Here is a 57,671-nt window from a genome sequence, read left to right as displayed (position 1 = left end):
TGCTCTTCGCGATGCATGGCGCCACCATCCTGGCGGTGAGCCGCTTCGGCGGCGAGCGCGAGATCGACCAAATCGTCGATCGCGGCACCGCCACCGAGCGCGCCGCCCTGTTCTGGCGCTGGACCATGGGCTTCAACGCCACCATGGAATCGGTCCACCGCTGGGCCTGGTGGTTCGCCGTGCTGACCACCCTCACCGGCGGCATCGGCATCCTGCTCACCGGCACGGTGGTCGACAATTGGTATCTCTGGGCGGTCAAGCACGGCGTCGCCCCGTCCTATCCGCAGGTCTATGCGCCGGTCGTCGATCCCTTGAGCATGCCGGGGGCGGTCCCATGAAGACGTTTTTCACTGTCCTCGCTGGCTCGATCGCCTTCTTCCTCACCGTCGCGATGTTCGGTCTGACCGACTGGGACCGGCCGCCCCTGGCGGTTCAGCAAAGCGGCTTTCGCGGCACGGCGATGGACCAGATCCATACCCGCGCCGGGGCGGCCGAGACGAAGGCGGCCAATGTCGCGCCGGCGCCGGCCGACCCGGCCGAGCCCGGCGAGGAACTCGCCGGCGCCACCTACGAGAATGTTCAGGTCCTCAAGAACGTCAGCGTCAACGAGTTCAACCGCCTGATGGTCTCGATGACCGAATGGGTCAGCCCCGAACAGGGCTGCACCTACTGCCACAACACCGAGAACATGGCCGACGACAGCCTCTACCAGAAGAAGGTCGCCCGCCGGATGCTGCAGATGACCCAGCACATCAACGAAAGCTGGAAGGACAACCATGTGGGGGGCACGGGCGTCACCTGCTTCACCTGCCATCGCGGCCAGCCGGTGCCGGCCCATGTCTGGTTCACCGATCCCGGCCCGAACCGGCCCGGCGGCTTCATCGCCCGCAACAACGGGCAGAACCTGGCCAAGGCCTCGGTGGGCCTCGCCTCGCTGCCCTACGACACGCTGACCGAGTACCTCGCCGACAAGACCATCGACAACAACGCCATCCGGGTGAACGCCACCACGGCGCTTCCCACCACCAAGGGCAAGCCGATCCAGGACGCCGAGAAGACCTACGGCCTGATGATCCACATGTCGGAGGGCCTCGGGGTCAATTGCACCTTCTGCCACAACACAAGGGCGATCTCGAACTGGTCGCAGAGTACGCCCCAGCGCACCACCGCCTGGCACGGCATCCGCATGGTGCGGGACATCAACGGCAATTACCTCGAGCCGCTGACCTCGACCTTCCCCACGGCCCGCCTCGGCGTGCTCGGCGACGTGCCGAAGGTGAATTGCACCACCTGCCACAACGGCCAGAGCAAGCCGCTCAACGGCGCTCAGGTCATCGGGCCCTATCCCGAACTGGCCAAATCCACCGAGACGGCGAGCGCGGCGGACCCTGCACCGGCAGACCCGGCTCCGACCCCCGCGCCACAATAGATTTTCGGGGATAGACAAAGGGGGGTGGGTTCTTTGGGATCCGCCCCTTTTGCTTGCGCGGACGGGCACCACACCAAGTCCCAAGCGAGCCCGTCCCAGCGGGCACGGTTGAGCATCCCCTCACTCCGCACGCTTCCTGGATTCACACCTGCTCTTTCAGGCAGAGCGCGTCCCTCTCCCCCTTGTGGGGAGAGGTTAGGAGTGGGGGCGGCTCCGCTTGCCTCCGCACCCTGAGGGTCGCCCAACCACCCCCACCTCCAACTCCTCCCCACAAGGGGGAGGAGGGCTCGTCAGCGCAGCACGCGAAATGTGTGAATGCCGTAGCCCGGCCGGGAGAGGGGAGAAGAGCGTGCCGCATGGTTGCGGGAACCGCCTATAACCCCTTCAAGCCACGGCGTGCTGTGTGACTCCGCGCCGTCCTGACCAGCGTTCCAGCACCTCGGGGATGCTCCCGGCACCCTCGGGGCGACCGATATAGTAGCCCTGGCCCTCGTCGCAGCCTTCCTGGCGCAGGCGCTCGAACTGGATCTCGTTCTCGATCCCCTCGCCGGTGGTGCGCATGTGCAGGCTCAATCCGAGGCCGATGACGGCGCGGACGATGAAGGCGGATTCGTCGGCCGCGGTGATGTCGCGGACGAAGGACTGGTCGATCTTGATCTTGTCGAAGGGGAAGCTGCGCAAGTAGCTGAGCGACGAGTAGCCCGTGCCGAAATCGTCCATGGCGATCCGGACGCCGAGGCGTCGCAGGGCGTGCAGGGTGGCGAGGGTGGCGGCATTGTCCTTGAGCAGGACCGATTCCGTGATCTCGAGCTCCAGGCGCGCAGCGGGGAGGCGGCTGAGGCTCAGCGCCTCCTTGACGGAATGGATGATGATGCCGTCCCGGAACTGGGCCACGGAGACGTTGACCGCGACCCGGATGCCGTCGGGCCAGCGCATGGCCTCGGTGCAGGCGGTGCGCAAGGCCCAGGCCCCGAGTTGCACGATGAGGCCGATCTCCTCGGCGACCGTGATGAAATCCCCCGGGGGAACGAGGCCCCGCTCCGCATGATGCCAGCGCATCAGCGCTTCGAACCCGCCGACGCGGCGGCCGCGAAAATCGTAGATCGGCTGGTAGAACATCTCGAACGCGCCCTGGGCCACGGCCTCGCGCAGGTCGAGTTCGAGGGCGCGGCGGGCCTGGAGCCGGATGTCCATCTCCACCTCGAAGAAGCGCCAGGTGCCGCGCCCATCGGCCTTGGCGCGGTAGAGGGCGACGTCGGCGTTCTTGAGGAGCTTGTCGCAGCTGGTGCCGTCGCCGGGCGCGAGGCAGATGCCGATGCTGACCCCGACCGCGACCTGCTGGCCGTCGAGCTCGTAGGGATTGCTCACCACGTCCACGATCCGCCGCGCCAGGATGGTGGCTTCCTCTGGGTAGGTCACACCCGCGAGGATGATGGCGAATTCGTCGCCGCCGAGCCGGGCGACGGTATCGACCTCGCGCAGGCAGGCGCTCAACCGGTTGCCCACCGCCTTGAGGAGTTCGTCCCCGACCGGGTGCCCGAGGGTGTCGTTGACCTCCTTGAACCGGTCCAGGTCGAGGCAGAGCACGGCGAACATGCCGCCGCGCCCGAGATGGGCCAGGGCCTCCTCGATCCGCTCGCCGAACATGGCGCGGTTGGGCAGGCCGGTGAGGACGTCGTGGCGGGCCATGTAGGCGATGCGGGCATCGGCCTGGCGCCGCTCGGTCACGTCCTCGTAGGTGGAGACCATGCCGCCCCCGGCCACGGGCTTGTGGGTGACGGCGAGGACGCGTCCGTTGCCCATCTGGCGGAAGCCCGAACCGGCGGCCGAGATCTGCCGTCCCTCGATCTCGAAGACCGTGCCCTCCTCGGCCGAGGCCAGGTAGAGCGACGCCACGTCCTCGTAGGGCGTGCCGAGCGGCAGGTCTTCCGGCGCGAGGTCGAACAGCTCGCAATAGCGCCGGTTGACGACGGTGAGGTGCCCCTCGGCGTCGAACAGGCACAGGCCCTGCGACATGTTGTCGAGGGCGGTGTCGAGGCGCAGGTTGGTCGATTGGAGATGCGCCTCCTGGACCTTCAACAGGGTGATGTCGCTGCAGACCGCGATGAAGCCGCCGGTGCGGGTACGGCTGCGGCTGATCCGGAGCCAGCGCCCGTCGAGAAGCTGCGTCTCGCGCGGCGCCGCCCAATCGTCGTCGTCGGAGAGGAGGGTGCGGGCGAGCGCGTTGCCGTCGCGGGCGACCTCGGCGAGCGAGGTGTCCCGCGGCAGCGGCTCGTGACCGAATCCGAGGAAATCCTCCGCCTGCCCGTTGATGAGCGCGATCCGCCCGGATTGATCGACCACCACGATGCCTTCGAGGGAGGTCTCGAGGGCGTCGGCGAGATGCGCCTCCGCCGAGATGCGCTGCGCGACCTCCTGCTCCATCGCCCGGCGGATGTTGTCGCGCATGACGCCCATGGAGGCGAGGAGGGCGCCGAGTTCGTCCGCGCTGCCGGACGGGATCGTCACGCTGAGGTCGCCGGCCGCGATCCGCGACGCGACCATGGACGCATCCGCCACCGGCCGCATGATGCGCCGCGCCAGCAGGAAGGCGACGAAGGCCGACATGGAGAGGGCGAGCAGCGTGCCGAACAGGTTGATCTGCGTCTCGCGGGCGACGATGGCGCGGGCCTGCTGCCGGTAGATGAAACCGTCGCCGGCGGTGTGGTTGATGAAGAGGTCGAGATGCTCTTCGGCGGCGGCCGCATGCCGGTCGACGACGTCCCAATCGGCCTCCCTGGTCTCGCGGCCGGCGAGGACGGATCGGGCGGCGTCCCAATCCTTCACCGAGCGCTCCACGGCTTGCGCCGCCTGGGTCGCGCGGCTCGACTGGGCCCGCTCGACCGCCACGGCGAGATCCTCGGCGAACACGCGGCGGAGGGTCTCGAGCCGGCCTTCGAGCTGCGTCTTCACGGCGGCGTCGGCGCTCATCCGACGACGGGATTCCAGGGAGCGCATATTGGCGAAATCGGCGGCGGCGGCCCGCGCGTAATTGATCGACATGAGGGACTGGTCGAAGGTCCGGCTCACGAGTTCGTCGGCCCGGCGGATCCCCGAGGCCGCCGAGAGGCCGAGAATGCCCGTAATGGCGGTCATGATGAGAAACGCGATCAGAATTCGACCGCGGATAGTGCCGGCAAAAGAGACAGCCGTGGCGACCGGCCTCGGCCAGATCCTCTCGCCCGACTTGGCGGATTTCCCACCGTGAATAGAATTCATTAAGTGTGTCTCATCCGGCCCATCGTAAATTGTTCGCCTGTAATAGTTAAGCTGGGCTTGAAACCTTCATACAGCTTTGCCAATTAACAGCATATTTACTTGCCCTGGTGAAAATGCGAAAGGGCAAAAAATCATACCTATAGGTTGCATGAGACGCATCACTTCATTCAGCGCTGCCTTCGCCCTGGTCGCGACCGGCGTCGCCGCCTTTGCCCTCCATGCCTCGGCGGCCGGACAGGTCTACCGCATCTCGCAGAAGGGGCGGGCGTTCCAGCCGAGTGCGCTGGTCATCAAGAAAGGCGAGACCGTTCAGATCGTCAACGACGACGGCGACCTCCTGCATCACGCCTATATCGACTCCCCGACATTCCGCTACGATTCCGGCGATCAGGAGCCCGGCGGGAAGGCCGAGATCGTCTTCCCCGTGAGCGGGACCTTCGCCGTCCTGTGCGGCATCCACCCCAAGATGAAACTGGCGGTCCGCGTCGACGGCAACTGACCGCGACGCGTCCCGGATGCCGGCCCGGGCTACAGCGCCCCGGCCGCCGACAGCGCGGCATGGGCGCCGTAATAGAGCCCGATGAAACTCGCGAGGGCGGCCCCGTATCCGAAGGGCATCGTCGCAAGCTGGCGGACCCGCAGCGGAACCCTGGCGTCGTCGGCCGCGATGGCCACCATCGCCACGATGATCGGGGAATGGCCGATCGCGTCGACCTTGCCGAATTCGAAGATCGCCGAGACGAAGGCCGCCGCAAGCACGATCGCCGCGACGCGGCGCACCAGGGGCGTGCAGAGCAGTCCGAAGGCGAGGGCGAATTCCACCGCACCGGCGGCCTTCATGAAGAAGGCCCCGTCGAAGCCCATGGTCAGTTCCGGGCGATCGATGAAGAGCGGGTAAGACCATTGCGGATAGGCCCATTTCTCCACCGAGGCCCACATCAGCGTCACCGCCGCCGAGTAGCGGACGATGTCGAGGGGCCGGATTCCGAACAGCTCCCGCCGGAGCCCGGTCAGGGCGAGATAGGCGGCGACGCCGAGGAAGACGGGATAATCCGCGAGGTGGAAGACGCCGTAATTCGCAACCGCGATCCCGAACAGGACGACGATGCCGAGCGCCGAGAGCGGCATCGTCTGCCGCCACAGGAACCCCGCCGCGATGGCGAGCTGGAACCAGGGCAGGGCGGTGCTGGTGGTGGTGAGCTCGGGCGTGAGGATGATGCCGCCGAGCGACCAGAGCGACACGAAGAAGCCACCGCAGACCGCCCGGAACATCAGTTCGGTGTTCACCCGCGCCCAGGCCGTGACCCGGTCGAGGGACCGCATCATCGCCTCGCCGAGGATCGTCCGCTCAAGCAACGCGCCGACGAACAGGGCCAGGAGCGAGACGACGACGAGTTGCTCGAAACTATCGCACAGTACCTCGCCGAGCCCGACGGGCGCGCCAGCGACGTCGAATGCACAGAACCATTTGACATGGGCACTGGCCCCAGTGGCGCTCGTGACGAGGACCAGAAGGGCAGCAGACATTGCACTTGGGCCGGGCAACCGACAACGCGCACTCATGTGGTGAAGCCTTAGCGAAATCTGGAGCGCCGACATTCGGCGGCCTTGAAGTCGTTCTACTTAGATTTTATCGATCGTGGAAGGATTTCGTTAATGATTTTTAAGCATCGTTAACGATCTCCCAGACCGGCTACCCTACCGTGGCCCAGACGATCCGCATCCCCGAGCGGTTGTGAAGCGGGGAGGCCAGCCGTGGGCTGCGCCGGTATCGCAAACACACGTGACCAGGCACGAATCAATGGCCACGTCACCCCCGAGCAACAGCGTAGGCGCTCGTCGAGATTGTCGACGGGATATTTCGGCAAAAGCTGGTCTTCATCGAGGGGCGGCGCCTAAGCCCTCTCTCCGTATCAAGCAGAAAGGCTCTCGCGTGATTACAACACTCAGCCTGTCGACCCTGATCGCAGGCGGCAGCTTCGCTTATGCTTCGACGCGCGTAGCGGCGCGGGCCGCGACCTACGAGACCTGGGGCGGATCCCTGATGATCGTAGGCCTGTCGCTCGCCGGCGTCGGGTTGACGCTGTTCCGCTAGAACCTGGGCGGAATGGGACGATAACCTGTCGGCCGAGCCCGCCGCGATTTCCGCGGCGGCCCTCGCGACTGCGAAGCTGGCGTCGAAGTCTTAGTTCGACGCGGCCTTCTGCTTGGGTTCCGTGGCGGTCAGCGTGGCCAGGAAAGCCAGGAGATCGGCCTTCTCGGATTCCGAGAGGTTGAGCGGCCGGATCTTGGGGGAACGGCTCGGGCGTTCGATGCCGCCGCGATCGTAGAGATCGATGACCTCGCGCAGGGTCGCCACCGAACCGTCATGCATGTAGGGCCCGCGCTGCGCGACGTCGCGCAGGGTCGGGGTCTTGAAGGCGTATTGCAGGCCCTTCGATTTCGGGAACAGACGTCCCCGGCCGATATCGTCGTCCCGGCCGACGCCGATATCGTGGAACGATCCGTCGGTGAACGCCCAGCCGGAATGGCATTCGTGGCACCCGGCCTTGCCGTTGAAGAGTGCGAAGCCCGACTTTGCGGGGGCTTCCACCGCCGAAGCATCGCCGTCGCGCCAGCGGTCGAACGGCGCGCTTCCCGACACGATGGTGCGCTGGAATGCGGCCAGCGCCCGCTCGATCCCGCCGCGCGTGACCTGACGATCCTCGAACGTCGCGGCGAAGGCCGAGACGTAATCCGGATCGGCCCGCAGGCGGGCGATCAGCTCCTCTTCCGAGAGGTTCATCAGATTCGGGCCGGTAATCGGCGTGAAGGCGACGGATTCGAGGTCCGGAAACTTGCCGTCCCAGCCGAGCGGCGCGAGCCAACCGACATTGAGCAGGGTCGGCGTGCGCAGCTTCAGTTCGATCCCGGGCTCGCCGATCGCCCGCATCCGCCCGTCGCCCCAATGGCGCGACGGCTCGTGGCAGGTGGCGCAGGAGATGGTGCGGGATTGCGAAAGGACCGGATCGAAGAACAGCGTCCGGCCGAGCTCGATCTGGGCCGGCGTATCGGGACCGCCCTCGGGCACCGGCAGTTCGGACGGGCGTGCAAAGGCGCCGCGCCACGCTGCCGCGTCGTCGCTGCTGCTGTGAGTGGCGAACAGGCTCGCGCCGATCACCGCCGCCACCGAAACCGTCACGGCCACCTTGCTGAAAGCCAAGCCTGCCTTTCGAGTCATCCTGCTCTCCGACTGACCAGTCTAGGCGGTTCCGTTTAAGATTGTGTTGCCAATGCAGAATGAGACCGTGCCCGCGTCCTCACGCCGCGGCGTCGCTCCGGCGGTCGGGGGCGGGCGCGAGGAGAAGGACGACGGCGCCGGCGATCATGCACGTCACGGAGCCGAGCAGCACGCCGATCTTGGTTTCGGTCTCCAGACCGGGATTGTCCGCGAAGGCGAGGAGGCCGATGAACAGGCTCATGGTGAAGCCGACGCCGCAGAGCAGCGACAGGCCGTAGATCTGCCACCAGCCGGCATGGGCCGGGCGCTGGGCGAGGCCGAGTTTCACGGCGGCGAAGACCGCGCCGAACACGCCGATCTGCTTGCCGACGAGGAGGCCGAGGGCCACGCCGAGGGTCACCGGATCGGACAGCATCGCCGGCGACATGCCGCTGAACGAGACGCCCGCATTGGCGAAGCCGAAGACGGGAAGGACGAGATAGGCCGACCAGGGATGGATCGCATGTTCCAGCTTGTGGAGCGGCGAGGCCGGGTCGTCGGGTCTGGCGGGGCTCAGGCGCAGCGGAATGGTCAGAGCGAGGAGCACGCCCGCGATGGTGGCGTGGATGCCCGATTTCAGCACGAGGAACCACAGGACCGCGCCGAGGACGAGGTAGGGCGAGAGGCGGCTCACGCCCGCGCGGTTCAACCCGAACAGGATCGCGACGACGACGCCCGCACCGGCCAGGCTCGGGAGCGACAGGTTGGCGGTGTAGAAGGCGGCGATGATCAGCACCGCGCCGAGATCGTCGATGATGGCCAGCGCCGTGAGGAACACCTTCAGCGAGACCGGGACACGCGATCCGAGCAGGGCGAGGACGCCGAGCGCGAAGGCGATGTCGGTGGCGGTGGGGATCGCCCAACCCCGCAGGGTCTCGGGCGAGGAGCGGTTGACCAGGACGTAGATCAGCGCCGGCGCGACCATCCCGCCCAGAGCCGCGATGCCAGGCAAGACCCGGTCCGGCCAGGTGCGAAGCCGCCCGTCCAGCACCTCGCGCTTGATCTCCAGCCCGACGAGCAGGAAGAACACGGCCATCAGGCCGTCATTGACCCAGTGCAGGACGGAGAGGCCGCCTACATACGCGCCGAGCAGGGCGAAGTAGCTCGACGCGAGGGGGGAATTGGCGACGATCAGGGCGAGCACGGCGCTCGCCATCAGGATCAATCCGCCGCTGGCCTCGCTCCGGAGGGCGTTGCGCAGGGCGGAGAAGGGTCGGCGGGCAGGCGCGGTTTCCAGCATGGAGTACGCCTGCCAGTGGTCGAGCCCGACGGCAAGCCGTCAGAGCATCGGAACGGGCATGCGTTCCCGTCCCGACCGGCAACTCGCGCGGAACGCAAAGTCGCCGATCAGAGGTCGATCGACATCGACAGCAGGTAGGTGCGCGGCGCCCCCTGGAAGAACGTGCCGAACGACGCCACGCCGGTCCAGTAATTCGTCCCCGTCACGTTCACCACATTGGCGCGGAACGTCGTCCGGCGCCCGTCCAACAGGGTCGCGTAGCGAAGTCCGAGATCGAGACGGGCCCAATCCGGCAGGGCCTGGGCGTTCGCCGTATCGACGAATTGCCGCCCCGTATAGATGACAGCGCCGTTCAGGGTCAGGCCTGGGACCCAGGGCAGATCCCACTCCGCTCCGAGATTGAGTTGCACATCGGGTACGCCGATCGGCCGATTGCCCACATTGGCGGCCAGCGCGGATCGCGTGCGCACGCCGTCGAGCAAGGTGAGGCCGCCGAGGACACGCAGCTCCGGTGCGATCTCGCCATAGACGTTGAACTCCAGGCCGCTCACGGTCTGTTCGCCGGTTTGGGCATAGCGGCTGTCCGGGCTCAGTTCGCCGATGGGCCGCGTGATCTGGAAGGCGCTGAAGGAGGTGCCGATCCGGCCGAAATCCACCTTCACGCCGGCCTCGACCTGTTGCGCGACGTAGGGCGCCAACACCTCCCCGAAGTTGCTCGCGGTGGCCGGAGCGATGTCGCCACGGCTCAGACCCTCGATATAGTTGCCGTAGAGGGAGATGTTCTCCCAGGGCCGTACGACGAGACCGACGAGGGGACTGGTCGCGCTCTGGTCGTAGGACGAGGCCAGGGTGCCCACGTTCGAGACGTAGTTGCGGGCCTCGATACGCTGCTGACGCACGCCCACCGTGAGGAGAATGCGCTCATCGAGGACGGACATCGTGTCCGCCACCGAAACCCCCGTCAGCGTACTGTCGGACAGGCGCGGCCGAGACGACGAGATGACCGGAGCGATGTAGGGGGCGAGGACGGGATTGTAGATGTTCGACAGATAGCTGCCGCGCACGGCGGAAAGATCCCGTCCCGTATCCTCGGTGTAGACCGAGGTCTGTACCGCGAAGGCGTGGCGGATGAATCCGGTCTCGAACTTGGTCCGGATGCCCGCGTCGTAGGTAAGCCGGTCGACGCCGAGATTGTAGTATTGCGGGGCCGTCGTGGTGTCGCCGAGGACGTTGGTGATGGTCGGTGCGGACGCGAAGTAACGCTCGACACCCGTTTGCGAACCGCCGATGTCGCCGAAGAGGGTGATCTGGTCGCTCAGGTCGTACTCCATGCGCAGCAGACCGCCGCGATCGTCCACCTTCGAGTACTCCCAGGGTTGGCTCACGTTCATACGACCGTCGGCGGCCCTCGGTACGGGCACGCCGGCCCTGAGAAGGAAAGGACGCAGGGGTGCGGTGAAGCGATCGTTCTGCGCCAGGAGGTAGAGCCACGCACGGAATCGGTCCCCCTGGTAATCGAGGGCGAGCGACGCGACCCCCGTCGTCTCGGATTGGCGGTCGATGGGCGTGTCGCCGCCCCGCAGGCTGCCGACGAACCGCGCTCCCCATTCCCGGTTCGCGCCGTAGCGCCGCGCCATGTCCAGTTGGCCGCCGCCGCGTGCGATCGAACCGTAATCGAGGGTGACACGCGTCAGATCCTCGCCCGCACGCTTGGGCACCACGTTGATGACGCCCCCGATTCCCCCATTCGGAGCGATCCCCGAGAGTGCCGCCGAGGGACCCTTCAGGACTTCGATGCGCTCGGCATAGTCGGTGAGGACACGCAGACTCGGCGCAACGCCGTAGATCCCGTCGAAGGCGATCTCGCCGCTGGTCCCCTCGTTGATGGGAAAGCCGCGGATGGAGAAAGAGTCGAAGGGCGCGCCCGTCGTCTGCGTGGCCCGGACGGAGGGATCGAGGATGAGTGCCTCGGACACGGTGCTCGCCTGCTGGTCCCGGATGAAGCGGTCCGTGTAGCTCGTGACGTTGAACGGCGTTTTCGCCGTGTCGACATTGCCGAGCAAACCGATCCGTCCCCCCCGTGCCACCTGGCCCCCGGCATAGGGGGCGGACAAGCGTGAGGCGGCCGACATCGAATCCGCGGCGCTCGCGCGCTGCGCCTCCACCGAAAGCTCATCGAGGAGGACACCTCCCGGCGGCGCCGTCGGCGCTTCGAGCTGGACGAAGCGCGGATTGACGAGCGTGATGGTCGACGTGCTGGCCGAGCGATACGTCAATCCGGTGTTCTCCAGCAGCTTGGCCAAGGCCTCGAGGGGCAGGAGATCGCCGGCGACGCCCGCCGTGAAAAGATTTTCGGTCAGTGACGTCCTGTAGGCCAGCTTGAGCTGCACCTGTTTGGATAGGGCCGCGAGTGCCGGCTCGAGCGGGCCGGCCTCGATGGAGACCCTGACGCGGATCGTGGTCTGTTCGGCGGAATGCTCGGCCATCCGTGTCGAGCCCGGGACGAGGTCGAACCGGGGCAGGGTTTGGAAGAGCCGGCGCGCGGTGGAGGGCTGCTGAGCGGGCGCGGCCTGATTCATCGCGATGAGCGAGACGCCGATCCACGCTCCCCGCGCGAGCCAGCGCGCGCCGACATCTCGACCCTGCATCACCATCATCGGCCCCATCCGTCCAAAACCGGGGCGGTGCGCTTCGCGCTTCTTCGTCCCTGCGGAGATAGACCGTCGACCGGCGCATCTCCTGACGTCCGCCCCGAACTTTTTTTTCGCGCGGCGGACAAGGGCGGCTAACGCACCAGGATCACGAACGGCGTCAGGCGGGTGACGCGGATCCCCATCGCGGTAACCAGCACGTCGAGCGCCTCGTCGGTATCGCGCGGATCGAGCGTGCCGCTGAAGCGCCGCTCGCCGACGGAGGAATCCATCAGCAAGATCCGGCCGCGCCGATAGCGCTCGAGTTCGGCGATGACCTGCCGGAGACTTTGGCCGGAGAACGAGAGCTTACCGTCTCGCCACGACATCGCCTCTGCGACATTTCCCTGCCGCGCGACGGGGCGGTCGCCCGCGTCCCGGAACGCGACCTCACCCGGATGGAGCAGCGTGTGACCGACGGCCGTCGAGACATCGACACGCCCCTCGGCAACGCCGACGGGATCGGCGGCTCCATCGACCCGCACGTAGAAGCGGGTTCCGACGGCGCGGGCGCTGACACCGTTCCCGCGCACGACGAAGGGACGCCGCGGATCGGGCACGACATCGAACACCGCTTCGCCTCGGAGAAGATCGACGGCGCGCTCCTCGGCCGTGAAACGCAACGCGACCGCCGTGTCGGTGTTGAGGTCGATCCGGCTCCCGTCGACCAGGGTGCGGGTTTCGATCTCGCCCACACCCGTCCACGCATCGGCCCGCAGGCGATCGATCAGACCAAGCTGAGCCCCCGCGATTCCGGCGAAGGCGATCGCCACGACGGCGCTCAGCCCCACGGCCCGCCTGGACTTACGCTCGCGCGGATCAGGCACTTGGCCCATGGTCCGACGCCACGTCTCCATCTCCGCATAGGCTTCGGCATGGGCCGGATCGGCCCTGCGCCAGACTTCGAAGGCCTTTCGATCTGCACTGCTCGCATCGGCCGAGGTAAGCCGTACGACCCAGAAGGCGGCGGCCTCATAGACGGGATCGTCCTCCCCTCCGGGCGATGCATCCGGTGAGATGCGCTCGTTCATGCCGCTCTATCGATGTGCCGAGGGGGGATAGGCCGATCCGGTCCTTCATAGCGGACGTGCCGGATCGCAAGCTCCCGATATACGGGGTCGTAGCATCGCAACACTATAAGAAGTCGGCACAGCGACGGCGTGTATGAAGCAGCGCCTTCATGAGGTGCTTCTCGACCATGTTGCGGCTGATGCCGAGCCGCGCTGCGATCTCTCCGTTCGCAAGCCCGTCGAAGGCACTGAGCAGAAAGACCTCCCGGCACCGTGGCGGCAGCTCGTCGATGGCGGCCGCGACCAAGCGGAGCTGCTGGCGCGCGACGACCTGCTCCTCCGTGCGGATCGTCTCGTCGACGCCGCTCGCGAGGTGTACGTCCGTCACCTGCCGGAACAGATCGGCCTCGAACCGGCGACGCTTCCCCAAGCTGTTGGCGACGTTGCGGGCCACGAAAAACAGGAAGATCGGCGGGTGCTCGATCTCGGTCCTGTTGAGCGCCTTGATGAGGCGGAGATAGGTTTCCTGCATCGCATCGGCGGCGTCGGCGGGATTGTCGAGCAGCCGAAGCAGAAAGCGTTGAAGCTTCAGGCCCTCGCTACGATGCAGCGCATCGACTGAAACCGTTGGCATGATACCAGTACCACCCACTTTGGATCATGGCAGCATCGCTTGATGACCGTGCCTCCGAGCAAAGAAGCGAGCCGCTCATTATGCAAGCCGGGTGGTACTTTGTATGTTTTCTAAATAACTCGTCTTTCGAGTGAGCAAACCTTTGTCTTTTCGGGACAAATGTTCTCCCGAACGACATTTCTAAACTACATCTCGTTTCCGGATGGGCATCAATTCGTCGTGGTGTTGCAGCGCCACAACAAGACGGATCGAGGTTCGTGGCTGCGGCATGGCCGTTCGGTTGCCCCTCGCATGGCCCGTCAGTCCGCCGCTCTCCCCTTCTCCACCTCCGTCTGGCGCGCCTTCTGGTGCAGCAGGTTGAGGATCAGCGCCGTCCAGCCGGTCTGGTGCGAGGCACCGAGGCCGCGGCCGGTATCGCCGTCGAAGAACTCGTGGAACAGAAGGGCCTCCTCGGCGCCGGGCGCGGAGGCGATCGGCGGGCGATCGCCGAAGGCCGGGCGCTTTCCGTCCTCGCCCTTGGCGAAGAGGGAGATCAGGCGGTCGGTGAGGGCGTCCGCGATGGCGTTGAGGGTGACGAAGACACCCGATCCCGTCGGATATTCCACCACGAAATCGTCGCCGTAATAGGAATGGAACCGCCGCAGCGCCTCGACGACGAGGTAGTTGATCGGCATCCAGACCGGGCCGCGCCAGTTCGAATTGCCGCCGAACATGTTCGATGTGGAATCCGCCGGGTCGTAGCGCACCGTGAACGCGTCGCCGAACCCGTTGAGGGAATAGGGCCGCTCCAGATGCGCCTTCGACAGGGAGCGCACGCCGTGGGTCGAGAGGAACTCGGCCTCGTCGAGCATGCGCCGCAGCAGCGCCTTCATCCGGTGGCCGCGCAGGAGCGACAGCAGCTTGCGGTCGCCGACACCGCCCTCGTCCCAGCGCGAGACGAGGCAGGCGAGGTGGGGGCGGTTCTCGAGGAGCCAGTTCAGGCGCCGGGCGAAATCCGGCAGCCGCTGCAGCACCGAGGGTTCGATCACCTCGACGGCGAAGAGCGGCACCAGCCCCACCACGGAGCGGACCCGCAACGGCAGCATCCCGCCGCCGGGAATGTCGACCTCGTCGTAGTAGAACTCGTCCTCCTCGTCCCACAGGCCGAAGCCCTCGCCGCCCATGTCGGTCATCGCCTCGGCGATGAGGAGGAAATGCTCGAAGAACTTCGAGGCGGTGCTTTCGTAGACGTCGTTGTGGAGCGCGAGTTCGAGGGCGATGCGCATCATGTTGAGCGAATACATCGCCATCCAGGCGGTGCCGTCGGCCTGGTGGATGCGGCCGAAGCCGGGCGGCGGCCGCGACCGGTCGAACACCCCGACATTGTCGAGGCCGAGGAAGCCGCCCTGGAAGACGTTGCGGCCGTCCGCATCCTTGCGGTTCACCCACCAGGTGAAGTTGATCAGGAGCTTGTGGAAGACGCCCTCCAGAAAGGCGAGGTCGCCGCGCCCGCCGCGGCGGTCACGGTCGATCTCGAACACCCGGTAGGTGGCCCAGGCATGGACCGGCGGGTTGGCGTCGCCGAACTCCCATTCATAGGCCGGAAGCTGGCCATTGGGGTGCATGTACCATTCGCGGGTGAGGAGCAGGAGCTGCTTCTTGGCGAAATCCGGGTCGAGCAGCGCCAGCGGCAGGCAGTGGAAGGCGAGGTCCCAGGCCGCGAACCAGGGATATTCCCACTTGTCCGGCATCGAGAGCACGTCGGATCCGGCGAAATGACGCCAGTGGATGTTGCGCCCGCCATCGCGCTCGTGGGGAGGGGCGGGCTGGAGCGGATCGCCCTTCAGCCAGAGCCGCACATCGAAGCAATAGAACTGCTTGGACCAGATCAGCCCGGCGGCGGCCTGCCGGAAGATCGCGCGGGAATCCGCATCGGCGATCCCGTCCTGCAACGCATCGTAGAACGCATCCGCCTCGGCGACGCGGCGCAGCAGGATGGCGCCCTCGTGGTCGACCGGACGGGGCCGCGACCCCGCCGACAGCCTCAGGGTGACCCGCCGGGTTTCGCCGGGCGCGAGGCGGAAGGCGTAGTGCAGGCCGAGCTTGGTCCCCCCATCCCTCCGCACGGCGGATTCGTCGCCCCCGACGATGGCCGCGTGGAGCCCATCCTTGAACGGGCCGGCGGCATCGGGCTGCCAGCCATGCAGGCGCAGGTTGGTGTCGTTCTCGCAGAACAGCACCTCGGGCTCGCCGTCGAAGGAGAGGCGGTATCGGCCGAGGCGCGGATGCTCGCAGGCGATGCCGCCATCGGGCTGGACCGCCATGCGCGGGCGCGATTCGGCCGGTCCCTCGCGCCACGACCAGATGTTGCGGAACCAGAGCTGGGGCACGACGCGCAGGTCGGCGGCGTCCGGACCGCGGTTGGTCACGGTAATGACGGCGTGGATGTCGTCGATATCTTCCTTGGCATATTCGACGGTCACGTCGAAGAACCGGTCCCCGTCGAAGATTCCGGTCGCCTCGATCTCGTATTCCGGCTGATCACGGCCACGGCGCAGCCCCTCGCGGACGAGGTCCTCATACGGGAAGGCGGCCTGCGGATAACGGTAGAGGAACTTCAGGTAGGCGTGGCTCGGGGTCGCGTCGAGGTAGTGATAGACCTCCTTGACGTCCTCTCCGTGATTGCCCTCCTCGTTGGTCAGGCCGAAGAGCCGTTCCTTCAGGATGTGGTCGCGGCCGTTCCACAGGGCGAGGGACAGGCACATCTGCGCACGCTCGTCACAGATCCCCGCCAGCCCGTCCTCGCCCCAGCGATAGGCGCGCGAGCGTGCCTCCTCATGCGGCAGCGAGCGCCAGGCATTGCCGTCGCGGCTGTAATCCTCCCGCACCGTCCCCCATTGGCGCTCGGCGAGATACGGGCCCCACAGGGACCATGCGCGCTCGCCCCGCGCCTGCTCGGCGATGCGGCGGCGTTCGGCCCAGCCGTCGAGCTCGCTCACGCCGATTCCCCTCGTGCCGGACCGGGCCCGCGGGCCTCGCCGAACGGACACGACCGGCGCGCGACCGGCGACGGCTGGCGAAGGCGGGGGATCATGCGGCAACACATGGATAGCGGCTTATGGGCGGTCATCGGTCCCGATGGGCTTTGGCTCAGTGGGAGCCGAGATGCACCATTAGCGCCAAGCGCGGATAAGTCTCCGAGGAACATTCCGTCAGGGGCGGTCCTCGCCCCCCGCCGGAGAATGGGTCACGCAGGCGTCACGGAATGGTGCGCGTGGTCCGCCGCGAAAACCGGCGGCGATGGGCGGAGCACTCTGCTAGCCTGCGCCACCGCCACGACAGCCTGATTCCGGTGCCATGACCAGACCACGCACGAACACGGCCCGCACGCTCGGGCTCATCGCATGCCTCGCCCTGGCGCCCGCTCACGCGCTGGCACAATCGGCGACGAATCTCGAGGCCCTGCGCGGGCTGGCGCCGGTGAGCGCCCTGCCGGCGACGGCGGAGGGCAAGGCCGCGCTGGCGGCGAACCTCACGGTCACCGGCGACATCCAGATGGGGCGGCACCCGCAGCCCCTGCTGCTGCCCTTCGCCGAGCAACAGCGCCTCGCCCTGCGCGATTGCTTCATCACCGACGGCAACGCCGCGCAGCTCGCCGACGGCCTCGGCACCGCACTGGGAGATGCCTACCAGGCCAAGGCGCGCTACGAGGACTTCAAGACCTTCACCAGTGTTTCGGGCAGCCTCGCCCGCCTGATCGGCTACACCAACAACATCACCAAGTCGGATTCGAATGCGGGGAAGTACTTCTTCGCCAACGCGACGACGAATGGCGAGGCCCCCGTCTCCGAACCCGCCCGCGCCATCCTCACCAAGGTCGGCGGCACGACGGATGTCTTCGGCAAAGCCTATGGCCGTCCCGCCGGGACGCCGGGTGCCGACGCCTTCGGCAATTCGCGCCCGTTCCAGACCGAGCCGAGCCTTCTCGCCTATCGCGGCGAGGATTATTTCGGCGCCGCCTCCCACAGCATGGACTGGCTGCGCGGGCCGAAACAGAACCTGACGGACAGCCCGTCCTATCCGAGCGGCCACACCACCTACGGCTACACGGAATCGCTGCTCCTCGCCCTGCTGGTGCCCGAGCGCTACCAGCAGATGATCGCGCGCGGGGCCGAGTACGGCAACAACCGCATCGTGGTCGGCGCCCATTACGCCATGGACGTGCTCGGGGGCAGGGCGGTCGCGCTCCATGCCGTCGCCCATCTGCTGGCCAACGACCCCGCCTATGTGGGTCAGACCCGCGCGAACCCGGCCATCGACAACGAGATGAGCCGCGCCACCGACGGCGCGGTGACGATCTCCGACTATCCCGAGGCCCTGAAAGCGGCGCGCGCGGAACTCCAGGCCTTCCTTCGCGAGCGCTGCGGCGACACGGTGACCGCCTGCGCCGCCGCCGACCGGAGCCGCTTCAAGGATGCCGCCGCCAACGGGGCCTTCTACGCCTCCACCCAGACCTACGGGCTGCCGGTGGTGCATCAGTCCCGGTCGGGCCAGGCGGTGGATGTCGCGCGGGTCGCGCCGGAGGCCGGACACCTCCTCACGGCCGCCTTTCCGGCCGTGACCCTGGACGAGGCCAACGCCATCCTCACCGCCACCCTCGGCCCGGCCGGCGGCTTCCTCGACGACGGCTCGGTCTTCGGCCTGTATTCCCGCCTCGACCTCTATGCGGCAGGCGGCAAGGCGGCGGCCCTCGCGGCGAGCCGGCGCGCCACCGCGCCGTAGCGCCTGCGGGACGAGCAGTTCTAGACCGCCGCCATCCCGCGGGCGTTCAGGCTTTCTTAGCCATGCCGCGGGAGAATGCCGCGTCGCCAACCCGTCGCGAGGACATCGTTCGTGCTCGACCTCATCCTCTACATCAGCGCCTCGGTCTGTGCCGTCGGATGCCTGGGACTCTGGGCGCTGCGCGAGCCGCCGGTCTCCTATCCGCGGGTGGAATGGGACGAGGACGCACGCGGCTGAATACCGCCGCCGTCCCCGCGCTCGCGCCACGGGGCAGGGCGATCGAGGGATGCGCGACAGTCTCCCCAACCTGAGTTAGGGAGCCGACCTCGCGTTCGCCCGTTGGGGTCCTCGAAGCCCGAGTGAATGCGGCGGCCGGATGGGAACGGGCAGTATGGAGGACGACATCGATCGGCTGCGGCGGCGCGAGGCCGAACTCGAGGCCGAGATCGCGCGGCTGAAAGCGGAGATCGCGTCCGGCATCCATTCCCCGGACAGCGGCCAGAAAACCTCGGCGGCGGGGCCGGAACTGCTGTTCACGGCGGCGGAGAAGACCCGCATGCCGCAGATCATCACCGACCCGAACCAGCCCGACAATCCCATCGTCTTCGCCAACCGCGCCTTCCAGGACCTGTGCGGCTATTCGGCCGAGGAACTCGTCGGGCACAATTGCCGGTTCCTGCAGGGGCCGGGAACCGACCCGGCCGACGTGGCGCGCCTGCGCGACGCCATCGCGGCGCGACGCGACGTGGTGGTCGAGATCATCAACTATCACCGCGACGGAACGCCGTTCCGCAACGAGCTCTATGTCAGCCCCGTCTTCGACCGGAACGGGCGCCTGCGCTACTTCTTCGGCAGCCAGCTCGACGTCACCCGCTTTCGCACCGAGGAGGGCAAGCTCGCCGAGAGCGAGTCCCGCTACCGGACGCTGTTCGACGCCATCGATGCCGGGTTCTGCATCGTCGAAATGCGGTTCGACGCCACGGGCCGCGCCGTCGATTACCGCTTCATCGAGGTCAATCCCGCCTTCGAACGGCAGGCCGGCCTCGGCGACGTCGAGGGCCGCTGGGTCAGCGAAGTCATTCCCGGCATCGAACCCCGCTGGCTCGAAACCTATGGCGAGGTCGCGCTGAGCGGCAATCCCGTGCGGTTCGAGAGCGGGGCGGTGACGCTGGGCCGCTGGTTCGACGTGCACGCCCTGCGCATCGGGGAGCCGGTCCAGCGGCGCGTCGCCATCCTGTTCAACGACATCACCGACCGGCGCGAGGCCGAGACCGTGCTGAGGACGACGGCGCGCGAGCGGACCACGGAGCGCGACCTCGTCTGGCGCGCGAGCCGCGACCTCCTGGTGATCTGCGGCTTCGATGGAATCTACCGGTCGGTCAATCCGGCCTGGAGCGAGATGCTGGGCTGGCCCGCCGATTCCCTGGTCGGCGCGCGGTTCGACGCTTTCGTGCATCCCGACGACCGCAAGGCGGCCGAGCAGGCCATGGACCGGTTGCGGAGCGGCGCCATCCTCGACAACCTCGACATCCGGCAGCTGGCGGCGGATGGCAGCGAGCGTTGGGTCTCCTGGAACGCGATCCCGCAGGGTGACCATTTCTACGCCGCCGGCCGCGACGTGACCGAGCGCAAGGCCCTGGAGGAGCAGCTCCGCCAATCGCAGAAGCTCGAAGCCGTGGGCCAGCTCACCGGCGGTGTCGCCCACGACTTCAACAACCTGTTGACCGTGATCCGGTCCTCCACCGACCTCCTGCGCCGGCCCGACCTGCCGGAGGAGCGCCGGCGGCGCTATGTCGACGCCATCTCGGATACGGTGACGCGCGCGGCCAAGCTCACCGGCCAGCTCCTGGCCTTCGCCCGTCGGCAATCCCTGACTCCCGAGGTCTTCGACGTCGCCAAGGGCGTGGCCTCCGTGGCCGACATGGTCGGCACCCTCACGGGCGCGCGCATCCAGGTCGTGACCCAGATCGAGACCGGCCGGGACGATGCGGGACAGCCGCTGGCCTGCCTCATCGACGCCGATCCGAGCCAGTTCGACACGGCGCTCGTCAACATGGTCGTCAACGCCCGTGACGCCATGGACGGCGAGGGCCGGCTGACCATCCGGGTCCGCCGCGCCACGACCATTCCGGCCGTGCGGGCGCATCCCCGCATCCGGGGCGATTTCGTCGCCGTCTCCGTCGCCGATACCGGCTCGGGCATCGCGCCCGAGATGCTGGACCGGATCTTCGAGCCGTTCTTCACCACCAAGGGCGTGGGGCAGGGCACCGGCCTCGGCCTGTCTCAGGTCTTCGGTTTCGCCAAGCAATCGGGCGGCGAGGTCGTGGTGGAAAGCCGCCTCGGCCAGGGCACGACCTTCACCCTCTATCTCCCGCGCGCGGCGGGCGAGGCCGTGGCGGTCGAGCCGGTGCGCGAGCCGCCGCCCCTGGCCGAGCGGCACGGCACCCGCGTGCTCGTGGTGGAGGACAACGCGGAGGTCGGTGCCTTCGCGACCCAGGCCCTGCAGGAACTCGGCTACGTCACGCATTGGGTGACGGATGCGCAGCGGGCCCTCGACGCCCTGGCGCGCGACTCCGCCGGTTTCGAGGTGGTGTTCTCCGACGTGGTCATGCCGGGCATGAACGGCATCGATCTCGGCCACGCGATCCGCCGCAAATGGCCCGATCTGCCGATCGTCCTCACCTCGGGCTACAGCCACGTCCTCGCCGAGGAGGGCAGCCATGGGTTCGAGCTCCTGCGCAAACCCTATTCGGTGGCCGACCTGTCGCGCATCCTGCGGCTCGCCGTCTCGCGCTGAGGCCGGGGACGGACGGGCGCGACCGGCCGACGCGGAAACATTCGCTGCAACGCAACGTTCCTTTCTCATCACAGCCGGCGCGCGGCCGACATGGCGCTCTGCCGGGCCTTTTGCCGTCGCGTAGCCTGCCGGCTTTGCCCGACATCGCGGGCGCCTCGGCTCGGCCTGTCCTTCCACGCCGGCCAAGGCCGCACGACACGCATAACCGCACGGACATCCGCATGAGCATCGCCTCCGCCCTCGGCCTGACATCCTCGAAAAAGGTCCGCTACGCCTTCGTCGCCCTCGGAGACATCACGCAGGAAGCCATGCTGCCCGGCGTGAAGCACACCGGCAATTCGGAGGTCGTCGCCTTCGTCACCGGCGCCCCGGAGAAGGCGCGCGGCGTCGGCGCGCAATACGGCGTGACCGAATCCTATGGCTACGAGCAGTTCGACACGCTGCTGGCCTCGGGCACGATCGACGCGATCTATCTCGCCACGCCGAACTGGCGCCACGCCGAGTTCGCGGTGCCGGCGCTGAAGGCCGGCATCCATGTCCTCGTCGAGAAGCCGCTGGAGATCTCGGCGGAGAAGTCGAGAGAGATCATCGCGGCGCAGAAGGCCTCCGGCGCCAAGCTCATGGTGGCCTACCGGCTGCATTTCGAGCCCTGCACCCTGGCGACCATCGACCTGATCCGCTCCGGCCAACTCGGTGATCTCCTGACCTTCTCCTCGACCTTCACCCAGATGGTCTCGCCCGAAAACCACCGGGCGACGAGCGGCATCGAAGCGGGCCCGATCTTCGACATGGGTCCGTATCCGATCAACGCCGCCCGCTACATCTTCGGTGACGAGCCGACGGAGGTGGTCTCGGCCGTGGGCATCCGTCACCCCGAAGCCGGTCTCGGCGATTTCGACGACACCGTCGCGGTGACGCTCCGTTTCCCGCAGAACCGCATTGCGCAGTTCGTGCTGTCTTATTACGGCAATACCCTCGACAGCTATTCGGTCGTCGGCACCAAGGGCAGCGTCGAGGTCAACCCGGCCTACATGTACGGCAAGCCCCTGGAGCACACTGTCACGATCGGCGAGGACAAGAGCCACGCCAGCTTCAAGAACACCGATCATTTCGGCGGCGAACTGAAGTACTTTTCGGATTGCATTCTCGAGGACCGTGAGCCCGAGCCCGATGGCGAGGAAGGCCTCGCCGATCTCCGTGTGATCGAAGGCATCGTCCGCGCCCTGCAGACCGGCACGTCTCAGACCCTCGAACCCTTCACCCGCACCAAGCGCATCGACCCGAAGAGCCAGGAGCAGACGCTCTCGGCACAGAAATCGCCGGAACTCGTCAACACGTCGAATCCCGGAAAGGGCAAGGACAAGGTTCCGTTGAACTAGCCCGGCCGTTTCCAGACCGCCCCCGTCCCTCGCTCCACAAGTCCCGTAATGAATGACCGAGCCCAGGCGGGCACCGACCTCACCGTCGATGCACGGTGCAACTCCCGCGAGGCGTCGTCCTCGCGGGACGGACCCGTTCGCATCGATCCCGAGGGCACGGAATATCCGATCCAGGATTACGCCCCGCTCGGCGATGGCCGCTCCGTCGTCCTCGTCGGCCTGGACGGCGCGGTGGCGTGGTGGTGCGTCCCCGAAATGGATTCGCCGCCCCTGTTCGACCGGCTTCTCGAGCCGGACAACGGCGGCTATTTCCAGGTTCGGCCCGATGGCCCGTTCACGATGGAGCGGCGCTATCGCACCGATAGCAACGTGCTGGAGACGGTCTTCACCACCGCGACCGGCACCGCACGCGTGACCGAATCCCTCAATAGCAGCCGTGCCGGCCGCCTGCCCTGGTGCGAACTCGCGCGCCGGCTGGAGGGCGTCTCCGGCACGGTGACGTTCCGCATCCGCGCCGTCTTCGGCACGCGCGGCGACACCCTCTCGCCCTGGCTCCAGCCGACGCCCAATGGCTGCGTCTTCCATGTTGGCCCGGTGCTCGGGGTGATCCGCTTCAGCGACAACGTCCATGTCATCGAGGAGGAGGACCGCACCATCGCCGCCACGGTGACGGTTGAGGAGGGAGAGCGCGCGGTCGTGGCGCTTCTCGCCGGCGAGGACGAGCCCTTGGGCATCCCCACCATCGCGGAGATCGACGGACGCATCGATATCAGCGACGATGCCTGGCGGCTTTGGGCGGAGGGGCTGGGCTATGACGGCCCGCACCGCTCCGAAGTGCGGCGCAGCGGCCTCGCCCTGAAGCTGCTGCTCTACTCGCCGAGCGGCGCCATCGCGGCCGCCGCCACCTCGTCCCTGCCCGAACGGATCGGCGGGCCGAAGAATTACGATTACCGCTACGCCTGGATCCGCGATGCCGGCTACACCGTCAACGCCTTCCTGCGCATCGGCGCGATGCCGGAGGCGAAGGCCGCCTTCTCCTGGCTGATCGCGCGCCTGCACGAGCACGGGGCGCAGGTCTTCTACACCCTGCGCGGCGGCAAGGTGCCGGAGGAGACCTCCCTCGACCTCGCCGGCTATCGCGGCTCGCGTCCGGTCCGGGTCGGCAACGCGGCGGCGCGCCAGCACCAGCACGGGATCTACGGCGACATCTTCGAGACTGCGACCCTGTTCGTCGCCGACGGCAACATCCTCGACCAGAAGAGCGCGACGGTCCTGGCGGATCTCGCCGACGAATGCGCCGACCGCTGGCGCCAGAAGGATGCCGGGATCTGGGAATTGGAGGTCCCGCAGCATTACACGATGTCGAAGATCAGTGCCTGGCAGGCGCTCGCCCGCGCCGTCGAACTGGCGGAGGCCGGCCATATCGCGGCCACCTGCGTGCCGCGCTGGTCGCGCGAGCGCGACCGGATCCAGGCCTGGATCGAGGAGCATTGCTGGTCTGAGGCGCGCCAAGCCTATACGTTCTATCCCGGTACCGACCGACTCGACGCCTCCCTGATCCTGGCGGTCCGTTTCGGGTTCGACGGGCGCGAGCGCCTGTCCTCCACCCTCGACGCGATCCGCAGGGAACTCGGGCGCGGCCCGCTTCTCTATCGTTATTCGGGAGCCGAGAGGGAGGAGGGCGCCTTCATCGCCTGCTCGTTCTGGCTGGTGGAGGCCCTGGCCGAACTCGGCCGGCAGGACGAGGCCGAGGCGATCTTCACCGGCACGCTGCGCGCCGCCGCCAGGGGCGTCGGCGTGATGAGCGAGATGGTCGATCCGGAGACCGGCGACCATCTCGGCAACACACCGCAGGGCCTGAGCCATCTCGCCCTGCTTCACGCGGCCTGCACCTTGCGCGGCGACCGCGAACGAGACCTGAAAGCGGCACGATGACCGGCACCACCCTCGACACCCGCTCCGGCGCTCTCGGCCTGCCGGATGCGGCGCCCAGCCGGCATCCCGGCCTCGTCCTCACCGCCCTGGCGATGGGCGGCTTTGCCATCGGCACCACCGAATTCGCCACGATGAGCCTGCTTCCGTCCTTCGCTCCCGATCTCGGCATCGACGCGCCGACGGCCGGCCATGTGATCAGCGCCTACGCGCTCGGCGTCGTCGTCGGCGCGCCGGTCATCGCGGTGCTCGCGGCGACGATGGCCCGCAGGACGCTCCTCGTCGGGCTGATGGTGCTGTTCGCGCTGGGCAACGTCCTGTCGGCCCTGGCCCCGAACTATCACGGGATGCTGCTGTTCCGGTTCCTGGCGGGCCTGCCGCACGGCGCCTATTTCGGCGTGGCCGCCCTCGTCGCCGCCTCCCTCGTCCCCCGGGAGCGGCGGAGCCAGGCGGTCTCGCGGGTGATCCTCGGTCTCACCATCGCGACGGTGGCGGGCGTGCCCCTGGCCAACGTCGTCGGCCAGCTCGTCGGCTGGCGCTGGAGCTTCGGGCTCGTCGCCGTCCCGGCGTTGCTGACGGCGGTTTCGCTGCGGATCTTGGCGCCGCTCGGGCGACCGGCCTCGGGCGCCAGCGCCCTGCGAGAGCTTGGCGCCCTGCGGAGCGGGCAGGTCTGGCTCACGCTCGCCATCGGCGCCATCGGATTCGGCGGCCTGTTCTCGGTCTATACCTATCTCGCCTCGACATTGATCGAGGTCACCCGCGCGGGGCCCTCGGCGATCCCGCTGGTCCTCGCCGTGTTCGGCGTAGGCCTCACAATCGGCAACCTCGTCTGCGCCTGGGCCGCCGACCGCGCCCTGATGCCGGCGGCCGGGCTGACCCTGGTCTGGACGGCCGTGGCTCTGGCCCTCTACCCGTTCTCGGTGGGCAGCGTCTGGACCCTGGCCCCGGTGGTGTTCCTCATCGGCTGCGGCGGCGGCCTCGCCACCATCCTGCAGACGCGACTGATGGACGTGGCCGAGGATGCGCAGACCTTGGCTGCCGCGCTCAACCACTCGGCCTTCAACTTCGCCAACGCCCTGGGTCCCTGGCTCGCCGGCCTCGCCCTCACCGCCGGGTTCGGCCTGCCCTCCACGGGGTGGGTCGGCGTGGCCCTGGCGCTGGGCGGGTTGGCGCTCTGGGCCATCTCCGCGACGTCGATGCGCCGGACGGCTCGACCGCCGGCAACTTAGCCCGAGGAACGGCGACGCAGGAGGTCGAGCCGTTCACCGGACGGGTCTGTTCAAGCGGTCAGCGGCTGGATATCGAGCTGCATGCCACGTCCCCTGAGGACGCGGACGAGGCGGTCTTCGAGATCGTCGTCGAGCCCGTCCACCTGCATGTGGAGGTGGCTTCCCTTCGCCGTGCCCGTGACCCAGAGACGATACACCAGGCCCTCCTCGCGCAACTGCGTCAGAAGCCGCTCCGATCCGATCCGGTTGGCTTCGTCGTTCATCGCAATGAGGCTCGTGTCCATTCAGATCTCCCGTTACCGCCTAGGACAACGTTTCACGGCGATGTTTCGTCCTGATGTCCGGGAGACCTTTCCCGAACGAGGATAACGATTGGGCTCGGCCAACCGCCGACACCACGCGATGAGGCCTAGCAACGGGCGGGCCGCCAGCTCGGAGCATCTGCCGCCCGTGCATCACACGTCCCGGCTGAACCGGAGCCCTGGTGAGTTCGATTCCCGACGGGAGGTTCGAGCCGTTCACATTCGGGCTTAGCAGCTTCAAGAAGTTCAGCCGGCATCCTGCCCGATGCGCCGACGACTGCCGAGGGCATCGAAGGTGGTTGAGTGGGACCGGCATTAATCGTTCTTCATCATAATCGTTGACTGTCGTTTATCGCTCTTGGTCCGATAAACTCTTCCGACGGCTCCGACGCGGCGCCTGGAGACATGAGATGAAGTTCGGATCCGTTATCCTGCTGGGCCTCTTCGCGGCGTCCCCGGCCGCCCAGGCCTGGGCGCAGAGCCCGCGCGACGTGCCGATCACCGACGATCTTCGCCGCGAGGAGCGCATCGAGCGCCGCCTCGACCGGACCATGCCGCCGCCGGTGGACCCCAACGTGTCACCGGACAATCCGGACGGCGTCGTCGGCTTCGACGGCCCCCCCGGCATGTTCGAGAACGGCGTCGAGAACGGCAGCCCGATCCCCTCCGGCTCCCCAGTGGACGACGACGACGATTAGGCGCCGAACCGGCATCCCCTTCGACGGAGAGCGCTCTAGTTAGGGCCCGTGCCCGCCTCGTCCCACATGCGAAGCCGGCCCTCCCGCCCTCGGCCCGAGCTTTCCCGTTTGACGAGTGCTTCCCGTTTGACGAGCCTTCCCGTTTGATCAGCGTCCGCGCCCTGTCCTACAACATCCGTCATTGCCGCGGCATGGACGGGCGCGTGTCGCCGGACCGGGTGGCCGAGGTCATCGCTGCCAGCGGGGCCGATCTCGTCGCGCTCCAGGAGGTCGATGTCGGGCGCGCCCGGACCGGCGGCCTCGATCAGGCCGAAACCATCGCCCGGCGTCTCGGCATGGATCACCATTTCCATCCGGCCCTGCACCTGGCCGAGGAGCGCTACGGCGACGCCATCCTGACCCGCCTTCCGTCCCGGCTGGTCCGGTCGGGCATCCTGCCCGGCCTCGCGAACCGGCCCGGCCTGGAGCCGCGCGGCGCCCTGTGGGTGGAGGTGACGGCGAATGGCCGGATTCTGCAGGTCTTCAACACCCATCTGGGCCTGTCGGCGAAGGAGCGGATGGCCCAGGCGAAGGCGCTGCTCGGCCCCGACTGGACCGGATCGCCCGACTGCGTCTCCCCCTTCGTCCTGATGGGAGATTTCAACGCCATCCCGCAATCCGCCGCCTACCGGCGGCTCGGCGCGCATCTCGTCGATGCGAGGCGGATCGCCGGGCAGAAATCCGGCTCCGCCACCTTTCCGAGCCGCTGGCCGCTGCTGCGGATCGACCATGTCTTCGTCGGGCCGGAGGTGCGGGTGCGACGCATGGAAGTCGTGCGCACGCCGCTCGCCCGCCGCGCCTCGGACCACCTGCCCCTCCTGGTGGAGTTGGAGATCGGTCCGGCCGCGGACTGACCCGGAGCCTCGAATGCGGGGAGAGGGCGGGGCGGTCCGGCTTCGGTTGCCCGAAGTCTTCAAGACGATCTCGACCGCGGGAGCGACACGAACCGCCGTCGAGCGAGCGCCGCACGCCCATCTTGCCAAGTCGAGGATGGGAAACGCGACGCTATCGCCGCGGATCGGAGGATGTCGATGACGTGAGGGAGCAAACCGCGGCCAAACGGCTTGTCCCCCCGGCGATGCGACAGGCATCGACCCTGTTCGAGGTTCAATCGGGAATTGCATGGCCGAGGATGTGACGTCGTCAGGCTACGAGTGGACGCTGGCCAGCTTCACCGACACCATCCATCGTGGCGGCGTCGCCCTGTGGGCCTGGTCGCCGACGCGCAGGTTGGCCCAGCTCGACGGGCTCTGCCGCGAGTTCTGGGGGACGTCCGAATCCGTCGTCCCCATCGACGATCTCTTCGCGCGCGTGAATGCGGAGGACCGCCGCGCCATGATGCTCGACTGGGCGGCGAGCGAGGCCGATTCCCATCCCTACAGTTTCGACTTTCGCATCGGCGACGGCCCTGACGCACGCTGGGTCTCCGCCCGCGGGGTGGGGGGAGAGTCCGGCAAGGTCGGCGAGTGGGTCCAGGCCATCTTTCTCGACGTGACCCGGCAGAAGCGCGCCGAAGAAGCCGAGCACCTCCTCACGGCGGAACTCGCGCACCGTGTCTCGAACATGTTCTCCGTCGCCCGGGCGCTGACCGCCATCGTCGCCCGGGGCGCCACCTCGACTCCTCACTTCGCCGAGGACCTGTCGCAACGCTTCGGCGTGCTGCACGAGGCGACGGCCCTGGCGACGCGGGCACAGGCCGGGGACCACGGCAATGTCAGGCTTCGGACGCTGGCCGAGCGGATCCTGTCCCCCTACCTCGACGGCGGCAACATCGAGATCGACGTCGAGGACGCCGCCGTGGCGCCTCCCGGCAAGGTCAACGATTACGCCATGATCCTGCACGAGCTCGCCACCAACTCGGCCAAGTATGGCGCCCTCTCGGGAGGCGGCACGCTGACAGTGACGGGTCGCGTGTCGGAGGGAACGCTCACGCTCAACTGGGAGGAGACGTCGGCCTCCTCGGGGACGGTCACGGCCGATGGGGGCGGGTTCGGTTCCCGACTGCTGAGACAGACCATCGAGCGCAGCCTGGGCGGCCGTTTCACGCGTCGGATCGACGAGACCGGGCTCGGCTTCGAGATGAATGTCCCGGCCGCCTGAACGACCGCCCCTCCCTCTTCACGTCGCTCGCCAGTCACAACACGCGTCAGGAAACTCGACATGGCCCACGTCCTCGTCATCGGCGCCAGCCAGGGCATCGGCCTGGAAACCGTGAAGGCGGCCCTGGCGGCCGGCCATCGCGTGCGCGCCTTCGCCCGATCCGCCGCGACCATGTCGCTGTCGGGCCAAGCGCTGGAACGCTTCCCCGGCGACGCCTTGAACGCCGCCGACGTCACATCCGCCCTGGAGGGCATCGACGTCGTGGTGCAGGCCCTGGGCGTGCCGGCGAAGAACCTGCTCGGGCCGGTGACCCTGTTCTCGGCCGCCACCAACGTGCTGGTGCCGGCTATGGAGAAAGCCGGCGTGCGGCGCATCCTCGCCGTGACGGGCTTCGGCACCGGCGACAGCCGTGACGCCATCGGCCTGCTGCAACGCATCCCCTTCCGCCTCGTCTTCGGGCGGGCCTATGACGACAAGGACGCCCAGGAAATGCGGATCCGCCGCTCTGGCCTGGACTGGACCTTCGTCCGGCCGGGCGTCCTGACGCCCGGCTCGGCCACTGGACGCTACAAGATCCTGACGGAGCCCGCATCCTGGCGGAACGGCCTGATTTCCCGCGCCGACGTGGCCCACTTCATCGCCGGTGAGATCGACGGGCACTCCTATGCGCGCAAGGCCGTCGTCCTCGTCGGCTAGGGCACGCTCCGCCGAAGGGGATGCCGTTTCGGCGCAAACGAGCGCGGCGCAACAAGGGTCGGGTGGTTGAAGAAATTCGACCGATGGTACCCGATCCGAGCGTCGGAGATGGATCGGGGAGCAGCGTCTGCTTCTGGCGGGGAGTTGGCAGAAACAGACACAGCCGTCGCGCCCGCTTTCGACCTGTTACAGAAGGTCGGAAGGTCTGCGGCTGGGTCGGGTGGAGACCAGACAATCGGCTCCGTGACTGACTGGGTCTTCTGCCCGTTCCCACATTAATGTCCGCTAAAAACGAGAGTTTGGATTGGCAGCATCAATGCCTGAATACGTAGGATCATGGCGTGGACCACGGCGGTGGCATCGACCGCATGGAGGATCAAGCTTCTGGTGGTGCTGAGCTTGCCCGAGTTAATCAGGTCGTGGTTGCTGGTATATGCATTGGCGATACAGCTGCTGCCCGGTTTCACGCCTTCGAGCCCACCCGCGTAGAGCGGCTCGAGAAACACCGTGATCGTTCCGGGGCGAACGACCTGCTGCGCATCGATGAGCTGCTCGCCGCCACGAAATTGTCCGGCGGCAATGAAGTCCTGCACGCTCGTCACCACCATGGGGATCACGGTCCAGGGTTTGGAGACGCAGGTGATCTCGGCCAGCATCCCCACCTTCATGACCTGAGCTTCGATCTGCCCGAACCCCGCCGTAATGGCTTTCCGTCCGGCACCTTCGGGGATCAGCACGCCTGCCGGTCGCATGATCGGATTGACGATGTCGCCGACCCGCAGGGTGAACTGCTCCACTCGTCCATCAACGCCGGCCCGGATGGTGGTCTTCGCGATCTCTACAGTGGCTTGGGCAAGAGCAGCTTCTGCACTGGCTTTCTGGGCGGGGAGAAGACTGCTGACCTGCGCTTCGGCCGTCTGCTTGGCCGCCGTCGCAGCCGCGACCGCGCCGCGCCGGCCGTTCACGACATTCTGAAGCCGCTCGATCTCGCGAAACGCGACGATCCCAGCGCCCCGCCGGTTCAGCTCCTGCTTCGTCTCCAGTTCGTCGATGGCCTGCTGTAGGCCGCTCCTCGCCTCCTGAGCCTTGCCTTCGGACGCCGCAATCTCTGATCGCGCCGCCACCATCGCCGCCTCGACCTCGGCGATCTTACGCCGAGCCGCCTCGGCCGCCGCCTCCTGGGTCGCGCTGTCCAGGCGGAAGATGGGTTCGCCCTTCTTGACCTCGCCGCTGATGCTGTTGACGTAGATCTCGGCGACACGTCCGCTGGCCTCCGAGACAATGGGAACGGTCCGGTAGTACAGGGTCGCGGTCTTCGTAGATGGGTGATAATAGAAGATCACCGTGATGAGACCCACGGAAAGCATCAGGCACGAGACGATGCCCCACCTCAGCTCGAACCACACCGAGTAGAGCGTGATCTCCTTGCCGAACCGCTTGCCCTGGCCGAAGCGTCGGAAAAGATAGTCCGGCAGGATTGTCAGCACCGAGCACAGTAAGATCTCAAGCATGGATCAGGTCCTCGTCGTGCTGACCGGGACGATCCTCGGGATGGGCCGTAAGACGGGCGAGACATCTTCCCGGGGGACGCTGGCCGACCCGCTGTCCTCCGACACCTCGGCAGCCCCCGTTCCTGGAGGGAGGCCCGCGATCCGTTCGAGCGCCCCCGCCATGCGACCGAGCGTCCCTCCGAAGTTTGGGATGTCGATCAAGGCAAGCAGGAGGCCCATCACCCAAAACAGATGGATATGCGTGAAGAGGGCGAGCAGCCCCAGCACGGCGACGATCTCGAACTGCAGCTTGTGGCTCTTGTGGGCCATCCGTTCGGGCAAGGTGTGCAGGCGCAGGAACAGAAGCCCCGCTGCCATCACCACAAGGACGAGGACCACGGCCATGACCGACATGAACACGTCAGTCCCGTCTGCCGCCGGCATGAATATTGGCAAATGATGCGGTGCAGCCGGGTTGATCGCGTCGGACATGTTGGCCCCCAATAGAAATGGTGACGCAATCGAATCACGGCCTCGCATAGTTCAACGGCGCATCAAACGCCTGAACCGCTCTCTGGAGGGGTCAGGATACACAAACATATTACGTTTGTATCGTCTATAACTGATTTTTGCCGCTGGATACTGGTGTTCTGCAGGCAGCGGATTTTCGTCCGTCAGCTGCCGATAAGCATCCACCTGCTGCGCGGCTGCACTCGAGACGCCATGCAGCCGGGACAAGGAGCGATGACCGTTCGCTCATGAGGACAGCTGAAAACCACCCTCCACGGCAAGGTTGGATCGACAGCGGAACGTCCGCTTCGGGACGAGGGACCAAAGTCTGGTTGCCGCCGCGAGCCGACGTTGCCGGCCCGCCAACAGATGACTGCTCGTAAGGAGTACCCATGGCGAACCAAGCGGCCGGGTTGGGTCGGAAACTCCCCCGACGGCGGGTACCGAACGTCGGATTTTCATCACCTCAGCTGAGACGGACCCATTGTGGTCGGGCGCAGCTCTAGGATCGGGGCTTGCCCCGGAGCGTGATGCGCGTCAGCTCGGAGGATGTCCCGAGCCTCAAGGCGAAGCCGGGCCACAGCCCCGTGCCGTTGTTGACGTAGAGCGTCATGGCGCCGACCGCGTATGCGCCGGAGACGAAGCCGGCATTGGCGCGAGCGACCAGCCGGTCGAGGCCCCAGATCATCCCGCCATGCGTGTGCCCGGAGAGTTGCAGGGCCACACCTTTCGCGGCCGACCGCGCCGCGCCCCTCGGCTGATGGTCGAGCAGAACGATGGGGGCATTGGGCGGCGCACCGGCCAAAGCGGCGTCGAGGTCGTGCACCGGCCGTCTCGAATGCGAGGCCGGCAGGTCGGTCACGCCCGCGAGGACCAAGGCATCGCCACCGCGCTTCAAGACCGTGTGCCGGTTCTCGAGCACGCCCATGCCCAGTTCGGCATAGCGACGCATCCACCCCGCATAGTCGAAGAAGTATTCATGGTTGCCGGGGATCACCCAGACCCCGTCCGGGGCCTGGAGACCACGCAGCGGTTCGACGTCGGCGCGGCGCGATGCGAGGGCCCCGTCGATCAGGTCGCCGGTCACCACCACGAGATCGACGCCGAGCGCGTTGGATCGCGTCACCACCTCCCGCGCCCATGCCGCCGGGAACAGGCGGCTGAGATGCAGGTCCGTCAGCTGGAGCAGGGTGAAGCCGTCGAAGCCGGCCGGAAGGTTCTCGATCTCGACGGTGACGTCCTTGAGCGGCGGCACCCGCACCGCCTGCTGCACCGCCACCGCCGACAGGAGCATGGCCAGCGCAGCCTCGGCGTAGCGCCAGCCGGCCGGGATCGCCCAGCCGCCACCGGGCACGAGCCTGGAGGCCAACGCCACGACGTCGAGCGCCAGCTGCATCGCCGCCAGGAGGAAGATCGCCCCGAAGGCCCAGTTGAACAGCAGGATCAGCACCCGCGGAAACTCGGGCGCGAAGACCGAACCGGACGAGAGGCGGCTCCACAGATGGTATTGCGACGCGACGAGCAGGAGGACGGCAATGCCGGCCTTCACGGCGAACGGCCATGGAAGCGGCCCCAGGACCCTGGTGACGACGTACAGGCAGGGCAGACCGAAGATCAGGTGAAACATGCTCTCGTATCGGCGACGGTGGACGATCGGCACGGAGCCGATGCTGCGCCCGAACGGAACGAGGCCATATCACCGACCGCGCGACGAGGGACGCATCGATCCGCCTCGCAGGCACCATCAGGTGCCGCCGAGCACACCGGCTGTGCGCGAAGCGTTCCATCCGTTGGATCGCCCCCCCTATGACGCCTCGGCGGGCTGCGCCGCCCCGGCCAGTGCCGGCTGCTGACCCGCGACCGCGTTTGCCCCCTCGCGGCGGCGGGCGAGGGCGCGGTGACGGCGCCAGGGCCGCCAGGCATCGGCGAGACCGACGGGATCTCCGAGATGGAAGGCCTCGACGAGGCGCACGACGGGCCCGCGCCTTGAGGCCACGAGCGAGCACAGCCGGCGGGCCGGGACGAGGGCGGGATCGTCGATCGCCGCGAGCAGCCCCTTCTCCCGCACCGCCTCCTCGAAAGCGTCGCGCGGGCAGCCGGCGTGATGGGCGATCAGGCCGTTCCTCACCCGCGCGATGGCGATGCGCCGCACATCGCCCGCGTCGCCATCGAGCACTTCGAGGGCGAGATCGCATTCGGTGTCGTAGCCCATGGACCGGTTGTTCAGGTTCGTCGACCCGACCCGGAGCATCCGGTCGTCGAAGATCGCGACCTTGGAATGGACGAGGATCGGACGGCCCTGAAGCGTATGCGGCGCGAGGATGCGCAGGCGGCCATACCGGTCCGCCGCGCGAAGCCGGGCGATGAGGCCGCGCCTCGCCCCGTCCATGGTGATCCGGTCGAAGCCGTTCGGGCTGCGTTCGGCGAGCACCACGACGATGTCGGGACCTTCCGGCTCGGCGAGGCGCGCGGCCAGGGCCTCGGCGATGAGCGGAGAGGTGAAATACTGGTTCTCGAGATAGATGTGACGGGACGCGCGGCGGATCGCCAGCAGATAGAGCGCCTCGTTCTCGCGGATCGCATCCCCCGATTCCCGTGCCGGTATCGTGCGGGCGAGCCCTACCGTCACGTCCTCGAAAAGCGGCGTCACCGAATCGGGCCAAGGATCGGGGAGGGAAGGATCGGACAGGGTAGAATGGGGGAGGGAAGGACCGCGTGCGTCCGTGCCGACCGGTCCGGACACGGCTGAACCGCTGCGCCCGCTCGTCGCCTCCTGCCAGCGTTGGCGGGCGAGATCGGACAACGCCGACGCGGCCGCACCGTCGACGAGCATCATGACGTCGTGGCGCGGCGGGTAATCCTCGCCGGTCGGCAGACGCCGGAGCGGGTCACGGTCCCGATGGGCGGGCGTGTCCCAGCGGTTCACCTCGAAATCGCTGCCGCCGCTGAAGGCGATGCGGTCGTCCACCACCAGCACCTTCTGGTGCTGGCAGGCCCCGAAGGGGAGGCGGGAATCGACGACGTACTCGATCCCCGGCCCGAGCAGGGCGCGGATGTCGTCGGGCTTGAGATCGGTGCCGGCGGAGATCGGCCATGGCATGTCCCAGATCAGGAGACGGATCTCGACCTCGGGCCGCGTCGCCTTCAGGCGCCGCAGCAGGTCGGCCATGGTCTCGCGGTCCGCCTCTCCCTGGGGCGTCAGCCGCACGCGCGGATCGAAGCTCCAGCCGATCAGCATCACGGAGGATCGGGCCTTGAGGATCGCCTCGCGCGACGCGGCGAAATAGGCGGCGCCGTCGTGCAGGATCGCCACGCGGGCCGCCCGCTCCTGGCGCCAGCAGGTCGCGCCGGGAACCAGCCAGGATGTCAGGGGGGCCGGCATGGCGGGCACGGCATGGCCGTGATCCAATGCTGCCGGCTGGGACGGGCCGCTCATATCAACTGTCTCGCTTCACTGGTTCGACGCCACTGCTCTCATGCCGTTGCCCTCATGCCGGTGTCCTCATGCCGCCGTCGCCGCCTGCCTGGCCTGCATCTTGTGCCGCACGCGGCGCCGGGTGAGGGCGACGGCGGCCACCGTGGCGGCGAAGCCGAGACCGAGAAAGAGCCAATGCTCGGTCGTATCGCTGCCGGCCGCGCGCCCGATGATTCCGAGATAAACGCAGACGACGGTGCCCGGCAGCATCCCGAGGATGGTCGAGACGAGATAGGCGCCCATGCCGACCTCGGTGAGACCGAGCGCGTAGTTCTGGGCATTGAAGGGGACGAAGGGGCTCAGCCGCATCAGGGTGAGAAGGCGCCACCCGCCATCCCCCACCGCCTCCATGGTAGCCACCATGGTCGGGCGGCGCGCGATGAGGCGGCGCAGCCGCTCGCGGAACAGGTAGCGGCTGGCGATGAAGGCGAGGACGGAGCCCGCCGTGGCCGAGACCAATGCGATGGGCATGGCCCACCATCCGAAGGCGACGGCCCCGGCGATGGTCAGCGGCGTACAGGGGATCACCAGCAGGGTCGCGAGAAAGAAGAGCCCACCGAAGGCGAGGGGGCCGAGCAGGCCGAGGCCCGCGGTCCATTCGGCGAAGCCGCGCAGCCATTCGTCCATCGGCAGCAGCAGCCAGGCGCCCGCCAGTGCGAGGATCGCGAGGACAGTCACGCTCCAATATCGGATCTCCCCGCCCGTCACGCCTTCCCCTCACTCCTTACCCTGGCCCACCTCGCCCTGGTCCACCTCGCCCCGGTCATGGGTCGACCCATCCCCGCATCTTGCACTGCAGCACGAAACCGTGGCCAGATGCCGGAGCGGGTTCGGCGTCATGGCCGGGGCCTGTCCCGCCTTTTGCATGTGCGACAAAGGCATATGCGACAACGGCGCTGAAGCGCCCTGGTTCGCGGAGGATCGTTAGCATCGCATGACGCGGCGCAGAACCGCTCGGCCCCTGCCCTGTGTGAATGTTCCCGGGCGGGGAACATGCCATGGGCTCTGCGGCATGATGCGAGACCGTCGCGACGCGAGGCCGGCGGCCGATGCCGGGACGGGGTTCGGATGGAGCGGGATTTGGACGAAGCAGAATCTGGACGAGGCGAAGTTCCCATGAAGCAGACATCGACGGAACGCAGCGCCAGCCCGACATTCGATCAGATTCGCCGGCGCGCCTACGAACTCTGGGAGCGTAATCACCAGCCGATGGGATTCGAAATTGAATTCTGGCTGATGGCCGAGAAAGAGCTGAGGGCGGAGCGGGAACGCGCGGCGAAGGCGGAGGCAACCGGGACCGACGAGACTTCCCCGCCCATGCAATCGTGACCGGGCGTCGAGTCATCTCGCTCGTCGGCATCGTTGTTCCGCCACCTCACCGACAAACCGACCGAACAAGTGCATGCATCTTCTAGCCGACTACACGAGAAAGACCGGTTAAATTGCAGATGTAGGAACAAAAACCTTATCTATGTGGAAACAAAAGTCTCATCGCGTCGGTCTTTAGCTTTAGAAAATATTCAGACCTTCGGTGGATCTTGGGGGTGGATATTTTCCACACATCCCCCCTCTGTCGCGGAACGCCGTCATGCTGAGCCGTCTTTCCCTGCGCGCGCGCCTCATCGGCGCCTTCGCGGTCACGACGCTGTTTCTGCTCGGGATGGGGGCGGTCGCGCTGACCGCGACACGGACGATCAACGCACAACTGGTGGCGGTCCAGTCGGATTCCCTGCCGAGCGTCGCCAAGGCCGGTGAGATCTCCGGCTTGGTCGCGCGCTACGCGATCAGCATCTACCGCCATCTGGCCGCGATCGACCCCGATTCGAAGAAGCGCTACGATTCCGAGATCGTCGAGCGGCAGGGCAGGGTCACGCGCGTCCTCGCCGAATACGCCCCCCTCGCGACCTCCGCGCGCGAGCGAGCGATCTACGACCGCCTCAACGCGACCTGGCTCGACTACCTCAAGGAGAACAAGCCGATCCTCGACCTCTCGCGCAGCGGGATGAACGAGGATGCGCTCGAGCGGATGCAGGGCAGATCGACCGAGCTTCAGCGCCTGAGCACCTCGCTGGCCGACCAGCTCGTGACCGTCAACAACGAGGCCGCGGAAGCATCCCGGATCGAAGGACGGGAAGCCTTCGCCCACACAGAGACCATCGTCCTCGGCGCCGGCATCGGCGGCCTCGTGCTCTCGGCCCTGCTCGCGTTCTGGATCGTCCGCGGTGTCACCGGAGGCATCGCCTCGGTGGTCCAGCCCATGCAGGCGCTGGCCTCGGGCGACCTGTCTGTGGCGATCCCGCGCCAGGGGGAGGGAACCGAGATCGGCACGATCGCGGACGCGGTGCAGGTATTCAAGACACGCCTCATCGAGATGAGGGCGATGGAAGAGGAGACCGTGCTGGCACGGGCGGGCGCCGAAGCCCAGCGCCACGCCGCCATGCATCAGATGGCGGGGGATTTCGAACAGGCCGTGGGCGGCATCATCGGCACCGTGGCGGCGTCGGCGAACCAGCTCCAGGGCACGGCGCAATCGATGACGACGACGGCCACGCAGACCGCCTCGCAATCCCTGGCGGTCGCGGCGGCAGCCGAGCAAGCGGCCTACAACGTCAACACGGTGGCGGCCGCGACGGAGCAGCTCGGCTCCTCGGTGCAGGAAATCGGCCGTCAGGTCGATGGATCGGCCCGGCTCGCCACCCTCGCGGTGAACGAGGCGGCCCGGACCGCCTCCCTCGTCCAGGAGCTCAGCCTGGCGGCGGGCAAGATCGGTGACGTCGTCTCGATCATCTCGGAGATCGCCGGACAGACCAACCTGCTGGCGCTGAACGCCACCATCGAGGCGGCGCGGGCCGGTGAATCGGGCCGGGGCTTCGCCGTGGTCGCCGCCGAGGTGAAGCAGCTCGCCAGCCAGACGACGCGGGCCACCCAGGAGATCGGCGACCAGATCGGCCGCATCCAGACCTCCACGGGAGAGGCGGTCGCGGCGATCGGAACCATCGCCGCGCGGATCGGCGAGATCAGCACCGTCGCCACCTCCATCGCCGCCGCCGTCGAGGAACAGGGCGCCGCGACCCAGGAGATCGTCCGCAACGTCGCTCAGGCGGCCGTGGGGACGGGTGAGGTCACCACCAACATCTCCAGCGTGGCGAACGCGGCCGAGGAGACCGGCGCCGCCGCGAGCCAGGTCCTGGCCTCGGCCTCCGACCTGTCGCAGCAATCCGAGCATCTCAGTCTCCAGGTCGCCCGCTTCCTCGCCACCGTGCGAGCCGCCTGACCGACCACGCGGGACGCTCTCCGCGCCGATGCGGGACGTGCGTGATCTGTGGCTTTCGTGCCTTGAGGCGAGGCGAAACGGCCCCCGGCCTGCCTATGGAGGAGGCATCCGGCGCACTCGCCCGACCTTGCCCGTAATGTGAGTTTTGTTGGCATCGATCTTGTTACGTCACTCCCGCGCGGCCGGCGGCGATCGTCCGTGCAGACGGCACGAAGCGGAGTGATGTTGATGACCAAGGGCACGATGAACCGTCGCCATGCGCTCAAGCTCGGTTTGGCAGGGGCGGGCGGCGCGGTGGCGATGCCGTTCTTTGCCCGGAACGGGTTGGCGGCGGAGCCGATCAAGCTCGGCAGCCTCCTCGACGGGACCGGGGCGCTCGGGCTCGAAGGCAAGCGGATGATCGAGACCACCGAATACACGGTGGAACTGCTCAACAAGGCCGGCGGCCTGCTGGGCCGTCCGATCAAGCTGATCGCCTACGACACCCAGTCCAACATGCAGCTCTATACGCAATACGCCCAGACCCTCGCCCTGAAGGACAAGGTCGACGTCATCCAGGGCGGCATCACCTCGGCCTCGCGCGAGGCGATCCGGCCGATCTTCGGCCGTTCCAAGACCCTCTATTTCTACAACACCCAGTACGAGGGCGGTGTCTGCGACCGTAACGTCTTCTGCACCGGCTCGACCCCGGCCCAGACCGTCAACCACATCGTCGATTACGCCCTCAAGAACTGGGGCAAGAAAGCCTACATCGTCGCCGCGGACTACAATTACGGCCACATCACCGCGAGCTGGATGACGAAGTTCATGAAGGATGGCGGCGGCTCCGTGGCCGGCACCGACTTCTTCCCCCTCGACGTCACGAACTTCTCCTCCGCCATCAGCCGCATCCAGCAGGCCCAGCCGGAGATCGTCCTCTCCGCCCTCGTCGGCGCCAACCATTCGGGCTTCTACCGGCAGTGGGACGCCGCCGGCATGAAGGGCAAGATCCCCATGGGCGCCAGCGTGTTCGGCCTCGGCGACGAGCTGACCACCATGGACACCTCCACCACCAACGGCATCCTCACCTGCTACGGCTGGTACAACGACCTCGACACGCCCGCGAGCAAGGCCTTCGTCGCCGGCATGCAGGGGAAGTTCGGCGCCGACGTCACCGATCTCAGCGAGCTCGACACCGCCACCTACGAAGGCATCATGTTCTGGGCGGAAGGGGTAAAGAAGGCCGGCTCGGTCGAGCGCGACGCCGTCGTGGCGGCGCTGGAGAGCGGCATCACCATCGACTCGCCCACGGGCAAGGTGACGATGGATCCGGGCACCCACCACACCATCCGCAACACCTACCTCGCCCGGCCCAAGGACCGGAAATGGGAGCAGCTGGCGGCCTTCCCGGATTCGTTCCCGGCCGATACCGGCGGCGCCTGCGACCTCGTCAAGAATCCGCGCATGAACAAGCAGTTCACGCCCGACCTGAAGGGCTGAGGCGCTTCTTCATGGATCTCGCGGGGCTCCTGACCTTCAACGTCGCCACCGGCATCGCCACCCTGGTCCTGATCACCCTCGGTCTCGGGGTGATCTACGGCATGATGCGCATCATCAACCTCGCCCACGGCGAGTTCATGATGCTCGGCGCCTACACCGCCGTGATGGCGAACGGCGCCGGGGTGAACATCTGGATCGCCATGCTGGTCCTGCCGCCCCTGGTGGTGGGGGCGGTGGGGCTGATCCTCGAACGCACCGTCATCCGCTTCCTCTACGGGCGGATGATGGACACGATGCTGGCGACCTGGGGCATCAGCCTCGGGTTGATCGGCCTGATCACCACGCTTTACGGCAACGTCGTTCGGGGCGTCTCGACGCCGGTCGGGAGCTTCGAGATCGGCCGCTACGGCGCCAGCCTCTACAGCCTCGTCATCATCGCCACGGCGCTCGCCGTGCTGACCGGCATGTTCCTCCTCCTGCGCATGACGAAGTTCGGGCTGATCCTGCGCGCCACCATGCAGAACCCACGCATGGCCGCCGCCATGGGCGTTTCGCCCGACCGCATCTACATGGCGACGTTCGGCCTCGGCGCGGCCCTCGCGGGGCTGGCCGGCGGCATCCTCGCGCCGATCTCCGGCGTCTCCCCATCCATGGGGGCGGCCTACATTTCCCGCGCCTTCATCACCGTGCTGGGCGGCGGCCCCGCCATCGTCACGGGCACGGGCCTCGCCTCCTCGGTGTTCGGCTTCATCAACGAACTGGTCTCGTTCAGGACCACGCCCGTCATCGGCGACGTCGCCCTCCTCGTCGCCGCGATCCTGCTGATCCGCGTGCTGCCGCAGGGCATCACCGGCCGCTACCTGAGGCGCAGCCTATGAATCCCGTCGACCGTCGCTCCTCAGGGGGCTTCCTCGCGACCCTCTGCGTCATGCTCGGCCTCCTATTCGGGGCGCCGCACATCCTCGACACGTTCGGCCTCGTCCAGGCCACGGGCTTTGCAGCACTCGCCATGTTCGCCCTGAGCCAGGGCTTCATCTGGGGCTATGGCGGGGTGATGTCGTTCGGGCAGGCCGCCTTCCTCGGGCTCGGCGGCTACGCCTACGCCGTCTCCATGATCAACATGGGCGACAGCACGCTGCCCATCCTCATCGCCATCCTGGTGCCGACCCTGTTCGCGGGGCTGCTCGGCTACTTCATGTTCTACGGCCGGATCTCCGACGCCTATATCGGCGTCATCACCCTCACCGTCTCGGTGATCCTGTTCCAACTCGTGAACACCACCTCCGGCAGCCAGTACCGGATCGGCGAGGCGGAACTCGGCGGGTTCAACGGCATCCCGGCGATCCCCGCCCTCAACAAGCTCGGCGACGCGGGCAACCCGCTCGACAATGACGGCATCTGGTACGCCGCCATGGGCGCGCTGATCCTGGTCTACGCATTGTTGCGCTGGGTGCTGGCCAGCCGCTTCGGCCGCGTCGTGGTAGCGATCCGCGAGAACGAGACCCGGGCGCAGCTCATCGGCTACGATCCGCGCCTCTACAAGCTCCTCGCCTTCATGATCTCGGGCGCGGTCGCCGGGCTCGCGGGCTGCCTCTACGCCAATTGGGGCGGCTTCATCAGCCCCACCGTGTTCGGCCTGTCGATGTCCGCGCAGGTCATCATCTTCGTGCTGGTGGGCGGCCTCGGCACCCTCGTCGGCCCGATGCTCGGCGCGGTGCTGATCCAGTGGCTCATCATCGAGGCCGGTTCGCAGAACGTGGTCGATTCCAATCTCGGCCTCGGCATCGTCCTCGTGGCGTTCGTCCTGCTGATCCCGCAGGGGCTCCTGCCGGTGGTGAGGAACCTGCTGATGCGGATCCCCGAACTCCTCGCCAAGGTCTTCAGGACCAAGGCGGGCAAACCCGCCGATCCCGCCCGCGAGGCACTGGCAGGGGAGGTCCGGCCATGAGCATCACCACGACAGCGACGGCGCCGGCTTCCTCAATCCGCCCGCCGCTTCGCCCGCTCGTCGAGGCCAAGGGCGTCACCATGCGCTTCGGCGGCGTGACGGCGGTGGGCAATGTCGACTTCACCCTCGGCGAGGTGGAGCTGCGCTGCCTCATCGGCCCCAACGGCGCGGGCAAGAGCACCTTCTTCAAGATGCTCACCGGACAGTTGACGCCCACCGAAGGCAGCATCCGCTTCCGCGACACGGACATCACGGGGGCCGAGCCGCACCGGATCGCGAGGCTCGGCGTCGGCATCAAGACCCAGGTGCCGAACGTCTTCAACGGCCTGTCGGTGCGCGAGAACGTGTTCGTGGCGGCAGGGCGGCGCAAGTCCATCGCCCGGACGCGGTCCATCGTCGACGAGACCCTGACGCGGCTCCAGCTCACGGCCATTGCCGAACGCAATGTCGGCCAGCTCGCCCACGGCCAGCGCCAATGGGTCGAGATCGCCACCGTGCTGGCCCAGGAACCGGAGCTGATCCTCCTCGACGAGCCCGCCGCCGGCATGACCCATGACGAGGTCCACCGCACCGCCGAGCTCATCCGCGAGATCAACCGCACCCATGCCCTCATCGTGGTGGAGCACGACATGCCCTTCATCCGGATGATCGCCAGGACCGTCACCGTCTTCAACCAGGGCCGCATCCTGATGGAGGACAGCGTGGAGCGCGTGCTGGCCGACCAGCGCGTCCGCGACGTCTATCTCGGCAAGCAGGCCGCATGAGCCCCGCGATGAATGCGATCGAACCGCTCCCGCTCTCCTCCGGCCCGGACGCCGTCCCGGCGGCGAAGCCCGCGCTCCTGTCCGTCGAGGGCCTGCATTCCGGCTACGGCCGCATCCCGATCCTCGGCGGCGTCTCGCTCACCGTGGGGGAGGGCGAGTTCGTGGGCATCCTCGGCCATAACGGCATGGGCAAGACGACCCTGCTGCGCACCCTGATGGGCTACCTGCCCGTCACCGCCGGCCGCATCCGCCTCGGGGGCGAGGACATCGCCCGGCGCTCGCCCACGGCGCGGGCGCGGCTCGGCATGGGGTTCGTGCCTCAGGGCCGGGAAATCTTCGCCACGTTGAGCGTGCGCGAGAACCTGCGCATGGGCTGCCTCCTCTCCGACAGGGACGAGGACGAGACCATCGCGGACATCCTCACCGTCTTCCCCCGGCTGAAGGCCTATCTCGACCGGCCGGGCGGGGCGCTGTCGGGGGGCGAGCAGCAATTGCTGGCGCTGGCCCGCTGCCTCTGTGGCAACCCCCGCATCCTCCTCCTCGACGAACCGACGGAGGGGATCCAGCCCTCGATCATCGAGGAGATCATCGAGACGCTGCAGGCGATCGGCCGGGCGCGCGGCCTGACGATCCTCCTCGTCGAGCAGAACCTCACCTTCATCGCCGGCCTCTCCGAGCGAGTGCTGATCCTGCAGAAGGGCGTCGTCACCCGTGAGATCCCGCCCGAGATCGCCCGCGACCGGGCGATGATCGAGGAATTCGTCGGCATGGAATGAGGCCGCCGGCCCCATCCCGTACGCCCTTTCCATTCCAACCAAGGAGACATCCAGCGATGGCTGCCGAACCGACGCTAAGCCCCGACCTCGACATCGTCGAGATGACCCTGGCCGACGTGGCCGACGCTTTCGCCAGCGGCGTCACCTCGGAGGCGCTGACGCTGGCCTTCCTCGACCGGATCGCCGCCTACAACCCGCATTACAACGCCATCATCGTCATGAACCCGCAGGCGCTGGACGACGCCCGCGCCATCGACGCGCGCCGCGCCGCCGGCGAAACGCTGGGACCGCTGGCCGGCGTGCCGGTGGTGATCAAGGACCCGATGGACATGGCCGGGCTACCGACCACGGCGGGCTGGCGCTTCCTCAGCGCGCAAGCCGGCGGCGTCGACCTGATCCCCGAGACCGACTCGCCCGTCGTGGCGCGGATGCGGGCGGCCGGCTGCGTCATGCTCGGCAAGACCAACGTCCCCGTTCTCAGCGCCACCGGCAGCCACGCCAACGACAGCTGGGCCGGACCGACCCTGAATTCGGCGGCGCCCGATTGCCTGCCGGGCGGCAGCAGCGCCGGCACGGCCACGGCGGTGGGCGCCAGCCTCGCGGTGCTCGGCCTCGCCGAGGAGACCGGTGGCTCGATCCAGAACCCGGCCTCGGCGCAGGGACTGGTCGGCATCAAGCCGACCTTCGCCCTCGTCCCCAATGCCGGCGTGGTGCCGCTGGCCGGCAGCACCCGCGATGTGGTCGGCCCCATCGCCCGCTGCGTGCGCGACGCCGCCCTGACCCTCGACGTGCTGGCCGGCTACACCGCCGCCGACCCCAAGACCGTGGCGGGCATCGGCAAGCGGCCCAAGGGCGGCTACACCTCGAAGCTCGACAGGAACGGGCTGCAGGGCAAGCGCCTCGGCCTGTTCGGTCCCGGCTGGCGCGACCTGCCGCTCTCGGCCGAGGCGACGGACCTCTACGCGCGGGCGCAGAGCGAGATCACCGCCTGCGGCGCGACGCTCGTCGCCGATCCGTTCGTCGGCACGGGCTTCGCCGCCCTCGCCGAGCCCACCGAAGGCCTGAACTATTTCGATGCCCGCGGCATGGAATCCGTGCCCTACGACCTGCATCTCTACCTGCAGCGCCTCGGGTCGAGCGCGGCGCTGCCGAGTGTCGCGGCCTTCGCCGAGGCGACGGCGGACGAGGATGCGTTCGGCCCCAAGGGCGTGCTGCGCTACCTGCACCAATATCCGGTCTTCGAGGCGATCCTGGCCGATCCGACGCGCCCGCCCGACCTGTCGGACTTCCTCGCTCTCAGAGAGGCTTATCTCGACATCTTCAACCGGGTCATGGACGAGAATGGGCTCGACGGGCTCGTCTTCCCGCAGATGCGCGATGAACTGCCGCCCCTGCATGGCGGCCTTGCCATCAACGAGACCACGGTCTGCGAGATCAACATCGCCGGCCTGCCCGGCGTGACGCTGCCGGCCGGGGCCTATGCCAGCGGCTCGCCGTTCAACTTGATCTTCGTGGGACGGATGTGGAGCGAGGCCGACCTCCTCGGCTTCGCCTATGCCTACGAGGCGGCCACCGGCTACCGCAAGGCGCCGAGCCTGGTGAGGCCAAGCTGAGGACGGAGCGCGCGATCGAGCCCTCCTCCCCCCTTGTGGGGAGGAGCTGGAGGTGGGGGTGGTCGAGCGACCCTCAGCTTACGGAGGCTGGCGGAGCCACCCCCACTCCTAACCTCTCCCCACAAGGGGGAGAGGGACGCGCTCTGCCTGCAGACGTGGATGAGCGGATCCAGAAGCCCACAAGAGAGATTGGACCTCCCTCAGCCGAGGGTGACACCATCCGCCGTGGCGATCGTCCCGCCCTCGACGACCTCGAGATAGATCCCGAGGTCCACATGCCCGAAATGCTTCATGATGGCTTTCGGCAGGTTCGCGTCGCGCTCGGCGGTCTTCGGGTTGACGTTGACGGCGCCGCACCGCGGCGTGCGGGCGAGGCCGCGCAGGCGCACCGGGCCGATGCTCAGTTCGCGCCCCACCCAATCGAGCTCCTGCCACGGCTCCAGCCCGTCGAGATGGATGTTGGCGCGGAAGCGCAGGGGATCGAGCTCCTGCCCCGTCGCCTCGGACAGCGCCCGCACCGAGGCGAGGTTTACCACCGAGATCGCCCGCATCATCACCGGTGAGAGCACGCTGGCATCGGTGAACTTGTGGTTCTCACTCCGCACGAGTCGGGGTCGCCCGCGCGTCTCCTCGCCGAGGTAATCGGCGAAGAAATCCTCCGTCCCGACGCGTCCGGTCTCGGTGGAGAGGTCGGCGGCGAACACCTCCTCCCCGCCGCGCCGGATCGTCAGGCGATGGCTTTCGGGGTCGAGCCGCGTCGCGAGGGAAGCCAGCGCCGTGTTGTTGCGCAGCATCAGGAAGAAGCCCTTGTCCAGGGGCTCCGGCCTCGCAGGGTCGAACCGGGTGGTCCCCAGCGCCAGGGCGTATTCCCGGTCATGGGCGAGCCCGTCCTGCGGGGTGACGCTCAGGCGTGTCAGGGCCTCGGCCGACAGACCCTTGATCGGATAGCGGTAGAGGGCGTCGACGGCGGGCATGGCGGGTTCCTCGAAGATGTGCCCCCTCGATGCCGGGGGCGGGGGCGATGCGCCATACGCTGTTTTGCGCAGGGGATTCGGGTCCGGCATCGACGATGCGCCGGAAACGAAAAAGCCGGCTCCGCGCGAACGGAGCCGGCTCTCTGACGATGTCGAAGCCGCAGGCCCCCGAGAGCCTAGCCCGGCGCGAGGCCGAGCAGGGTGCCGAGGGGAACGACGAGGGTGAAGCCGCCGTAGAAGCCATCCTTGGCGCGGCGGGCGGTGTAGGGGTTCCAGTACGAGTTCGGATTGACGACGTACTGCACCACCGGCTCGAGGATGACGCCCTTACCCAGGTCGAAATGGGCGTTGACCTCGAACACGAACTTGTCGCGCGAATAGGGTTCGCCGGTGCCGCCGGAGATGAAGTTCGCATCCGACAGGAAGGCGGCGTAGTTTTCGTTCAGCCGCTGCCAATTGGCCTTGATGCCGTAGGTGTCGTTGGGCCGGCTCTGGTCGGGGGCCTGCAGGAGTAGGCCGGCGAAGGAGTTGAAGCGGATCGGGATCGTCGGGTCGAAGGCGTAGCCGGTGCCGGTATAGGCCGAGATCGCGGTGGGATGCGGGTTGCTCGCATCGGCCCCGCCATCGGCCCGCCACAGGGTCTGCGTGCCCGTGAGGACGACGCCCGACGTGCCGGATTTCTGCAGCGACGGCGTGCCCGGGTTGAGGCCCTTCGAGGTGCCGGCAATGGTCTTGAAGTTATCGTCGTGGTCGGCGGTGTTGTAGAAGCCGGTGAGCGAGACGCGGCCGGGATAGGCCTCCATCGTATAGTCGGTCTTGCGGCCGATCTCGGTCATCACGACGGCGCCGGCCAGGCGCTCGTAGCCGAAATCGTAGCCCGAGAGGACGTTGGTGCCGGGGTTCACGCTGAAGGCGCCGGCCTGGACGTAGGTGGTCGGCGAGATCTTGTAGGCGATGTTGGCGCCCCAGACGGCGAAGAGCGGCGAGGTGAAGCCGGCATTGAAGTAGAACATGTCCTGAAAACAGGAATTGATCGAGTTGCACGGCGGCAGGCCGTAATAACGGTCCGGATGCGTGCGGCCGACCTCGACCACGAGGCGGTCGTCGAGGAGCTTCTGCTGGTAGGTCAGCAGCGAGAGGCGGGTGCTGTTGGGCGTGTAGGGCGGCTGGTAGCCCACCGTGGTGTCGCCGATGTCACCGGCCATGTTCAGGTTGCGCACGAGGCCGAAGAACGTCTGGGTGAAGTTGATCGAGCCTCCGGCGATGCCGGCGAGCTTCTGCATGTCGGCCGTCATGCTGAGCACGAAATAGGCCGAGTTCGATTGCTCACCGGTTCGCAGGCCGGCGCTCGGATTGGCCTGATAGAAATCGTAGATGTTGACGTCGAAGGTGAGCCCGCGCGCCGCCATATCGGTGGCCCAGGGCGCGAGCGGCCCGACGCGCACCGGATCGGCGGGTTTCTCCGCCACTTCGCGGGTGGTGCGCGGCTGCGTCTGGACGTTGAACTCTCCCACCGGGGACGCCGTCTGCGCCTCGGCGGAAAGCATGCCCGCCGCGAGGAACGCGCCGCCGAGGAGCACCGGAAGCCCGGGTCGGCGAGCCGGAGGCGCGAAGGGCGCGCGTCCGAGTGTCTCTGTCGCGTCTGTCGGCATCGTCGAGCGTCCCCATTCTGCTGTTCCCCGCACCGCTCGATCACGTGCTCGTCGAAGGAGCCCAAGAGCGGGGAATTGTGAGATTGGGAGAGTTCAGCAAGGCCAATGCCACAGCGGAGAGCGAAACCGATAAAAGTTCCATTCCCCCTCCAAATTCTTCGAAATACACCGTGGGATTGAATCAGTGCGGTCACAAGACTGATATTCAACCAAGAGAGGCCGTCCTGACAGGCCCTTTAGCGTGAACTCCCCAGCATCTCGATGGACGAGGAGGGCACGGAAACGGGCAGTCGTGATCCTGTAGACGGCAAAAGGCAGAAAATTCAGGCAATCCCCCATAAATCCCACAAATCGGTCATTTTCAGATTGACAGAAACACCATGCCGGGGACTTTTCGCCAACCTCGTTCCAGCGCCCGTTTCGCTGAAAGCGACAGCGTCATCCCTCGTCATCCCGGTTCAGGCAGCGTGATCCAGGCGTCATGATCAATCGGACAGGACATGCCGGCATGTGGGATCTGCCCGACCCTGCCTCTCCACGGCTCGCCATTCGAGGCGGTTGTCCAGAGCCGGCATCGATGGCGGCCCTGGCCGGCACGGCCGGTGCGTCTGCAATCCCTGTGGGAAATACCGTGCGGGACACGCGTTTTCCTGCGGCCTCGCCCCATCAAAATCGCTACGCTTCGGCGAAATGGGGAGACGCCGAGGCCGATGCTGACCGACCACCGCTATCAGGAGATCCTGTCCCGTCTGAACGGAACGGGTCGGGTCGGCGTCTCCGACGTCGCCGCCTATCTCAGGGTTTCCGAGGAGACCATCCGGCGCGACCTGAAGGTCCTGGAGGAGCGCGGCGTCCTGCGCCGGATCCATGGCGGCGCGGTGCCGCCGCGCCTGGACCAGGACCGGCCTCTGCACGAGCGGGGCAAGACCAACCCGCGCGAGAAGGCGAAGGTGGCGGCCAATGCCGAGGGGCTGATCCGCGACGGGATGTCGGTCTTCATCGACACGGGCACCACGACGCTCGCTTTCGCCCGCCGCCTCAGCGGCCGCAACCTCACGGTGACGACGAATTCCATCGACGTTGCGCTCCATCTCGGCAACGGTCCCGCCCGGGTGAACCTGACGCCGGGAATGCTGCGGGCGCGGGACAACGCCCTCGTGGGCTACGAGACGGTGGCCTACGCGCAGCGGTTCTATTTCGACATCGCCTTCATGGGCATCGCGGCCTGCGACCTCACCCATGGCTGGATGGATTACGAGGAGCACGAATCCGCCCTGCGGAAGGTGCTTCGCGGCCAGGCACGCCAGAGCGTGCTTCTCGCCGATTCCCGCAAATTCGGCCGTCAGGCCAACCTCTGCACCTTCGGGCTCTCGGAACGGCTCACCCTCGTCACCGACCGGCCGCCGCCGCAGCCGTTCCTGGATCATTTCACCCAGCATGACATCGATCTCATCAGTTCCTGACGCAGCTGCGGCGGCCGGCGCGTTCCACGCGCTCTTCGAAGAGATTTCCGCCTGCGGCGCGACACCCGGCGGCGGCATCACTCGGCTCTGTGCTTCGGCCGAGGACGGACAGGCCCGTCGCGTTTTCGCCAATTCCGCCCGCGAGGCCGGCGCCGAGATCCTCCTCGACGCGGTGGGCAACCAATTCGCCATCTTCCCTCTCACCGACGGTCCCGGTGTCCCGCTGGTGATGATGGGCTCTCATCTCGACAGCCAGCCGAAGGCCGGCCGCTTCGACGGGACCTACGGGGTGGCAGCGGCCGCCGGCATCGGCGCCGCTCTGATGCGGGCGCGGCGCGCCGGCGAGACCTTCACGGCGGATTTCTGCGCGGTGAACTGGACCGGCGAGGAGGGCGCGCGCTTCCGGCCGAGCCTCCTCGGCAGCGGCGCCTATGCGGGTGCGCGACGGATTGAGGAGGCTTTGTCCAGCCGTGACGATGCCGGGATCACCCTGCGGGAGGCCCTGGGCGGGATCGGGTTCCTCGGCACGGACCGGCCGCCGCCGCTCCCGGCCTGCTACCTCGAACTCCACGTGGAACAGGGCCTCGTCCTGGAGAACGCGAAGGCGACCATCGGCGTCGTCACCCGCAACTGGGGGGCGGCGAAGATCGACGTGGTCTTCACCGGCGAGCAGGCCCATACCGGCCCGACCCCGATGCCGCGCCGGCGCGATGCGCTGCTCGCCGCCGCCTATCTGATCGCCGAAGTGAGGGAGATCGCCGAGCGCTGGCCCGGCCGCTTCCATACCTCGGTGGGACGCATCCTGGTGGAGCCGAACTCCCCCAACGTGGTGCCTGCCCGGGTGGAGCTCAGCGTCGAACTCCGCTCGGCCGATGATCGCCTGCTCACCGATGCGACCCTGATGGTGGAGGCGGCGATCACCGAGGCGGCGAGCCGCGCCGGCGTCGTGGCGGCAATTCCCGGCCGGACGCTGCGGCCGATCCGCAATCTGCCCGAAGCGGTGTGCGATCTCGTCTCCTCCTGCGCCGAGGAGACGGCCTTGCGGTCGCTGCGCATGGATACGGTGGCCGGCCACGACGCGATCAGCCTGCTCGGCCAATGCCCGACCGGCATCGTCTTCGTCCCCAGCGTCGACGGCATCGCGCATAACGAGGCCGAACTGTCGCGGCCGGCCGATCTCGAAGCCGGGCTCGCGGTGGCCTTACGCGCCGCATGGCGCTTGTGCCGTAGCGGCGGCTCGCCGGAACGGGCCTTGCTCGTCAAACGGCCGAACGAGGCGTTCGGAGCGGAGCGATGATACAATACGGTGAGGCAGGCACTCCTTTCGACCATCGCGTCGAGGCCATCATCGCCACGCGGCCAGACTGGATCGCGCGCCAGCCTCGCTATGGGCTGGCCGCAGCGCCGGTGGCATCCCCGACCCACCGGGCCGTGGCCTCGGACTGCGTCCAGGTCGCGTTCCGTGAGGGCGAGCCGGTCTTCCTCAAGCTGCGCCATGCCGATATGGCGGACGATCTGACGCCCGTGGCGGCGCAGGCGGCCCGCAAAGCCGCACGCCTCGGCATCGCCCCGGAGGTGGTCCACGAGGCGGACGGGGCGCTCGGCCTCGCCTACCTGCCCGAGCCCTGGCGCTATGGCCGGGTCGGCGACCTTCAGGACGGCACCATCCTCGGCAAGGTTCTGGATGCCAAGGCGCGGCTCCATGGCGACGGCCTACTCGGCCATCGATTCTGCCCCTTCGCGCGGATCGAACGCCTTGCCGCCGAGGCCCGTGCCGCCGACGCTCCGCTTCCCGACGGGACCGACCGGCTCGTGGCGGCGATGGCGCTCGTGCGCGAGGCGATCCATGCCTCGGGCATCGACCTCGCCTTCTGCCACAATGACGGCATCGCCTCGAACATCATGATCGGGGAGGGGGAAATCCGTCTCGTCGATTTCGACCTCGCCAGCGACAACGACCCCTGGTTCGATCTCGGCGCCCTCCTCAACGAGGCCTGCCTCTTCGAGCCGGAGCGGCGCGAGGCGGTGGAGCATTATGCCGGCCGCTTCGACGAGCGCCTCTACAACCGCTGCCGCCTCTACGGCGCGGTCGATGACGTGATGGGCGGCCTCTGGGGCGTCACCCGTGCGGTCACCTCGGCGCGGAGCGGGATCGAGTTCTACAAATACGGAACCTGGCGGCTCCTGCATGCGCGCACGACCATCGGTTCACGCGATTTCGAAAGCTGGCTGCGCCGGCTGTGACACGGGCGTTCGAAATGGGAGGCAGCGAACGGCGATGAGCTGGAAAGGCTTGGGCGACGGCATCAGCGAGGGCGAGCGCGCCCTGGAGGGCGTGCTGGCCGGCATCGCTGCCTGGCGGGGCCGGCCGATGCGCTACCGGCCGGTGGCGGGCGGGATCAGCAACACCAACTGGCGCGTCGCCATCGGGGACGCGCAGGATTATTTCGTGAAGATGCCCGGCCGTGGCACCGAGATGTTCATCGCCCGCGACTGCGCCAACGATGCCAGCCGGCGCGCGGAGGCCTGCGGCTACGGCGTCCAGGTCGTCGACTACCTGCCCGATGCCGGAGTCGAGATCTTCGCCTTCGTCGAGGGTTACCGCGCCTCCTCGAATCTCGACTTCCTGCGCCCCACTGTCCGCCACAACGCCGTGCGCGCCCTCAAGGCCTTCAACGATTCCGCGCCGCTCGGGCTGACGAAGACGATCTTCGAGATGATCGAGGAGCATGTCGAACAGGTCGCGGAGGTAGGCGGCCGGCTTCCCGCCGACCAGGCCCATCTGATGCGCTGCATGGCCGAGGCGAAAGCCGCGATGACGGCCTCCGGCCTCGATCTCGTGCCATGCATGAACGATACGCTCGCCGGCAATTTCATGATCGACGAGGCCGACAGGGTGCTGCTCGTCGACTTCGAATATGCCTCCAACAACGAGCGCGCCTACGAGCTCGCCCTCTGGTTCGACGAGATGGCGTTCCCGGACACGATCGAACGCGAGATGATCGAGGCCTATTTCGGCCGCTGGACCCCCGAAATCCATGCGCGCATCGCGGTCCTGAAGGCGCTTGGCGATCTCAAATGGGCGACCTGGGCGATGATCCAGGAGGCCGTCTCGACCCTCGATTTCGACTATTACAAATACGGAACCTGGAAGCACATGCGGGCCCGAACCCTGTTCCACCATCCCGACTGGCCACTCTGGCTGAGGCGCCTGTGATGGGTGTGGGTGCACCGCCGATCCGGTCCGGGGACGAGGCGACGAAAGCGGATTTCCTCGCCTTCGCCCATCGCCTCGCGGATTTCGCCGCTCCGCTCGCGCGGCACTATTTCCGCACCGAACTACCGGTGGAAGCCAAGGCCGATGCGAGCCCGGTCACCGCCGCCGACCGCGCCATCGAATCCCTGCTGCGCGCCGAGATCCGCAGCGTCTATCCCGACCACGGCATCCTCGGAGAGGAGGAGGGCGGTGATTTCGAGCGGCCGCTCACCTGGGTGATCGACCCGATCGACGGCACCAAGAGCTTCATCACCGGCATGCCGCTCTTCGGCACGCTCATCGCCCTGGTCTCCGGCGGACGGCCGATCGTCGGCGTCATCGATATGCCGGCACTCGGCGAGCGCTGGTGCGGAACCGGCGACGCGGCGTGGTTCGACGGCCGGCCCGCCCGGACGAGCGGCAGGCACCTTCACGAAGCCCGCCTGTTCGCGACCTCCCCGGACATTTTCGAGGGCACGGATGCGGAGGCCTTCGCACGGCTGAGCGGAGCGGTGGGCCTGCGCCGCTTCGGCGGCGATTGCTATGCCTACGGCCTTCTCGCCAGCGGTCATTGCGACCTCGTGGTGGAAGCCGGGCTCCAGGTCTACGACGTCATGGCCCTCGTGCCGGTGGTGGAAGGGGCGGGCGGGGTGATGACCGATTGGGACGGTCGCCCCCTGACCCCGGCTTTCAACGGACGGGTCGTGGCCGCGGCCAATGCCGGCCTCCACGCCGAGGCCCTCCGACACTTGCGAGCCTGATCCCCGCTCCTGTCATCCCTCGTTCAAACTGGTATACCCGATGCCAGATTCACGAGGGGAGATATCGATGACCGCTCTGTTCCATCATGCGGCCGCGTTCGAGCATCGCACACCGCACGGACATCCCGAGCGGCCGGAGCGCATGAAGGCGGTTCAGGAGGCCCTCGGGACGGCGGACTTCTCCGGCCTCGACCGTCGCGCACCCGAGGCGGCCGCCCTCGAATCGGTGTTCCTCGCCCATCCCGAGGAATGGGTCCGCGCCATCCTCCGTTCGGTGCCGAGCGAGGGGCTTGCCCATCTCGATTCCGATACGGTGCTCTCGCCGGGAACGATGGATTGCGTCCTGCGCGGTGTCGGGGCGGCGGTGCAAGGCGTCGACCTCGTGATGACGGGTGCCGCCCGCAACGCCTTCTCGGCCATGCGGCCGCCGGGGCATCATGCCGAACGCACCAAGGCGATGGGCTTCTGCGTCTTCAACAACGCGGCGATCGCCGCTCTTCACGCCAGGAAGGTCCACGGGGCGGAGCGCGTCGCCATCGTCGATTGGGACGTGCATCACGGCAACGGCACGCAGGACATCGTCTGGTCCGATCCATCCGTGCTGTTCTGCTCGACCCACCAGATGCCGCTCTATCCCGGCAGCGGAGCGGTGTCCGAGGAGGGCGAGCACGGCACCATCGTCAACGCGCCGCTCAAGCCCTTCGCCGACGGCGACGCCTTCAAGGAGGCGATGCGAAGCCGCATCCTCACCCGTCTCGAGGCGTTCAAGCCCGACCTGATCGTCATCTCCGCCGGGTTCGACGCCCATTGGCGCGACCCGCTGGCCAACCTCATGCTGGAGGCCGAGGATTTCGCCTGGGCGACCAGCCAAGTCAGGGAAATCGCCGACCGCACCTGCGACGGCAGGATCGTGTCGCTGCTGGAAGGCGGCTACGACCTGAAGGGCCTCGGTGACTCGGTGGCCGCCCACGTATCGGTCCTGATGGGGGCGTGATCGGCATCGGGCAGGGCGGCAGCAAAGACTAGACAAGTCATTCCGGACAGTTGTTCATCCTCGATCAATGTACCATGCGATAAGACGACCTCCTGTGTATGAATACATACACAGTTCATCGAAAAACTATGCCCCGGCCGATATGGCAAAGCCGTCGATAGTGCCTAAGTAACTCTTCAGCCCGCCTCCTGGGGGGATCGGTTTTTTCCATGCAACCCTCCCGAGGGATTGCGGGTAAGTGCGAGCCGCCTTCTTCTCCCATGGACGGGGGAAGTGATTTCTTTCAGGAGGTGCGGGCCGGGTGATGCGGAAGGACGTCCTTCCGTGATGCCGACCGACTCGCGGGAATCGCCCAGCGGCATCGCCGTTGTCGAGGCTCACATCACGTTACCGAATGAACGCATGACGCAACTGAGTGCCACCCGGACGGCCGACCCTGCCCTGGATCCTCGCCAGGATGCCGACCCCTCGGATCTCGGTCCGGACCTGACCGTCTGCGACCGTGAGCCGATCCATATTCCGGGAGCGATCCAGCCGCACGGCCTCCTGCTGATCGCGAATGCGGAAGACCAGAGGGTGGTCGGCGGCGCGGGCGACATCGAAGGAATGCTCGCCGCGGAATGGACCGGGCGGACGTTGTCCGAGCTCCTCGGCGCCTCGCCGGCCTCCCTGCTGCTCGACGCGCCCCGCGACGAGACCGTCGTGATCGGTCACGTCATGGGGCTCCGCGCGGCAATGGATGCCACCGCGCGCTTTCAGGACGGCCAATGGCTGATCCAGCTCGAACCGCAGGCCTCCCTGTGGACCGATGCGGCCAGCCTTCTCGGCTGGCTCGACCGCGCCGGAAGCGCCCTGGAGCGGGCCACCGACCTCAAGGCCTTGTGCGACCGGGCGGCGACGTCGTTCCGCGAGCTCACCGGTTTCGACCGGGTGATGATCTATCGCTTCCTCGACGACGATGCCGGCGTCGTCATCGCGGAAAGCCGCGTTCCCGAGCTCGGCAGCTTCCTGCACCACCATTTCCCGGCCTCGGACATCCCGAAACAGGCGCGCGCCCTCTACATCCGCAACCGCGTCCGCGTGATCCCGGACGTCACCTATACGCCGCAGCCGCTTCGGCCCCGGCACCTGTCGCAGCTCGATCTGAGCGACATCGAACTGCGCAGCGTCTCGCCGATCCACCTTCAATATCTGCGCAACATGGATGTGGCGGCCTCCGCCTCGATCTCCATCGTCAAGGACGGCATTCTGTGGGGGCTCGTGGCCTGCCACAACCGGACGCCGCGCACCCTCGCCTTCGGACAGCGCATGGCCTGTCAGGCCCTGGCGGGAAGTCTCGCCCGTCAGGTCAGCTCGCGGGAGGAAGCCGAGAATTACCGTGAGCGGCTGCGGCTGCGCAGCGCCGAGGACGTGGTCTCAGGAAAGGTTCTGGGCGAAGCCCCCCTCGCCGAAATTCTGATCGAGACGAGCGAGGAGCTGCGCCGCATGCTCGGCGCCGACGGCTTCGCGCTGCTCCAGGGCAGGGACCTCCACCATACCGGACGCTGCGCCGAGGAAACCGACCTGCGCGAGATCGCGGCCTGGGTCCGGACGGTGGGCGGGGTACAGGCGCTTCACACCCACAGCCTCAGCAAGCGCTTCCCCCGCGCCGCCGCCTATCGTGCGCTGGCGAGCGGGCTCCTCGCCGTCGTCCTGTCGGGGGAGGAGCCGATCATCCTGATGTGGTTCCGGGCCGAGCGGGTCGAACTCGTCAACTGGGCCGGCAACCCTCACAAGGCCGCCAACGTCGTCGGCGATACCTTGAGCCCCCGCGCCTCCTTCGAAGCCTGGACCGAGGAGGTCCATGGCCATGCCAAACCCTGGTCGCTCCCCGAGATCGAGGCGGCGCAGCGCATCGTGCGCGAGCTCTACGAGGCTCGTCAGACCCGGCGCATCCGCGAGCTCAACCGCGAGCTCGCCGCCACGGTGGCGGACAGGGAAAGCCTGCTGGTCCAGAAGGATTACCTGATCAAGGAAGTGAATCACCGCGTCCAGAACAGCCTGCAGCTGGTCTCGGCTTTCCTCGCCCTGCAGGCGAGGGCGGAAGGCAATGCGGGGCTCAGCGAGGCATTGAGCGAGGCGCAGCGCCGGCTCGCTGCCGTGGCCCTGGTGCACCGACGGCTCTACAGCGACGACAACGTCGAAATGATCGATCTGGCCCGCTACCTCGACGATCTCGTCTCCGAAATGAAATCGTCGATGGGCCCTGAATGGGCCGAGCAGTTCAGCACCGATTTCGCCCCGATCATCATACCCACCGACGCTGCGGTGAATATCGGACTGATCCTGACCGAGCTCGTCATCAACGCCAACAAATACGCCTATTCCGGCGCGGTCGGTCCCATCGCCATCAGCCTCGAACAGCATCGCAACCGCTTCCGCCTGATCGTCGCCGATCAGGGACAGGGCATGTCGGGTACACGGAGCGGATTCGGGACGCGGATGCTCAACGCCATGGTCGACCGCCTCGGCGGGACGATCGAGAACACCAACAATCGGCCGGGATTGAGGGTGATCCTGACCGCCTCCATCGGTGCGCCCGATCCGGCATCCCTGCCATGACCCGTACTGCGCTGGCGATTGGCGGCCCGGAAGCGCCTCTGGCCGAACGGCTGCGCGAAGGCACGCAGGATCTGCACGAGGAACTGGAGCGCTGCCTCGATTGGCGCCAGCGGATGGCGACGCGGGACGGATACCTGACCCTGCTCGCCCGCTGGTGGGGCTTCCATCGTGTGTTCGAGCCCATCGTCGGCCAAGCCTTCGGGCGCGACGTCGCATGGCCGCGCCGCAAACTGCACCTGATCGAGCGGGACCTCGTCCATTTCGGCATGAATCGCGACGCCATTGAGGCCTTGCCCCGTTTCGCCGCCGGAACGGGTTTCGACGACCGCCCCGCGATCCTCGGCGCCCTGTACGTCACCGAAGGCTCTACGCTCGGCGGACAGGTCATCGCCCACCACATCCGCCGTAGCCTCGGAGATGCGATCGCCTCGGGCGGCTGCGCCTATTACGAAGGCTACGGAAAGCGGGACACGGCGACGATGTGGACCTCGTTCCGGACCTTCCTAGACCGCTCGGGCGAAGAGGGCCGATCCGAGAGCGTCATCGAAGGCGCGCGGTGGACCTTCGACGCGCTGCGGCTATGGCTCACCGCCAGCAACCCACCCCGACCCGCTTTGGGCGAAGCCGCCCGGCGCTGAATGCCGGGCCGACCTGTCGAATCAGCCAACCTGCTCAGCCGGCATCGACGGCGCGTCCGCCATAGGTCTCGAAGGAGGTCATCACCTTCTCGGTCAGCCCGTCATCGAGTTCGACGGTGACGCGGATCGCCCCCTCAAGCGCAGGCTCGCCCTCGGTGCCTTCCTTCAGGCGACCATCCTCGATATCGGCCCGCGCCGCCTCGGTCCCCGCGCTGTTCTCGTCCCCCGCTGGCGCGATGGTGACGGCGCTCCGGTCGATCCCGTGTTCCTGGACGAGATGCTCGACCGCCGTCTCGGCATCGCGGCGGCTCTTGAACTCGGCGGACATCGTCTTCGACATGATCACGGTTCCGGGGTTGGTCTTCAGGCTGTGTGAACCCTCCACCGGGGGAAAGGTTCAGCGGCGCCTCGGAGCCGCCGCGATTCGCAGCGTCGGGTGCATGCTCGCGTCAGGTACAGGCTCGAATCAGGCAAGTGAAAATACGTAGTCGGCATTTCATCTTCGCCACACTCCCGTACAATCGTGTTCCTCGCTGGTGGCTAGGTTCAA

The 57,671-nt window shown here is 67.4% G+C and carries 47 protein-coding genes (1 of these 47 cut by a window edge); 30 read left to right on the top strand and 17 right to left on the bottom strand.

Annotated elements, in window-relative coordinates; translation table 11 throughout:
- Nucleotides 1-338, top strand: partial view of a photosynthetic reaction center subunit M gene (pufM, locus tag ACYQR9_RS18690; protein ID WP_056425355.1) — the final stretch only. The gene continues 640 nt to the left of window position 1, outside the view; only the last 338 of its 978 coding nucleotides appear in the window; its start codon lies beyond the left edge, outside the window; its stop codon occupies nucleotides 336-338.
- On the top strand, nucleotides 335-1,429 hold the full coding sequence (gene pufC, locus ACYQR9_RS18685; RefSeq protein ID WP_311273827.1) for a photosynthetic reaction center cytochrome PufC: 1,095 nt from the start codon (nucleotides 335-337) through the stop codon (nucleotides 1,427-1,429). Before pufM ends, pufC begins: the two co-directional genes overlap by 4 nt.
- A gap of 384 nt (nucleotides 1,430-1,813) precedes the next feature.
- Here pufC and ACYQR9_RS18680 read toward each other — a convergent pair whose 3' ends face one another.
- Nucleotides 1,814-4,687, bottom strand: coding sequence for an EAL domain-containing protein (locus ACYQR9_RS18680; protein WP_461227661.1), 2,874 nt, complete (start codon nucleotides 4,685-4,687; stop codon nucleotides 1,814-1,816).
- A gap of 148 nt (nucleotides 4,688-4,835) precedes the next feature.
- Between ACYQR9_RS18680 and ACYQR9_RS18675 the strand changes: the two genes are divergently transcribed.
- Nucleotides 4,836-5,186, top strand: a complete 351-nt coding sequence (locus ACYQR9_RS18675; protein WP_056425364.1) for a cupredoxin domain-containing protein — start codon at nucleotides 4,836-4,838, stop codon at nucleotides 5,184-5,186.
- Nucleotides 5,187-5,215: 29 nt separating this feature from the next.
- Here the strand turns inward: ACYQR9_RS18675 and ACYQR9_RS18670 are convergent, their stop codons facing one another.
- Nucleotides 5,216-6,214, bottom strand: coding sequence for a hypothetical protein (locus ACYQR9_RS18670; protein WP_461227660.1), 999 nt, complete (start codon nucleotides 6,212-6,214; stop codon nucleotides 5,216-5,218).
- 406 nt (nucleotides 6,215-6,620) lie between these two features.
- On the opposite strand from ACYQR9_RS18670, the gene ACYQR9_RS18665 reads away from it, so the two are divergent.
- Nucleotides 6,621-6,782, top strand: coding sequence for a hypothetical protein (locus ACYQR9_RS18665; RefSeq protein ID WP_200919063.1), 162 nt, complete (start codon nucleotides 6,621-6,623; stop codon nucleotides 6,780-6,782).
- A gap of 90 nt (nucleotides 6,783-6,872) precedes the next feature.
- On the opposite strand, the gene ACYQR9_RS18660 is transcribed toward ACYQR9_RS18665, so the two are convergent.
- From ACYQR9_RS18660 to ACYQR9_RS18635, 6 genes are all read right to left on the bottom strand, one after another.
- Nucleotides 6,873-7,907 carry a cytochrome-c peroxidase gene (locus ACYQR9_RS18660; protein WP_461227659.1) on the bottom strand — a complete coding sequence of 345 codons (1,035 nt, stop codon included), beginning with the start codon at nucleotides 7,905-7,907 and terminating at the stop codon, nucleotides 6,873-6,875.
- Between the two features lie 79 nt (nucleotides 7,908-7,986).
- Nucleotides 7,987-9,186 (bottom strand): Na+/H+ antiporter NhaA, encoded by a 1,200-nt coding sequence (nhaA, locus tag ACYQR9_RS18655; RefSeq protein ID WP_207411888.1) that lies wholly within the window; start codon nucleotides 9,184-9,186, stop codon nucleotides 7,987-7,989.
- Nucleotides 9,187-9,293: 107 nt separating this feature from the next.
- Nucleotides 9,294-11,843: a TonB-dependent siderophore receptor gene (locus tag ACYQR9_RS18650; RefSeq protein WP_461227658.1), complete on the bottom strand. Its 2,550-nt coding sequence runs from the start codon at nucleotides 11,841-11,843 to the stop codon at nucleotides 9,294-9,296.
- A 128-nt stretch (nucleotides 11,844-11,971) separates the two neighbouring features.
- A complete protein-coding gene (locus ACYQR9_RS18645) occupies nucleotides 11,972-12,907 on the bottom strand; it encodes a FecR family protein (RefSeq protein WP_461227657.1) in 936 nt (311 codons plus the stop codon).
- A gap of 103 nt (nucleotides 12,908-13,010) precedes the next feature.
- Nucleotides 13,011-13,418, bottom strand: coding sequence for an RNA polymerase sigma factor (locus ACYQR9_RS18640; protein WP_461229840.1), 408 nt, complete (start codon nucleotides 13,416-13,418; stop codon nucleotides 13,011-13,013).
- 401 nt (nucleotides 13,419-13,819) lie between these two features.
- Nucleotides 13,820-16,498 (bottom strand): MGH1-like glycoside hydrolase domain-containing protein, encoded by a 2,679-nt coding sequence (locus tag ACYQR9_RS18635; RefSeq protein WP_056425382.1) that lies wholly within the window; start codon nucleotides 16,496-16,498, stop codon nucleotides 13,820-13,822.
- Nucleotides 16,499-16,856: 358 nt separating this feature from the next.
- Between ACYQR9_RS18635 and ACYQR9_RS18630 the strand changes: the two genes are divergently transcribed.
- From ACYQR9_RS18630 to ACYQR9_RS18605, 6 genes are all read left to right on the top strand, one after another.
- The gene (locus ACYQR9_RS18630; protein ID WP_461227656.1) at nucleotides 16,857-18,281 is read left to right on the top strand and encodes a phosphatase PAP2 family protein; all 1,425 of its coding nucleotides are present in this window, start codon (nucleotides 16,857-16,859) and stop codon (nucleotides 18,279-18,281) included.
- Between the two features lie 111 nt (nucleotides 18,282-18,392).
- The gene (locus ACYQR9_RS18625) at nucleotides 18,393-18,518 is read left to right on the top strand and encodes a hypothetical protein (protein ID WP_280136546.1); all 126 of its coding nucleotides are present in this window, start codon (nucleotides 18,393-18,395) and stop codon (nucleotides 18,516-18,518) included.
- 154 nt (nucleotides 18,519-18,672) lie between these two features.
- Nucleotides 18,673-21,078, top strand: a complete 2,406-nt coding sequence (locus ACYQR9_RS18620) for a PAS domain S-box protein (protein WP_461227655.1) — start codon at nucleotides 18,673-18,675, stop codon at nucleotides 21,076-21,078.
- 221 nt (nucleotides 21,079-21,299) lie between these two features.
- Nucleotides 21,300-22,457 (top strand): Gfo/Idh/MocA family protein, encoded by a 1,158-nt coding sequence (locus ACYQR9_RS18615; protein WP_461227654.1) that lies wholly within the window; start codon nucleotides 21,300-21,302, stop codon nucleotides 22,455-22,457.
- 48 nt (nucleotides 22,458-22,505) lie between these two features.
- Complete coding sequence (locus ACYQR9_RS18610) at nucleotides 22,506-24,392, top strand: glycoside hydrolase family 15 protein (RefSeq protein ID WP_461227653.1); 1,887 nt, start codon at nucleotides 22,506-22,508, stop codon at nucleotides 24,390-24,392.
- Entirely contained in the window at nucleotides 24,389-25,618 is a 1,230-nt protein-coding gene (locus tag ACYQR9_RS18605; RefSeq protein ID WP_461227652.1) for an MFS transporter, read from the top strand. The genes ACYQR9_RS18610 and ACYQR9_RS18605 overlap by 4 nt, the downstream gene beginning before the upstream one ends.
- A 50-nt stretch (nucleotides 25,619-25,668) precedes the next feature.
- Here the strand turns inward: ACYQR9_RS18605 and ACYQR9_RS18600 are convergent, their stop codons facing one another.
- Entirely contained in the window at nucleotides 25,669-25,902 is a 234-nt protein-coding gene (locus ACYQR9_RS18600) for a hypothetical protein (RefSeq protein WP_207411897.1), read from the bottom strand.
- A 428-nt stretch (nucleotides 25,903-26,330) separates the two neighbouring features.
- Between ACYQR9_RS18600 and ACYQR9_RS18595 the strand changes: the two genes are divergently transcribed.
- From ACYQR9_RS18595 to ACYQR9_RS18580, 4 genes are all read left to right on the top strand, one after another.
- The gene (locus tag ACYQR9_RS18595; protein ID WP_056425399.1) at nucleotides 26,331-26,618 is read left to right on the top strand and encodes a hypothetical protein; all 288 of its coding nucleotides are present in this window, start codon (nucleotides 26,331-26,333) and stop codon (nucleotides 26,616-26,618) included.
- Nucleotides 26,619-26,761: 143 nt separating this feature from the next.
- Complete coding sequence (locus ACYQR9_RS18590; protein ID WP_461227651.1) at nucleotides 26,762-27,511, top strand: endonuclease/exonuclease/phosphatase family protein; 750 nt, start codon at nucleotides 26,762-26,764, stop codon at nucleotides 27,509-27,511.
- Nucleotides 27,512-27,779: 268 nt separating this feature from the next.
- A complete protein-coding gene (locus ACYQR9_RS18585) occupies nucleotides 27,780-28,757 on the top strand; it encodes a sensor histidine kinase (protein ID WP_461227650.1) in 978 nt (325 codons plus the stop codon).
- A 60-nt stretch (nucleotides 28,758-28,817) separates the two neighbouring features.
- Complete coding sequence (locus ACYQR9_RS18580; RefSeq protein ID WP_461227649.1) at nucleotides 28,818-29,453, top strand: NAD(P)-dependent oxidoreductase; 636 nt, start codon at nucleotides 28,818-28,820, stop codon at nucleotides 29,451-29,453.
- 275 nt (nucleotides 29,454-29,728) lie between these two features.
- Here ACYQR9_RS18580 and ACYQR9_RS18575 read toward each other — a convergent pair whose 3' ends face one another.
- From ACYQR9_RS18575 to ACYQR9_RS18555, 5 genes are all read right to left on the bottom strand, one after another.
- The gene (locus tag ACYQR9_RS18575) at nucleotides 29,729-30,964 is read right to left on the bottom strand and encodes an HlyD family secretion protein (RefSeq protein WP_056425407.1); all 1,236 of its coding nucleotides are present in this window, start codon (nucleotides 30,962-30,964) and stop codon (nucleotides 29,729-29,731) included.
- Between the two features lie 3 nt (nucleotides 30,965-30,967).
- Nucleotides 30,968-31,435 carry a hypothetical protein gene (locus ACYQR9_RS18570; RefSeq protein ID WP_461227648.1) on the bottom strand — a complete coding sequence of 156 codons (468 nt, stop codon included), beginning with the start codon at nucleotides 31,433-31,435 and terminating at the stop codon, nucleotides 30,968-30,970.
- A gap of 520 nt (nucleotides 31,436-31,955) precedes the next feature.
- The gene (locus ACYQR9_RS18565) at nucleotides 31,956-33,080 is read right to left on the bottom strand and encodes a metallophosphoesterase (RefSeq protein WP_461227647.1); all 1,125 of its coding nucleotides are present in this window, start codon (nucleotides 33,078-33,080) and stop codon (nucleotides 31,956-31,958) included.
- Nucleotides 33,081-33,257: 177 nt separating this feature from the next.
- Entirely contained in the window at nucleotides 33,258-34,889 is a 1,632-nt protein-coding gene (locus tag ACYQR9_RS18560; RefSeq protein ID WP_461227646.1) for a phospholipase D-like domain-containing protein, read from the bottom strand.
- A gap of 66 nt (nucleotides 34,890-34,955) precedes the next feature.
- On the bottom strand, nucleotides 34,956-35,555 hold the full coding sequence (locus ACYQR9_RS18555; protein WP_082470202.1) for a TVP38/TMEM64 family protein: 600 nt from the start codon (nucleotides 35,553-35,555) through the stop codon (nucleotides 34,956-34,958).
- Between the two features lie 489 nt (nucleotides 35,556-36,044).
- On the opposite strand from ACYQR9_RS18555, the gene ACYQR9_RS18550 reads away from it, so the two are divergent.
- The 8 genes from ACYQR9_RS18550 to ACYQR9_RS18515 all read left to right on the top strand — a co-directional run bounded on the left by ACYQR9_RS18550 (nucleotide 36,045) and on the right by ACYQR9_RS18515 (nucleotide 44,782).
- Nucleotides 36,045-36,257 (top strand): DUF2934 domain-containing protein, encoded by a 213-nt coding sequence (locus ACYQR9_RS18550; protein ID WP_056425418.1) that lies wholly within the window; start codon nucleotides 36,045-36,047, stop codon nucleotides 36,255-36,257.
- Between the two features lie 259 nt (nucleotides 36,258-36,516).
- Entirely contained in the window at nucleotides 36,517-38,202 is a 1,686-nt protein-coding gene (locus ACYQR9_RS18545; protein ID WP_461227645.1) for a methyl-accepting chemotaxis protein, read from the top strand.
- Nucleotides 38,203-38,430: 228 nt separating this feature from the next.
- Nucleotides 38,431-39,681: an urea ABC transporter substrate-binding protein gene (locus ACYQR9_RS18540; protein WP_461227644.1), complete on the top strand. Its 1,251-nt coding sequence runs from the start codon at nucleotides 38,431-38,433 to the stop codon at nucleotides 39,679-39,681.
- Nucleotides 39,682-39,692: 11 nt separating this feature from the next.
- Complete coding sequence (locus tag ACYQR9_RS18535) at nucleotides 39,693-40,559, top strand: ABC transporter permease subunit (protein WP_311273805.1); 867 nt, start codon at nucleotides 39,693-39,695, stop codon at nucleotides 40,557-40,559.
- Nucleotides 40,556-41,629, top strand: coding sequence for a branched-chain amino acid ABC transporter permease (locus tag ACYQR9_RS18530; RefSeq protein ID WP_461227643.1), 1,074 nt, complete (start codon nucleotides 40,556-40,558; stop codon nucleotides 41,627-41,629). Before ACYQR9_RS18535 ends, ACYQR9_RS18530 begins: the two co-directional genes overlap by 4 nt.
- Nucleotides 41,626-42,393: an ATP-binding cassette domain-containing protein gene (locus tag ACYQR9_RS18525; protein ID WP_056425434.1), complete on the top strand. Its 768-nt coding sequence runs from the start codon at nucleotides 41,626-41,628 to the stop codon at nucleotides 42,391-42,393. Before ACYQR9_RS18530 ends, ACYQR9_RS18525 begins: the two co-directional genes overlap by 4 nt.
- Before the next feature lie 8 nt (nucleotides 42,394-42,401).
- Nucleotides 42,402-43,169: an ABC transporter ATP-binding protein gene (locus tag ACYQR9_RS18520; RefSeq protein WP_244477995.1), complete on the top strand. Its 768-nt coding sequence runs from the start codon at nucleotides 42,402-42,404 to the stop codon at nucleotides 43,167-43,169.
- A gap of 56 nt (nucleotides 43,170-43,225) precedes the next feature.
- A complete protein-coding gene (locus tag ACYQR9_RS18515) occupies nucleotides 43,226-44,782 on the top strand; it encodes an amidase (RefSeq protein ID WP_056425437.1) in 1,557 nt (518 codons plus the stop codon).
- A 200-nt stretch (nucleotides 44,783-44,982) separates the two neighbouring features.
- Here ACYQR9_RS18515 and ACYQR9_RS18510 read toward each other — a convergent pair whose 3' ends face one another.
- On the bottom strand, nucleotides 44,983-45,756 hold the full coding sequence (locus tag ACYQR9_RS18510; RefSeq protein ID WP_056453071.1) for an MOSC domain-containing protein: 774 nt from the start codon (nucleotides 45,754-45,756) through the stop codon (nucleotides 44,983-44,985).
- A gap of 176 nt (nucleotides 45,757-45,932) precedes the next feature.
- Complete coding sequence (locus ACYQR9_RS18505; protein ID WP_461229838.1) at nucleotides 45,933-47,303, bottom strand: carbohydrate porin; 1,371 nt, start codon at nucleotides 47,301-47,303, stop codon at nucleotides 45,933-45,935.
- A gap of 815 nt (nucleotides 47,304-48,118) precedes the next feature.
- Between ACYQR9_RS18505 and ACYQR9_RS18500 the strand changes: the two genes are divergently transcribed.
- The 8 genes from ACYQR9_RS18500 to ACYQR9_RS18465 all read left to right on the top strand — a co-directional run bounded on the left by ACYQR9_RS18500 (nucleotide 48,119) and on the right by ACYQR9_RS18465 (nucleotide 57,121).
- Complete coding sequence (locus ACYQR9_RS18500) at nucleotides 48,119-48,871, top strand: DeoR/GlpR family DNA-binding transcription regulator (protein ID WP_056427119.1); 753 nt, start codon at nucleotides 48,119-48,121, stop codon at nucleotides 48,869-48,871.
- Nucleotides 48,846-50,168, top strand: a complete 1,323-nt coding sequence (locus tag ACYQR9_RS18495; RefSeq protein WP_461227642.1) for an allantoate amidohydrolase — start codon at nucleotides 48,846-48,848, stop codon at nucleotides 50,166-50,168. The genes ACYQR9_RS18500 and ACYQR9_RS18495 overlap by 26 nt, the downstream gene beginning before the upstream one ends.
- Nucleotides 50,165-51,115: a phosphotransferase family protein gene (locus ACYQR9_RS18490; protein ID WP_461227641.1), complete on the top strand. Its 951-nt coding sequence runs from the start codon at nucleotides 50,165-50,167 to the stop codon at nucleotides 51,113-51,115. The genes ACYQR9_RS18495 and ACYQR9_RS18490 overlap by 4 nt, the downstream gene beginning before the upstream one ends.
- 34 nt (nucleotides 51,116-51,149) lie before the next feature.
- Nucleotides 51,150-52,088, top strand: coding sequence for a phosphotransferase (locus tag ACYQR9_RS18485; RefSeq protein WP_311273797.1), 939 nt, complete (start codon nucleotides 51,150-51,152; stop codon nucleotides 52,086-52,088).
- Nucleotides 52,088-52,888, top strand: coding sequence for a histidinol-phosphatase (gene hisN / locus ACYQR9_RS18480; RefSeq protein WP_461227640.1), 801 nt, complete (start codon nucleotides 52,088-52,090; stop codon nucleotides 52,886-52,888). Before ACYQR9_RS18485 ends, hisN begins: the two co-directional genes overlap by 1 nt.
- 67 nt (nucleotides 52,889-52,955) lie before the next feature.
- On the top strand, nucleotides 52,956-53,882 hold the full coding sequence (locus tag ACYQR9_RS18475) for a histone deacetylase family protein (RefSeq protein ID WP_461227639.1): 927 nt from the start codon (nucleotides 52,956-52,958) through the stop codon (nucleotides 53,880-53,882).
- Nucleotides 53,883-54,284: 402 nt separating this feature from the next.
- Complete coding sequence (locus tag ACYQR9_RS18470) at nucleotides 54,285-56,483, top strand: histidine kinase dimerization/phosphoacceptor domain -containing protein (protein WP_311273794.1); 2,199 nt, start codon at nucleotides 54,285-54,287, stop codon at nucleotides 56,481-56,483.
- Nucleotides 56,480-57,121, top strand: coding sequence for a biliverdin-producing heme oxygenase (locus ACYQR9_RS18465; RefSeq protein WP_311273793.1), 642 nt, complete (start codon nucleotides 56,480-56,482; stop codon nucleotides 57,119-57,121). The genes ACYQR9_RS18470 and ACYQR9_RS18465 overlap by 4 nt, the downstream gene beginning before the upstream one ends.
- Before the next feature lie 34 nt (nucleotides 57,122-57,155).
- On the opposite strand, the gene ACYQR9_RS18460 is transcribed toward ACYQR9_RS18465, so the two are convergent.
- The gene (locus ACYQR9_RS18460; protein ID WP_056427333.1) at nucleotides 57,156-57,461 is read right to left on the bottom strand and encodes a hypothetical protein; all 306 of its coding nucleotides are present in this window, start codon (nucleotides 57,459-57,461) and stop codon (nucleotides 57,156-57,158) included.
- Between the last annotated feature and the right edge of the window lie 210 nt (nucleotides 57,462-57,671).

The organism is Methylobacterium sp. CM6241, assembly GCF_054817845.1.
Note: the sequence above shows the minus strand (reverse complement) of the source record. Positions and strands in the feature narration are given on the sequence as shown.

Coding starts and splice junctions, on each gene's coding strand:
- pufC (WP_311273827.1), top strand. CDS start 335: ATGAAGACGTTTTTCACTGTCCTCGCTGGCTCGATCGCCTTCTTCCTC.
- ACYQR9_RS18680 (WP_461227661.1), bottom strand. CDS start 4,687: ATGAATTCTATTCACGGTGGGAAATCCGCCAAGTCGGGCGAGAGGATC.
- ACYQR9_RS18675 (WP_056425364.1), top strand. CDS start 4,836: ATGAGACGCATCACTTCATTCAGCGCTGCCTTCGCCCTGGTCGCGACC.
- ACYQR9_RS18670 (WP_461227660.1), bottom strand. CDS start 6,214: ATGTCTGCTGCCCTTCTGGTCCTCGTCACGAGCGCCACTGGGGCCAGT.
- ACYQR9_RS18660 (WP_461227659.1), bottom strand. CDS start 7,907: ATGACTCGAAAGGCAGGCTTGGCTTTCAGCAAGGTGGCCGTGACGGTT.
- nhaA (WP_207411888.1), bottom strand. CDS start 9,186: ATGCTGGAAACCGCGCCTGCCCGCCGACCCTTCTCCGCCCTGCGCAAC.
- ACYQR9_RS18650 (WP_461227658.1), bottom strand. CDS start 11,843: ATGATGGTGATGCAGGGTCGAGATGTCGGCGCGCGCTGGCTCGCGCGG.
- ACYQR9_RS18645 (WP_461227657.1), bottom strand. CDS start 12,907: ATGAACGAGCGCATCTCACCGGATGCATCGCCCGGAGGGGAGGACGAT.
- ACYQR9_RS18640 (WP_461229840.1), bottom strand. CDS start 13,418: ATGCAGGAAACCTATCTCCGCCTCATCAAGGCGCTCAACAGGACCGAG.
- ACYQR9_RS18630 (WP_461227656.1), top strand. CDS start 16,857: ATGACCAGACCACGCACGAACACGGCCCGCACGCTCGGGCTCATCGCA.
- ACYQR9_RS18620 (WP_461227655.1), top strand. CDS start 18,673: ATGGAGGACGACATCGATCGGCTGCGGCGGCGCGAGGCCGAACTCGAG.
- ACYQR9_RS18615 (WP_461227654.1), top strand. CDS start 21,300: ATGAGCATCGCCTCCGCCCTCGGCCTGACATCCTCGAAAAAGGTCCGC.
- ACYQR9_RS18610 (WP_461227653.1), top strand. CDS start 22,506: ATGAATGACCGAGCCCAGGCGGGCACCGACCTCACCGTCGATGCACGG.
- ACYQR9_RS18605 (WP_461227652.1), top strand. CDS start 24,389: ATGACCGGCACCACCCTCGACACCCGCTCCGGCGCTCTCGGCCTGCCG.
- ACYQR9_RS18600 (WP_207411897.1), bottom strand. CDS start 25,902: ATGGACACGAGCCTCATTGCGATGAACGACGAAGCCAACCGGATCGGA.
- ACYQR9_RS18595 (WP_056425399.1), top strand. CDS start 26,331: ATGAAGTTCGGATCCGTTATCCTGCTGGGCCTCTTCGCGGCGTCCCCG.
- ACYQR9_RS18585 (WP_461227650.1), top strand. CDS start 27,780: ATGGCCGAGGATGTGACGTCGTCAGGCTACGAGTGGACGCTGGCCAGC.
- ACYQR9_RS18580 (WP_461227649.1), top strand. CDS start 28,818: ATGGCCCACGTCCTCGTCATCGGCGCCAGCCAGGGCATCGGCCTGGAA.
- ACYQR9_RS18575 (WP_056425407.1), bottom strand. CDS start 30,964: ATGCTTGAGATCTTACTGTGCTCGGTGCTGACAATCCTGCCGGACTAT.
- ACYQR9_RS18570 (WP_461227648.1), bottom strand. CDS start 31,435: ATGTCCGACGCGATCAACCCGGCTGCACCGCATCATTTGCCAATATTC.
- ACYQR9_RS18565 (WP_461227647.1), bottom strand. CDS start 33,080: ATGTTTCACCTGATCTTCGGTCTGCCCTGCCTGTACGTCGTCACCAGG.
- ACYQR9_RS18560 (WP_461227646.1), bottom strand. CDS start 34,889: ATGAGCGGCCCGTCCCAGCCGGCAGCATTGGATCACGGCCATGCCGTG.
- ACYQR9_RS18555 (WP_082470202.1), bottom strand. CDS start 35,555: ATGGACGAATGGCTGCGCGGCTTCGCCGAATGGACCGCGGGCCTCGGC.
- ACYQR9_RS18550 (WP_056425418.1), top strand. CDS start 36,045: ATGAAGCAGACATCGACGGAACGCAGCGCCAGCCCGACATTCGATCAG.
- ACYQR9_RS18545 (WP_461227645.1), top strand. CDS start 36,517: ATGCTGAGCCGTCTTTCCCTGCGCGCGCGCCTCATCGGCGCCTTCGCG.
- ACYQR9_RS18540 (WP_461227644.1), top strand. CDS start 38,431: ATGACCAAGGGCACGATGAACCGTCGCCATGCGCTCAAGCTCGGTTTG.
- ACYQR9_RS18535 (WP_311273805.1), top strand. CDS start 39,693: ATGGATCTCGCGGGGCTCCTGACCTTCAACGTCGCCACCGGCATCGCC.
- ACYQR9_RS18530 (WP_461227643.1), top strand. CDS start 40,556: ATGAATCCCGTCGACCGTCGCTCCTCAGGGGGCTTCCTCGCGACCCTC.
- ACYQR9_RS18525 (WP_056425434.1), top strand. CDS start 41,626: ATGAGCATCACCACGACAGCGACGGCGCCGGCTTCCTCAATCCGCCCG.
- ACYQR9_RS18520 (WP_244477995.1), top strand. CDS start 42,402: ATGAATGCGATCGAACCGCTCCCGCTCTCCTCCGGCCCGGACGCCGTC.
- ACYQR9_RS18515 (WP_056425437.1), top strand. CDS start 43,226: ATGGCTGCCGAACCGACGCTAAGCCCCGACCTCGACATCGTCGAGATG.
- ACYQR9_RS18510 (WP_056453071.1), bottom strand. CDS start 45,756: ATGCCCGCCGTCGACGCCCTCTACCGCTATCCGATCAAGGGTCTGTCG.
- ACYQR9_RS18505 (WP_461229838.1), bottom strand. CDS start 47,303: ATGCTTTCCGCCGAGGCGCAGACGGCGTCCCCGGTGGGAGAGTTCAAC.
- ACYQR9_RS18500 (WP_056427119.1), top strand. CDS start 48,119: ATGCTGACCGACCACCGCTATCAGGAGATCCTGTCCCGTCTGAACGGA.
- ACYQR9_RS18495 (WP_461227642.1), top strand. CDS start 48,846: ATGACATCGATCTCATCAGTTCCTGACGCAGCTGCGGCGGCCGGCGCG.
- ACYQR9_RS18490 (WP_461227641.1), top strand. CDS start 50,165: ATGATACAATACGGTGAGGCAGGCACTCCTTTCGACCATCGCGTCGAG.
- ACYQR9_RS18485 (WP_311273797.1), top strand. CDS start 51,150: ATGAGCTGGAAAGGCTTGGGCGACGGCATCAGCGAGGGCGAGCGCGCC.
- hisN (WP_461227640.1), top strand. CDS start 52,088: ATGGGTGTGGGTGCACCGCCGATCCGGTCCGGGGACGAGGCGACGAAA.
- ACYQR9_RS18475 (WP_461227639.1), top strand. CDS start 52,956: ATGACCGCTCTGTTCCATCATGCGGCCGCGTTCGAGCATCGCACACCG.
- ACYQR9_RS18470 (WP_311273794.1), top strand. CDS start 54,285: ATGACGCAACTGAGTGCCACCCGGACGGCCGACCCTGCCCTGGATCCT.
- ACYQR9_RS18465 (WP_311273793.1), top strand. CDS start 56,480: ATGACCCGTACTGCGCTGGCGATTGGCGGCCCGGAAGCGCCTCTGGCC.
- ACYQR9_RS18460 (WP_056427333.1), bottom strand. CDS start 57,461: ATGTCGAAGACGATGTCCGCCGAGTTCAAGAGCCGCCGCGATGCCGAG.